The sequence below is a fragment of the Caballeronia concitans genome (genome assembly GCF_001544615.1).
GTDB classification, from domain to species: Bacteria; Pseudomonadota; Gammaproteobacteria; order Burkholderiales; family Burkholderiaceae; genus Caballeronia; species Caballeronia concitans.
In genome coordinates this window covers 112,496-168,606 of sequence record NZ_FCNV02000008.1, presented here as the reverse complement: position 1 = coordinate 168,606, position 56,111 = coordinate 112,496, and the positions used below count along the sequence as shown (strand labels likewise).

Annotated in this window: 54 protein-coding genes (2 of these 54 running past the window's edge); 25 read left to right on the top strand and 29 right to left on the bottom strand. The window is 63.7% G+C overall.

Annotation, left to right across the window (positions count from 1 at the left end; genetic code table 11):
* The 5 genes in view from pqqB to AWB72_RS18820 are tightly spaced (at most 43 nt apart) and all read left to right on the top strand, a layout consistent with a single transcriptional unit that may run on beyond the window.
* Positions 1 to 764 carry the 3' portion of a pyrroloquinoline quinone biosynthesis protein PqqB gene (gene pqqB, locus AWB72_RS18840; protein ID WP_040049631.1) on the top strand. The gene continues 157 nt to the left of window position 1, outside the view, so only the last 764 of its 921 coding nucleotides appear in the window; its start codon lies off the left edge, out of view; its stop codon occupies positions 762 to 764.
* Between the two features lie 43 nt (positions 765 to 807).
* A complete protein-coding gene (gene pqqC, locus AWB72_RS18835; RefSeq protein ID WP_052449781.1) occupies positions 808 to 1,542 on the top strand; it encodes a pyrroloquinoline-quinone synthase PqqC in 735 nt (244 codons plus the stop codon).
* Positions 1,539 to 1,847 (top strand): pyrroloquinoline quinone biosynthesis peptide chaperone PqqD, encoded by a 309-nt coding sequence (gene pqqD / locus AWB72_RS18830; protein WP_084592770.1) that lies wholly within the window; start codon positions 1,539 to 1,541, stop codon positions 1,845 to 1,847. Before pqqC ends, pqqD begins: the two co-directional genes overlap by 4 nt.
* Before the next feature lie 12 nt (positions 1,848 to 1,859).
* Entirely contained in the window at positions 1,860 to 3,050 is a 1,191-nt protein-coding gene (gene pqqE / locus AWB72_RS18825; RefSeq protein ID WP_040049629.1) for a pyrroloquinoline quinone biosynthesis protein PqqE, read from the top strand.
* 2 nt (positions 3,051 to 3,052) lie between these two features.
* Positions 3,053 to 3,754, top strand: a complete 702-nt coding sequence (locus AWB72_RS18820) for a response regulator (RefSeq protein ID WP_040049628.1) — start codon at positions 3,053 to 3,055, stop codon at positions 3,752 to 3,754.
* Here the strand turns inward: AWB72_RS18820 and AWB72_RS18815 are convergent.
* On the bottom strand, positions 3,682 to 4,722 hold the full coding sequence (locus tag AWB72_RS18815) for an ATP-binding protein (protein ID WP_040049699.1): 1,041 nt from the start codon (positions 4,720 to 4,722) through the stop codon (positions 3,682 to 3,684). The genes AWB72_RS18820 and AWB72_RS18815 overlap by 73 nt on opposite strands.
* Positions 4,723 to 4,898: 176 nt before the next feature.
* Between AWB72_RS18815 and AWB72_RS18810 the strand changes: the two genes are divergently transcribed.
* Positions 4,899 to 7,244, top strand: a complete 2,346-nt coding sequence (locus AWB72_RS18810) for a TonB-dependent receptor (protein WP_052449777.1) — start codon at positions 4,899 to 4,901, stop codon at positions 7,242 to 7,244.
* 8 nt (positions 7,245 to 7,252) lie between these two features.
* Here the strand turns inward: AWB72_RS18810 and AWB72_RS18805 are convergent, their stop codons facing one another.
* The 3 genes from AWB72_RS18805 to AWB72_RS18795 form a co-directional block, all read right to left on the bottom strand.
* Complete coding sequence (locus tag AWB72_RS18805; protein WP_040049627.1) at positions 7,253 to 7,660, bottom strand: hypothetical protein; 408 nt, start codon at positions 7,658 to 7,660, stop codon at positions 7,253 to 7,255.
* 112 nt (positions 7,661 to 7,772) lie between these two features.
* Complete coding sequence (locus AWB72_RS18800; RefSeq protein WP_040049626.1) at positions 7,773 to 8,834, bottom strand: YVTN family beta-propeller repeat protein; 1,062 nt, start codon at positions 8,832 to 8,834, stop codon at positions 7,773 to 7,775.
* A gap of 162 nt (positions 8,835 to 8,996) precedes the next feature.
* Positions 8,997 to 9,530, bottom strand: a complete 534-nt coding sequence (locus AWB72_RS18795; protein WP_040049625.1) for a DUF3280 domain-containing protein — start codon at positions 9,528 to 9,530, stop codon at positions 8,997 to 8,999.
* Between the two features lie 213 nt (positions 9,531 to 9,743).
* Between AWB72_RS18795 and AWB72_RS18790 the strand changes: the two genes are divergently transcribed.
* The 4 genes from AWB72_RS18790 to AWB72_RS18775 all read left to right on the top strand — a co-directional run bounded on the left by AWB72_RS18790 (position 9,744) and on the right by AWB72_RS18775 (position 11,367).
* Complete coding sequence (locus AWB72_RS18790; RefSeq protein ID WP_040049624.1) at positions 9,744 to 9,950, top strand: hypothetical protein; 207 nt, start codon at positions 9,744 to 9,746, stop codon at positions 9,948 to 9,950.
* Positions 9,951 to 10,085: 135 nt separating this feature from the next.
* On the top strand, positions 10,086 to 10,409 hold the full coding sequence (locus AWB72_RS18785; RefSeq protein WP_040049623.1) for a hypothetical protein: 324 nt from the start codon (positions 10,086 to 10,088) through the stop codon (positions 10,407 to 10,409).
* Between the two features lie 11 nt (positions 10,410 to 10,420).
* The gene (locus tag AWB72_RS18780) at positions 10,421 to 10,795 is read left to right on the top strand and encodes a VOC family protein (protein WP_244285681.1); all 375 of its coding nucleotides are present in this window, start codon (positions 10,421 to 10,423) and stop codon (positions 10,793 to 10,795) included.
* Positions 10,796 to 11,118: 323 nt separating this feature from the next.
* The gene (locus AWB72_RS18775; RefSeq protein ID WP_040049697.1) at positions 11,119 to 11,367 is read left to right on the top strand and encodes a hypothetical protein; all 249 of its coding nucleotides are present in this window, start codon (positions 11,119 to 11,121) and stop codon (positions 11,365 to 11,367) included.
* A gap of 15 nt (positions 11,368 to 11,382) precedes the next feature.
* Here the strand turns inward: AWB72_RS18775 and AWB72_RS18770 are convergent, their stop codons facing one another.
* Together AWB72_RS18770 and AWB72_RS18765 are read right to left on the bottom strand one after the other, a co-directional pair.
* Complete coding sequence (locus tag AWB72_RS18770; protein ID WP_040049621.1) at positions 11,383 to 11,937, bottom strand: J domain-containing protein; 555 nt, start codon at positions 11,935 to 11,937, stop codon at positions 11,383 to 11,385.
* 72 nt (positions 11,938 to 12,009) lie between these two features.
* Positions 12,010 to 12,330, bottom strand: a complete 321-nt coding sequence (locus AWB72_RS18765; protein WP_244285680.1) for a hypothetical protein — start codon at positions 12,328 to 12,330, stop codon at positions 12,010 to 12,012.
* A gap of 157 nt (positions 12,331 to 12,487) precedes the next feature.
* Here AWB72_RS18765 and AWB72_RS18760 point away from each other — a divergent pair, with 157 nt between their 5' ends.
* Together AWB72_RS18760 and AWB72_RS18755 are read left to right on the top strand one after the other, a co-directional pair.
* Complete coding sequence (locus AWB72_RS18760) at positions 12,488 to 13,855, top strand: DHA2 family efflux MFS transporter permease subunit (RefSeq protein WP_087128437.1); 1,368 nt, start codon at positions 12,488 to 12,490, stop codon at positions 13,853 to 13,855.
* Between the two features lie 170 nt (positions 13,856 to 14,025).
* Positions 14,026 to 14,574, top strand: a complete 549-nt coding sequence (locus tag AWB72_RS18755) for a transglycosylase SLT domain-containing protein (RefSeq protein ID WP_052449780.1) — start codon at positions 14,026 to 14,028, stop codon at positions 14,572 to 14,574.
* Between the two features lie 117 nt (positions 14,575 to 14,691).
* On the opposite strand, the gene AWB72_RS28940 is transcribed toward AWB72_RS18755, so the two are convergent.
* Positions 14,692 to 15,111 (bottom strand): hypothetical protein, encoded by a 420-nt coding sequence (locus AWB72_RS28940; RefSeq protein ID WP_040049618.1) that lies wholly within the window; start codon positions 15,109 to 15,111, stop codon positions 14,692 to 14,694.
* Between the two features lie 104 nt (positions 15,112 to 15,215).
* The gene (locus tag AWB72_RS18745; protein WP_040049617.1) at positions 15,216 to 15,542 is read right to left on the bottom strand and encodes a hypothetical protein; all 327 of its coding nucleotides are present in this window, start codon (positions 15,540 to 15,542) and stop codon (positions 15,216 to 15,218) included.
* Between the two features lie 358 nt (positions 15,543 to 15,900).
* Between AWB72_RS18745 and AWB72_RS18740 the strand changes: the two genes are divergently transcribed.
* Complete coding sequence (locus tag AWB72_RS18740) at positions 15,901 to 16,374, top strand: hypothetical protein (RefSeq protein WP_040049616.1); 474 nt, start codon at positions 15,901 to 15,903, stop codon at positions 16,372 to 16,374.
* Between the two features lie 110 nt (positions 16,375 to 16,484).
* Here the strand turns inward: AWB72_RS18740 and rarD are convergent, their stop codons facing one another.
* Entirely contained in the window at positions 16,485 to 17,465 is a 981-nt protein-coding gene (gene rarD / locus AWB72_RS18735) for an EamA family transporter RarD (RefSeq protein WP_040049615.1), read from the bottom strand.
* Between the two features lie 228 nt (positions 17,466 to 17,693).
* On the opposite strand from rarD, the gene egtD reads away from it, so the two are divergent.
* Complete coding sequence (gene egtD, locus AWB72_RS18730) at positions 17,694 to 18,662, top strand: L-histidine N(alpha)-methyltransferase (protein ID WP_040049614.1); 969 nt, start codon at positions 17,694 to 17,696, stop codon at positions 18,660 to 18,662.
* Positions 18,663 to 18,666: 4 nt separating this feature from the next.
* Here egtD and AWB72_RS18725 read toward each other — a convergent pair whose 3' ends face one another.
* The 5 genes from AWB72_RS18725 to AWB72_RS18705 form a co-directional block, all read right to left on the bottom strand.
* Positions 18,667 to 18,963 (bottom strand): acylphosphatase, encoded by a 297-nt coding sequence (locus tag AWB72_RS18725; protein WP_040049695.1) that lies wholly within the window; start codon positions 18,961 to 18,963, stop codon positions 18,667 to 18,669.
* Between the two features lie 79 nt (positions 18,964 to 19,042).
* Positions 19,043 to 20,182, bottom strand: coding sequence for a hybrid sensor histidine kinase/response regulator (locus tag AWB72_RS18720; RefSeq protein WP_040049613.1), 1,140 nt, complete (start codon positions 20,180 to 20,182; stop codon positions 19,043 to 19,045).
* A 56-nt stretch (positions 20,183 to 20,238) separates the two neighbouring features.
* Positions 20,239 to 20,826: a chemotaxis protein CheB gene (locus AWB72_RS18715; protein ID WP_040049612.1), complete on the bottom strand. Its 588-nt coding sequence runs from the start codon at positions 20,824 to 20,826 to the stop codon at positions 20,239 to 20,241.
* A gap of 2 nt (positions 20,827 to 20,828) precedes the next feature.
* Positions 20,829 to 21,665 carry a CheR family methyltransferase gene (locus tag AWB72_RS18710; RefSeq protein WP_040049611.1) on the bottom strand — a complete coding sequence of 279 codons (837 nt, stop codon included), beginning with the start codon at positions 21,663 to 21,665 and terminating at the stop codon, positions 20,829 to 20,831.
* Positions 21,666 to 21,681: 16 nt separating this feature from the next.
* Positions 21,682 to 24,837 carry a response regulator gene (locus AWB72_RS18705; RefSeq protein ID WP_040049610.1) on the bottom strand — a complete coding sequence of 1,052 codons (3,156 nt, stop codon included), beginning with the start codon at positions 24,835 to 24,837 and terminating at the stop codon, positions 21,682 to 21,684.
* 168 nt (positions 24,838 to 25,005) lie between these two features.
* On the opposite strand from AWB72_RS18705, the gene hpnA reads away from it, so the two are divergent.
* The 3 genes from hpnA to AWB72_RS18690 all read left to right on the top strand — a co-directional run bounded on the left by hpnA (position 25,006) and on the right by AWB72_RS18690 (position 29,255).
* A complete protein-coding gene (hpnA, locus tag AWB72_RS18700) occupies positions 25,006 to 26,016 on the top strand; it encodes a hopanoid-associated sugar epimerase (protein WP_040049609.1) in 1,011 nt (336 codons plus the stop codon).
* A 195-nt stretch (positions 26,017 to 26,211) separates the two neighbouring features.
* Complete coding sequence (locus AWB72_RS18695) at positions 26,212 to 28,458, top strand: NADP-dependent isocitrate dehydrogenase (protein ID WP_040049608.1); 2,247 nt, start codon at positions 26,212 to 26,214, stop codon at positions 28,456 to 28,458.
* Between the two features lie 224 nt (positions 28,459 to 28,682).
* Complete coding sequence (locus AWB72_RS18690) at positions 28,683 to 29,255, top strand: hypothetical protein (RefSeq protein WP_040049607.1); 573 nt, start codon at positions 28,683 to 28,685, stop codon at positions 29,253 to 29,255.
* A 15-nt stretch (positions 29,256 to 29,270) separates the two neighbouring features.
* Here AWB72_RS18690 and AWB72_RS18685 read toward each other — a convergent pair whose 3' ends face one another.
* Positions 29,271 to 30,473 carry a glycosyltransferase gene (locus AWB72_RS18685; RefSeq protein ID WP_040049606.1) on the bottom strand — a complete coding sequence of 401 codons (1,203 nt, stop codon included), beginning with the start codon at positions 30,471 to 30,473 and terminating at the stop codon, positions 29,271 to 29,273.
* 416 nt (positions 30,474 to 30,889) lie between these two features.
* Between AWB72_RS18685 and ispH the strand changes: the two genes are divergently transcribed.
* On the top strand, positions 30,890 to 31,861 hold the full coding sequence (gene ispH / locus AWB72_RS18680; RefSeq protein ID WP_040049605.1) for a 4-hydroxy-3-methylbut-2-enyl diphosphate reductase: 972 nt from the start codon (positions 30,890 to 30,892) through the stop codon (positions 31,859 to 31,861).
* Positions 31,862 to 31,874: 13 nt separating this feature from the next.
* A complete protein-coding gene (hpnH, locus tag AWB72_RS18675; RefSeq protein ID WP_040049604.1) occupies positions 31,875 to 33,029 on the top strand; it encodes an adenosyl-hopene transferase HpnH in 1,155 nt (384 codons plus the stop codon).
* Positions 33,030 to 33,097: 68 nt separating this feature from the next.
* Here the strand turns inward: hpnH and AWB72_RS18670 are convergent, their stop codons facing one another.
* From AWB72_RS18670 to AWB72_RS18655, 4 genes are all read right to left on the bottom strand, one after another.
* Positions 33,098 to 33,493 carry a type II toxin-antitoxin system VapC family toxin gene (locus AWB72_RS18670; protein ID WP_040049603.1) on the bottom strand — a complete coding sequence of 132 codons (396 nt, stop codon included), beginning with the start codon at positions 33,491 to 33,493 and terminating at the stop codon, positions 33,098 to 33,100.
* Positions 33,490 to 33,729, bottom strand: coding sequence for a type II toxin-antitoxin system Phd/YefM family antitoxin (locus AWB72_RS18665; protein WP_374728904.1), 240 nt, complete (start codon positions 33,727 to 33,729; stop codon positions 33,490 to 33,492). The genes AWB72_RS18670 and AWB72_RS18665 overlap by 4 nt, the downstream gene beginning before the upstream one ends.
* A 133-nt stretch (positions 33,730 to 33,862) precedes the next feature.
* Positions 33,863 to 34,057, bottom strand: coding sequence for a YbdD/YjiX family protein (locus AWB72_RS18660; RefSeq protein ID WP_035962904.1), 195 nt, complete (start codon positions 34,055 to 34,057; stop codon positions 33,863 to 33,865).
* 25 nt (positions 34,058 to 34,082) lie between these two features.
* Positions 34,083 to 36,164, bottom strand: coding sequence for a carbon starvation CstA family protein (locus AWB72_RS18655; RefSeq protein ID WP_040049601.1), 2,082 nt, complete (start codon positions 36,162 to 36,164; stop codon positions 34,083 to 34,085).
* Between the two features lie 164 nt (positions 36,165 to 36,328).
* Between AWB72_RS18655 and AWB72_RS18650 the strand changes: the two genes are divergently transcribed.
* Entirely contained in the window at positions 36,329 to 37,756 is a 1,428-nt protein-coding gene (locus AWB72_RS18650) for a cache domain-containing protein (protein WP_040049600.1), read from the top strand.
* Positions 37,746 to 38,384, top strand: coding sequence for a response regulator (locus tag AWB72_RS18645; protein WP_040049599.1), 639 nt, complete (start codon positions 37,746 to 37,748; stop codon positions 38,382 to 38,384). The genes AWB72_RS18650 and AWB72_RS18645 overlap by 11 nt, the downstream gene beginning before the upstream one ends.
* Positions 38,385 to 38,388: 4 nt before the next feature.
* On the opposite strand, the gene AWB72_RS18640 is transcribed toward AWB72_RS18645, so the two are convergent.
* Positions 38,389 to 39,006, bottom strand: a complete 618-nt coding sequence (locus tag AWB72_RS18640) for an MlaC/ttg2D family ABC transporter substrate-binding protein (protein ID WP_040049598.1) — start codon at positions 39,004 to 39,006, stop codon at positions 38,389 to 38,391.
* Positions 39,007 to 39,258: 252 nt separating this feature from the next.
* Between AWB72_RS18640 and hpnN the strand changes: the two genes are divergently transcribed.
* On the top strand, positions 39,259 to 41,919 hold the full coding sequence (hpnN, locus tag AWB72_RS18635; RefSeq protein ID WP_040049597.1) for a hopanoid transporter HpnN: 2,661 nt from the start codon (positions 39,259 to 39,261) through the stop codon (positions 41,917 to 41,919).
* Positions 41,920 to 41,921: 2 nt separating this feature from the next.
* Positions 41,922 to 42,920 (top strand): MlaA family lipoprotein, encoded by a 999-nt coding sequence (locus AWB72_RS18630; RefSeq protein WP_374728903.1) that lies wholly within the window; start codon positions 41,922 to 41,924, stop codon positions 42,918 to 42,920.
* A 53-nt stretch (positions 42,921 to 42,973) separates the two neighbouring features.
* On the opposite strand, the gene AWB72_RS18625 is transcribed toward AWB72_RS18630, so the two are convergent.
* The 8 genes from AWB72_RS18625 to AWB72_RS18590 all read right to left on the bottom strand — a co-directional run bounded on the left by AWB72_RS18625 (position 42,974) and on the right by AWB72_RS18590 (position 50,862).
* A complete protein-coding gene (locus tag AWB72_RS18625; protein ID WP_040049693.1) occupies positions 42,974 to 43,450 on the bottom strand; it encodes an acyl-CoA thioesterase in 477 nt (158 codons plus the stop codon).
* 139 nt (positions 43,451 to 43,589) lie between these two features.
* Positions 43,590 to 44,246 carry a phosphorylase gene (locus AWB72_RS18620; RefSeq protein WP_052449779.1) on the bottom strand — a complete coding sequence of 219 codons (657 nt, stop codon included), beginning with the start codon at positions 44,244 to 44,246 and terminating at the stop codon, positions 43,590 to 43,592.
* Between the two features lie 71 nt (positions 44,247 to 44,317).
* The gene (gene shc, locus AWB72_RS18615; protein WP_040049595.1) at positions 44,318 to 46,297 is read right to left on the bottom strand and encodes a squalene--hopene cyclase; all 1,980 of its coding nucleotides are present in this window, start codon (positions 46,295 to 46,297) and stop codon (positions 44,318 to 44,320) included.
* Entirely contained in the window at positions 46,297 to 47,583 is a 1,287-nt protein-coding gene (hpnE, locus tag AWB72_RS18610) for a hydroxysqualene dehydroxylase HpnE (protein WP_087128434.1), read from the bottom strand. Before hpnE ends, shc begins: the two co-directional genes overlap by 1 nt.
* Positions 47,583 to 48,431, bottom strand: coding sequence for a presqualene diphosphate synthase HpnD (hpnD, locus tag AWB72_RS18605; protein ID WP_040049593.1), 849 nt, complete (start codon positions 48,429 to 48,431; stop codon positions 47,583 to 47,585). The genes hpnE and hpnD overlap by 1 nt, the downstream gene beginning before the upstream one ends.
* Positions 48,432 to 48,924: 493 nt before the next feature.
* Positions 48,925 to 49,866 carry a GGDEF domain-containing protein gene (locus tag AWB72_RS18600; RefSeq protein ID WP_040049592.1) on the bottom strand — a complete coding sequence of 314 codons (942 nt, stop codon included), beginning with the start codon at positions 49,864 to 49,866 and terminating at the stop codon, positions 48,925 to 48,927.
* A gap of 11 nt (positions 49,867 to 49,877) precedes the next feature.
* The gene (locus AWB72_RS18595; protein WP_040049591.1) at positions 49,878 to 50,501 is read right to left on the bottom strand and encodes a chemotaxis protein CheC; all 624 of its coding nucleotides are present in this window, start codon (positions 50,499 to 50,501) and stop codon (positions 49,878 to 49,880) included.
* The gene (locus AWB72_RS18590) at positions 50,494 to 50,862 is read right to left on the bottom strand and encodes a response regulator (protein ID WP_040049590.1); all 369 of its coding nucleotides are present in this window, start codon (positions 50,860 to 50,862) and stop codon (positions 50,494 to 50,496) included. Before AWB72_RS18590 ends, AWB72_RS18595 begins: the two co-directional genes overlap by 8 nt.
* Before the next feature lie 627 nt (positions 50,863 to 51,489).
* Here AWB72_RS18590 and AWB72_RS18585 point away from each other — a divergent pair.
* Positions 51,490 to 53,724 (top strand): hybrid sensor histidine kinase/response regulator family protein, encoded by a 2,235-nt coding sequence (locus tag AWB72_RS18585; protein WP_040049589.1) that lies wholly within the window; start codon positions 51,490 to 51,492, stop codon positions 53,722 to 53,724.
* Positions 53,725 to 53,891: 167 nt separating this feature from the next.
* The gene (locus AWB72_RS18580) at positions 53,892 to 55,505 is read left to right on the top strand and encodes a hypothetical protein (RefSeq protein ID WP_040049588.1); all 1,614 of its coding nucleotides are present in this window, start codon (positions 53,892 to 53,894) and stop codon (positions 55,503 to 55,505) included.
* Positions 55,506 to 55,561: 56 nt separating this feature from the next.
* On the opposite strand, the gene AWB72_RS18575 is transcribed toward AWB72_RS18580, so the two are convergent.
* Positions 55,562 to 56,111, bottom strand: partial view of an NADPH-dependent FMN reductase gene (locus AWB72_RS18575; RefSeq protein ID WP_040049587.1) — the 3' portion only. It continues 5 nt past the right edge of the window; only the last 550 of its 555 coding nucleotides appear in the window; the start codon falls outside the window, past its right edge — the gene reads right to left on this strand; it ends in the stop codon at positions 55,562 to 55,564.

Sequence of the window (56,111 nt, the reverse complement as noted above, 5' to 3'; positions counted from 1 at the left end):
TCGTCAACGCATCGCCGGACATACTCGCGCAGATCGCGGCGAATCCGGAATTGCAGCCCGCGCGCCGCGTGCGCGATACGGGCATCGCCGCTGTCATCACGATGGATGCGCAGATCGATCACGTGACCGGTCTCTTGATGCTGCGCGAGCGCGGCGCGCCTTTGCCTCTCTATACGACCGATGCGGTATGGCAAGACCTGTCGACCGGCTTTCCGATCACTTCGATTCTTTCGCATTACTGCGGCGTCGAGCATCGCCGCATCGCACTGGATGGCAACGCGCTTAGCGTGCCCGAATTGCCGCGCGTGAGCATCGATGCGCTGCCGCTTTCGAGCAAGGCGCCGCCTTATTCGCCGCATCGCGAAGCCCCCGAAGTGGGCGACAACATCGGCCTCATGTTCACGAATAACGCTTCGGGCAAGCGCGCGTTCTATGCGCCGGGTTTGGGCGCACTGGAGCCGCATGTGCTGGATGCAATGCGCACCGCTGATCTCCTGCTCGTCGACGGCACCGTGTGGACCGACGACGAAATGATCCGCCTCGGCCTGACGAAGAAGACCGGCGGGGACATGGGGCATCTCGCGCAAAGCGGCCCCGGCGGCATGATCGAAGTGCTCGATTCCATCGGTCGCGCGGACGTGCGCAAGGTGCTCATTCATATCAACAACACGAATCCGATCCTGATCGAGGACGGTCCCGAACGGCGCGTGCTGTCGGAGCATGGCATCGAAGTCGCGCACGACGGCATGACCTTCGAGCTATGACATTGCGGAGAATCATCGAATGCCTGACAACGCTTTCTCGCCGATGCTGAACCCCACGACCGGCCCGCACTTCACTGCATTGAAGGAGCCTGGCCCGGCGTGGACGCGCGAGCAGTTCGAAGAAGAACTGCGCGCGAAAGGCACGGCGTATCACATTCATCATCCGTTCAACGTGAAGATGAATAGCGGAGGATGCTCGCGCGAGCAGATTCGCGGCTGGGTGGCGAACCGCTTCTACTATCAGATCAACATCCCGCTCAAGGACGCAGCGGTGATGTCGAATTGCCCTGACCGCGAAACGCGCCGCCGCTGGGTGCTGCGCATTCTCGATCACGACGGCCATGACGATCAGCCGGGCGGTATCGAAGCATGGGCGCGTCTGGGCGATGCAGTCGGTCTCTCGCGCGACGATCTCTGGTTGCTCAAGCTCGTGACGCCGGGCGTGCGCTTCGCCGTCGATGCGTACGTGAATTTCGCGCGCCGCGCGCCGTGGCAGGAGTCAGTATGTTCGTCGCTCACGGAAATGTTCGCGCCGCAAATCCACAAGGACCGGCTCGCGACATGGCCCGAGCATTACACGTGGATCGAACCGGAAGGACTTGCGTATTTCCGCTCGCGTGTCTCGCTTGCGCAGCGCGATGTCGAACATGGGCTAGAAGTCACGCTTGCGCACTTCAAGACGCGCGAGCAACAGCAACGCGCACTCGACATCCTGCAATTCAAGCTGGATATTCTTTGGACCATGCTCGATTCCATTGAAAAGGCATTCCCGGCATGAGCGATACGAATCCGACTGAGCGCAGAAACGAAGCCGTCGAAGCACCGGACGATACATTGCGCCCGCAACTCAAACGCCTCTTTCGTCTGCAATGGGAACCGGCGCAGGACGCGCATGTGCTGCTCTATCCGGAAGGCATGGTGAAGCTCAATCAAAGCGCCGCGCAAATTCTTCTTCGTTGCGACGGCACGCGCGATATTCCCGCGCTCGTCGCCGATCTGGAGCAGGCGTTCAGCGCTAAAGGCATCGGCGACGATGTGCGCGCGTTCATCGCCGGTGCGCGTGCGCGTGGCTGGCTGGAGTGAAGAGGTGCAAGCATGACCGATCTGTCCGAACCCATCGCCAAGCCGGAACATGAAGGCGTGGCCATTCCGCCGCCCTTGTGGCTGCTCGCGGAACTCACTTACCGTTGTCCGTTGCATTGCGTCTTCTGCTACAACCCGGTGAATTACACGGACCATTCGCGCGAACTCGACACCGCGCAGTGGCTCGATGTCTTGCGTCAGGCGCGTGCGCTCGGCGCGGCGCAACTCGGCTTTTCCGGCGGCGAGCCGCTGTTGCGCGATGATCTGGAAACACTCGTCGGCGAAGCGCGCAAGCTGGGCTTTTATACGAACCTTATTACGTCGGGCATCGGACTCACTGAAAAGCGCATCACCGCGCTCAAGGACGCCGGCCTCGATCACATTCAGCTCTCGTTTCAGGATTCCACTCAAGAGCTGAACGATTTTTTATCGAGCACGAAGACTTTCGATCTCAAGAAGCGCGTCGCGAATCTAATCAAGTCGCACGGCTTTCCGATGGTGCTCAATTGCGTGCTGCATCGCTATAACCTGCCGCATATCGGACGCATCATCGACATGGCGCTCGACATGGGCGCGGAGTATCTCGAACTGGCGAACACGCAGTACTACGGCTGGGCGCATACGAACCGCGCGCAACTCATGCCGACCGCCGAACAATTGCAGGAAGCGGAAGCGGTGGTGGAAAGCTATCGCAAAGAGATTGGCGACAAGTGCAAGATCTTCTTCGTGGTGCCTGACTATTACGAGCGCCGGCCCAAGCGCTGCATGAATGGATGGGGCTCGGTGTTTCTCGGCATTGCGCCCGATGGTGCGGCCTTGCCGTGTCATACCGCGCGCTCGCTTCCGGGTCTCACGTTCCCCAATGTCACCGATACATCGCTCAAGGACATATGGTACGAAAGCGATGCGTTCAACCGCTTTCGCGGCTTTGGCTGGATGAAAGAGCCATGCCGCAGTTGCGACGAGAAGACGATCGACCTCGGCGGCTGTCGTTGCCAGGCTTATCTGCTCACGCAAGACCCCGCGAATGCCGACCCCGTTTGCGACAAGTCCGCGCATCATGAACGCGTGATCGAAGTGGTGCGCGCAGCATCGATGAGACAGGAGCCGCAGGAGCAGCCTATCGTGTTTCGTAACGATGCCAATTCGCGGCGCATCGCTTCCATGCATCGAACGGATGGACCCGACGTCGGAGAAGAATAGCCATGAACGCCGATATCTCGGTGCTGCTGGTGGACGATCACGCCGTGGTGCGTGAAGGCTACAAGCGTCTGCTCGAATTGAGTCCCGATGTCAGCGTCGCGGGCGAAGCGGCGGATGCGGCGCAGGCTTACCAGAAGTTTTGCGCATTGCAGCCGGATGTCGTCGTGATGGATCTTGCACTGCCCGGTGCAAGCGGTATTGAAGCGATGCGGCGCATGCTGGCACGCGAGCCTCATGCACACGTGCTGATTTTCAGCGTGCACGAGGAAGCGATATTCGTGCGCCGTGCGCTCGATGCCGGCGCGCGCGGCTATGTCACCAAGGCAAGCGCACCCGATGTGCTCGTCGAAGCGGTGCGTTCCGTCGCGCGTCGCATTTGCTATTTAAGCCCCGATATTTCGCAGGCGCTTGCGTTGCGCGCGACCATTCAGGAAGGACCGCCCGGACGGCAGTTATCCGCGCGTGAGTTCGAGGTGCTGCGTCTTCTCGTGCAGGGTTACACGTTGCCGAGCATCGCGGAAAAGTTGGGCCTGAGTCAGAAGACCGTGGCCAATCATCAATCGGTGATACGTCAGAAATTCGGCGCGGATAACGGCGTGCAGCTTGCGCAGATTGCCAATCGACTCGGGCTTCATTTCGCGGATTTCACGGGCGCACCCGACGCGCCTTCATTCGGCTCGCTAGGCCACGGCAGCCCCGCTTGAGCGGGCACGCGCGCGCAGAAGAGGAAGCCTTCGCCGGGGCTGCTTGCGATATGGAATTCCCCGCCGAGCGCCTCGACACGTTCGCGCATGCCGACGAGTCCCAGGCCCTTGCGCGGTATCGACAAGTCCGTGCCCGGTCCATCGTCGGCCATCGTGACGACGATCTCTCCCGGACCGCGCTCGCTTTCCGGCGTGCGTACCAGATAGATTTCGACACGCGATTGACGCGCGAACTTCGATACGTTCGTCAAACCTTCCTGCACCAGCCGATAAAGCGCGATGTTGAGTGCATCGCTTAGATGATCGAAATCGCCTTCTACCGCCAGCGTGAATTCTGCTTGCGGCAAGCGCTCGCGCCAGCCTTCGATGCAATGTTCCAGCGCAGTGGGCAAGCCGAATTCATCGAGACCAATGGGTCGTAGCTTGCGAATCATGCCGCCTATCTCGCGATACACATGCGTCGCGCTTTGCATGACCGCCAAAGAAAGCCGGTGAATTTCCGTCTCGCGCGCGATGGATAAATCGCGGATGCGTCCGGCATCGAGTGATATCGCGTTGAGATACTGGCCCAATTCATCGTGCAGTTCGCGCGCAAGATGACGCCGCTCACTTTCCTGCGCGCCGATTGCCTGACTCGCCAACCGCCGGTTTTCAGCAAGCAGGTGTTCCGCTTCTTTCTCGAGCGCGCGGCTTCGGCGAACTTCACGTTGTGCTTCCTGATAGCGCCGCCATGCGAACCACGCGCAGCCGAGCGCAAGCACGACCAATGTGGCCGGAAGCTCGTCGAGTTGAAAGCGCTCGGCGCTGCGTGTCCAGTGATAAGTCAACTCACTGAAATCGAACATGGCGAAACATGCGCCCGCGATGAGCGTGACGACGAGCACGCAGGCGAGATCACGCGACACCGTCGAGCGCGGCGTGCGGGCGGAATGATCGTCAGCGAGAGCGGGCAAGGATTCGGATCGCATCACGGAATCCATTCTATCCACGACATTCTCGCGCGGTAGGGCATGCGAATCACGTTTGGGAACGCTTCCCTGCGCGATCGGGAAAAGCTCCCGGTGCGCGCGCGGATTCTTATGCGACCCTTTCAATTAAAGACTCATCGTTTAAAAGAAGGTTAAAAGAATAACCGGAGACGACAATGAAGAGGATGCCGCGCAAGTCCGTGATCGCGCATCGGTTCAAACCCCGAGCGGGACTCAGGCTCGTGTTCGGCGGCGCGTTCGCAAGCATGACTGTCGGCGCCTGGGCGCAAACGGCGAGCGCCCCCGATGCACCTGCATCCGCCGTTGCGCCTGTCGCCGCGAGCGCGCCGCCGAACACCGAACTGCCTACCATTGTCGTCGTGGGAACGACGCCGCTTCTCGGCGTGGGCACGCCGCTCGAGAAAGTGCCTGCGAACGTGCAGACCATCAAGGGCAACGAAATCCAGGCGCAGCATTCCGCAACCGTTACCGATTATCTGCAGAAGAACGTCGTGAGCGTGGATATCAACGACGCGCAAGGCAATCCTTCGCAAACTGACATCAACTATCGCGGCTTCACTGCGTCGCCCTTGCTCGGCACGCCGCAAGGGCTTTCGGTTTTTCTCGATGGCGTGCGCATCAACGAGCCGTTCGGCGATGTCGTGAACTGGGACCTCATTCCGCAGGCCGCCATCAATAGCATGCAGATCATCCCCGGCTCCAATCCGACCTTTGGTCTGAACACGCTGGGCGGTGCAGTCGCGGTCACCACGAAGAACGGCCGCACGAATCCCGGCGGCAATATCGATGTAAGCGGCGGATCGTGGGGCAGAAAGTCGGCGCAGATCGAACAAGGCGGTGTGATCGGCAGCAATCTCGACTATTACTTCACCGCGAACGTCACCAACGACAACGGCTGGGCCGCGCAAAATTCGAGCCGTTTGCGTCAGGCGTTCGGCAAGCTCCGCTATACCGACGCCGACACCACCATTTCCCTCTCGATGGGCGGCGCGGACAACACGCTCAACGGATCGCAGACCATTCCGCGCTCTTTCCTCGACAACTACAAGCAGGCGTACACGTTCCCCGACACCAATGAGAATCAGGTCGGCTATATCACGCTGTCAGGCGAGCACTATTTCTCGCCGAATGTCGAACTGAGCGGCACCCTCTATTACCGGCACTATCGCAACAAGAACGTGAGCAGCAACGTCAACGACAACTACGGCGAAACCAAAGACGACGGCGATATCGATCTTACTCAAGCCACCAACGATCAATCGGTGATCGTCACCGACAGCTATGGCGCAAGCCTGCAACTCACGCTGCTCAACAAGCTCTTCGGCAAGGACAATCAACTGGTCCTCGGCGCGGCAGGCGACTTCGCCAATTCGCATTTCACGCAGTCATCGCAGGCGGCGCAATTCACGGATAGCCGCGCGACCGTCGGCACTGGTCCGTTCGTGTTCACGACCGACGCGAAGACGCACAATGAGAACTGGGGCATTTACTTCGAAAACACACTGTCATTCACCGAGCAATGGTCGATGACGCTTGCGGGCCGCTATAACTGGGCTAGAGCCACTATCGGCGATGAAAGCGGCGCGCAACCCTTGCTCGATGGACGCCACACGTTCTCGCGCTTCAATCCGGCAGTAGGTTTCAACTGGAATCCGACGCCGTGGTTCACCGCTTATGCCACGTACAACGAAGGCATGCGCTCGCCAACAGCTATTGAACTTGCATGCGCCGATCCGAACGCGCCTTGCTCGCTGCCCAATGACTTCATCGCCGATCCCGAACTCAAGCCCGTCATCTCGCGGACCTTCGAAGTAGGCGCGCGCGGACACATCGGCAAAGCGACGACATGGAGCGCCGCGCTGTACAGCACCACGCTTTCGGACGACATCCAGTTCGTCAGCAGCCAGGGCGCGGCGAGCACGCTCGGCTATTTCCAAAATGTAGGCAAGACGCGCCGTCAGGGCTTCGAGCTTGCGGGGCGCACGCAATGGGGACCGCTCGGCGTAGCCGCGAGCTATAGCTATGTGAATGCGACGTATCGATCGACATGGACCGAAAGCAGCGCGAGCAATTCGAGCGCGGACGATAACGGCAACATCACCGTGCATTCGGGCGACCGCATTCCCGGCATTCCATCGAATACAGTGAAAATGCGCGTGGATTACAACCCGATCTCGCGATGGAACATCGGCACCGATCTCATTTACCGCAGTAATATCTTCGCGCGTGGCGACGAGAACAACCAGGACGTCAATGGCAGCATCGCCGGTTATTTCCTGATCGATCTCGATACGACCTATAACGTCACGAAGCAATTGCAGGTCTATGCAACGGTCAAGAATCTGCTCAACAAGCGCTATGCGAATGTCGCCATTCTTGGAGAGAATTTCTTTAACGGACCGAACCATACGTTCAACGGCGCAGACACCGTCAACGAGCAGTTTCTCGGCATTGGTGCGCCGCGCGGCGTATGGGTTGGCTTGCGCTATGCGTGGAACTAGCGCTGATCTCACCGCGGCTTGAAGGGATAAATGCGAGCGGGCCGCCGCTGACGCAGTTCGGCCAGGTAATGTTCGACGAAGCGGCCAAGCGCATTCGCCTTCAGTTGCTCGAGCATGCGCATGGCATCGCTAGGCGATTCCGGCCCCATCACGAGCGCGCCGACGCCAAGGGCGCCCAGATGCACGACGAGCGCACACGAAGAAAGCGAACCGGCGTCGAAAAGGCGAATGGCGTCGGTGGCATCGTCGTCCAGTTCGATGTCTTCTTCGCGCCGTTCATAGCGAAGCGCGCCGTCTTTTCCAATGAACGCGGGCAGCCAGCGGCAATTGCCCGTACCGCCTTGAGCAGCGATCAGAACCCGCTTGCGCGCGGGACTGTCGCAGAGTGCATCGAACGCCTCGGCCAATGTCAGCATGATCGTCCTCGCCGGGAGCCTACCTGATACTAGCAGCCGCCCACGGCGAGGCGCGAGATGCATTGCGCAATGATGCGCGGCACGAAACGAAACGTCCGTGCAGCAAGCGCGATCAACGCCCGGCTATCGATCCCGCGCCGGGCGGATAAGTCACGATGCCCCATGCAAGCGGCAAATCGCCGATCTGCTTGATGGTCTGGAAGTTCGATGCATCGAGCACATACACCGCATTCGAGCGGCCGCATGCGAGCAGCAGTTTCGATCCATCGGGCGTAAAGCTGAAATGCCAGCAGCGCTGGCCAACGGGTACGTCGCTGATGTGCTCATAGGTGCCGGCGTCGAATACCTGAAGCGTCTTGTCGCGCGATGCAGCCACGAGCAGGCGCTTGCCCGCCGGATCGAACGATACGCCGTACGGGCCCATTTTCGTATCGACGGTCTTGATGACCTTCAGGTCTTTCCCGTCAAGCACGATGAACTTGTTCGCATTCTCCAGCGTCACCACGTATTGCTTCCCATCGGGCGACATCTTGATGCCGCGTGGGCGCGCGCCTTGTTGCAGCTTGACGGTGCGTACCGGCTTGCCGGTGCCCGCACGATAAACGGACACCGTGTCGTCGCCCTCGTTCGTCACGAGCATCAGCTGGCCGTCCTTCGAGAACTCGACGCCTTCCGTTTCATGACCGCTCTTGACCGAATGCGTGACCTTCATCGTCTTCAGATCGATGATGGCGATCTCCGCGGGCGGCGAGTTGGCATCGTCGTCCTTCTCCGGTTCGCCCGGCTTGGGCGGCCCGCCCGATTCGCCCGGCTCATAAGTCACATATGCATAGCCGCCTTCCACACGCACGAATTCGGGATTCTTGCCGATCTTCACGCGCTGCACGATCTTGCCGGATGCCGTATCGATCTCCGACAAGTCTCCCGTCGATTTATTCGCCACATAAAGCCGCGTGCCGTCTTTATTGAGGCTCAGGCCGCGCGGACCGTCCTTGCCGAGATCGATGGTTCTCGCAAGCGAGAGATTCGCCAGATCGATCACGCCGACGCCGGCCGTTTCGCTCGTCACATAGGCGGTCTGAGCGGCGGCATGCGCGCTGAACGCGGCAATGAACAGGGATGGGGCGAGAAACGACGCGCACGCCAAGCGCGCCGTCTTGAAGCTGACTTGCATGGTCGTCTCCGGCTAAACGTTCTTTGTTCGTTTTGGAGCGGGGCGATTGCGGCAAGCCTGCCCCGAAAAATAACTTAGCTCAGAAGACGTGGCGCGCGCAACGTCATCGGGCGGGAGAAATTCCCGAATTGCGTTGCGAGTCATGCTTCGAGTGCCAGTCGGTCAGCGCAAGGCGGACGCATCGGCTGCTAATAAATCCACTAGCGCCTTCGCGCCGCGCCGCCAGGACTGATCCGTATTGCCGCGAATATCGACTGAACGCTGAAAGAGCGTCGCGCCGCTCGTCGCATCTTCCACGCGCAGATTCATGTTGAGTATCAGATTGCTGATCTTCTGCACCCAGCACACGCCGACACGCGTGACGCCCAGCTCGCGCGCGACACGCAGTTCGCATCCGTTGCATGCGCTCATGTCCTGGGTGCTTTGCAGCGACGCGATCAGATCGCTTGCGCGCGCGTTATCCGCGACACGGAACAGCGAGCGCTGGTTCAGGTCGTCGCGCAAGGCGCTGCTGATCATGAGCAGGCGCGTGCTTTGAATGCGATTGATGTCGGCGTCGTTATACGCGGCGTTGTCGTCGATCAGCGTGCAATCGAGCAATGCAATGGATTGCTGCTGACTCTGCGCATGGGCGCAGGCGCTAAAGAGCATGGCACTGGCAATCAGGAAACTCACGGCGCGCACGATGAAAGTCATGTTCCGGTCTCGTTGAATGCGCCAACACCAGGGAGTCAATGTGTTCGCGCTGCTCCAACATACCGCCGCGTGGCGCGTCGATCAAGCGCGGACTGTTTCATCGAGCGCCTTGTCGGAAGCCGCTCAGCGCAAATTGGCATAGCGCTTGCAAAAACTCGCTCGAGCATCAGTGAATGCTCGAGTCACATCAAGCTACCCGCCAGGAGAACCATCATGCAACGCACTCTCGTTATTGCAGATTTGCCGCTGGACACAGCATCCCTCAAGGAATCCACGCTCTCACGCGAACAGATGCAGCGCGTCGTCGGCGGACGATCCGTGCCTGCCCTGGTCGATGGCCGCACGCCCGGCACAGTCGATGACTGGCAGATCAACATCGCGATCTTCGAAGGGCGCATCAGCGGGCCGTATATCGTTTGATGCGGACGCCGGCGGCTTGCGTGCATTGCATGCGAGCCGCCATCGCGCAACGAAGCCTCACGTGGTTCCCAATGGATTCGCCACGCGAACAGGAGTAACGTTGAAGGGCAAGCCAAGCGAGAAAGAGAGGCCATCATGTCCGGCGAACCCGCATCACAATGGCATGTCTTCGAATACGAAGGCTTCGAAATACACGTGCTGCCGCAATTGAAGCCGACGCCCGAACATGCGCCGCCGCGCGCCGCCGAACGCTATGTGTTCGTCGGCCATGTATGCCGTCACGGTGCGAATGCGGATTCGCCCGCTGAAGCCGTGCACTTTCATGCCGACGGCGACGACGAATACAAAAGCGCGCAAGACGCAGTGGACGACGCGCGGCATATCGGCAAGAGCATCATCGACGGCACGCATCCCGACTTGTCCGTGTTGTCCATCGTTTCACATCATCATCCCGGATGACATCGCCACTCATGCCACCTTCCGATCACGACGATGCGCGCGTCGAAAGCCTGAGCGCCATCACGCTCGCCACGCACGACATGCCGCGCGCGGTGCGCTTTTATGAGGCGCTGGGATTTCGCATCGTTCATGGCGGCGCGAACGAAGCATTCACCTCGTTCGCGCTCGGCACTTCGTTTCTAAACATCACCAGCGAGACGCATGGCCCGATTCAATGGTGGGGCCGCGTCATCATCTACGTGTCCGACGTGGACGCGTTCTATCGCAAGGCCAGGGCAAACGGCATCGAGCCGCAATTCGCGCCACGCGATGCGCCCTGGAACGAGCGCTATTTTCATCTCACCGATCCGGACGGCCACGAACTGAGTTTCGCGCGTCCGCTCTGACGCTTCAGCGCAAAGCCCAGGCATGGGTTTCGCTAAATATCGGGTGACGGGTAACGTACTCACCGGCGCATTCATATGACCGTTCGCGTACATACCCGCACATCACGCGCGTCGAAGATAAAAGCACATATCCGCCTGCGTAAGCCTTCATTTGCGTTGTTGCTATTTCGCAAAATGGCACACGGCTGGTGGATTCACGGCGTAGAGTTAAAGTGCTTTGTCACGAGTGTGGTGCGTTGCGGCAGGCGTCATTCATGCGGCTTAAAGCCTCGTACGCTTCCGGCCGATATTCAAGCATGAACGCCGCGTGCAGGAGACTACAGATGAAAAGCGTCAACGAACGATCCCTTCGTTACCAGGTGGAGAAATGGCTCGCCCCGGCCAGCGTGCCGGTTCATGTCAAGCACTTCAGTCGCACGCGCGCCGATCACACGCGCTATGTCTGCGTCGAGACCGTGCAGGGCGCGGCATCGAGAGCACTGTTCTTCTTCCGTCACGATGACGGCCAGTGGTGCGTTTATCCCCCCGCACCAAGGCAAAGAATCATGCGCAGTGAACGGCTTGCAGCGTGAAGCGCCCGTGAGAGACTAGAGACGCATGTTGTTGAAGAACTGCATCCATATTGCGCCAAACGGATTCGCGGCGCTTGCGGTGGATTCCTTAGCCGGCGAAGGTTCTTCGCTTTCCTCGGACTGCGGCTCGGGCTCGGGTTCGCTCTTCGCCTGGCGGGACTCGTGCAGCGCCACGACGCTTTCGGCAATATGCTGCGCGGTCTGCTCATCGCACTCGTGGCCAAGCAGCACGCCGAACACGACATCGCGGTTATGCCCTTCTGATGCAAAGCGCATGGCGAGCGACACGCGCCTTGCATAAAGCGCCTCACGTTCCGCTTCTTCCTCGCGCAACTGCGCTTTGCGACGCTCCATTTCCTCCGCAAAAATACGGTCGTACACCTCGCGCTGCGCGGGGTCCGAGAGAATGGCGTAGGCCTCTTTTATTTCCTGGAACTTCGCCCGCGCGGCGTCTTCATTGCCGACATTGCGGTCAGGATGGCAGCGCATCGCAGCCTTGCGATACGCCCGCTTGATCTCGTCTTCGTTGGCGTGTTCATTCACGCCCAGCGCTTCGTATAGCGTTGCCATCAGCGTTCTTTAGCGTTCGTTGAATGGAAAAGCCTTGGCATCCTAACACGCTAAAACATGGCCTTCGTGAAGCTAGCATCGAACGATGACGCGCGTAGCCGTGGCGCCGAGCAAATCGTAAATTGCGCGTGCGGGCCGCAAATAGTGCGCAATGTGCAGCCGAATGACGGCGACCGCGACGATGAAGAACAGCACCGTCACGAACAGATATTCACTGCGTTCAGCGACGACGCCATAGCGCGTATGCAGCAGCACGAACACGAGCCACGCGAACGCCGGTGCATGGAGGCTCCAGTGCCGCTGCGCAAAGTGCCATGCAATCCGCCGCACGTCGCTTCTTGCACGACGGTCGAGGCCTGCGAGTTCCGGGCGTCCACGAAAGGCAAATGGCATGACGGTCATTGCTGCGCCATCGGCGCGTCATATTCACTGCACCTAGCATAACGCGAGGACGCTGATACAACGCATGGCGTAGACTCGCATGCATGCACGCTAATCAAAACAGAACCGTTTGGCCGCAGTCCTGCAACGTACATGCGAACCACGCGTCATGAAGGGCGGTAACTTTCGCATCACGGCCGCTGTCGTCGCAAGCGCGCTCTTCATGCAGAACATGGACGGGACCATCGTCGCGACCGCGATTCCCGCCGTGGCCCGCGATCTCCACGTCGATGCCGTTCATCTCAGCAGCGCGATCACCGCGTATCTCGTCGCGTTGACGGTCTTCATTCCCGCGAGCGGATGGGTCGCCGACCGCTTCGGTGCGCGGCGTGTGTTCATGTGGGCCATCGCGACATTCACGCTTGCATCCGTCGCGTGCGCGGCAGCGATGAATCTGCCGCAACTGTTGGCCGCGCGCATCGCGCAAGGCTTGGGCGGCGCGATGATGGTGCCCGTCGGCCGTCTCATTCTCTTTCGCGGCGTCAAGCGTGAAGAGCTTTTGCAAGCCACGACATGGCTCACGATGCCCGCGCTCGTCGGCCCGTTGCTCGGCCCGCCGCTCGGCGGCTTTCTTACCGACACGCTCTCATGGCGCAGCATCTTCTGGGTCAATGTGCCGGTGGGCGTCGTCGGGCTATGGCTCACATGGAAGCTCTTGCCGCCATCGCCGCCCGAAAGCCGCACGCCGCCGGATTTGCGCGGGATGTTGCTGTCGGGCGCATCGCTGAGTCTCTTCATGATCGGCATCGAAAGCGCGGGACGCAATGTGTTGCCCACTGGCGTGGCGTGGATTTGCGTCGCGGTCGGCTTGCTGCTTTTCAGAGCAACGGTGCTTCATTGCAGGCGCACGCCGAACCCCGCCATCGACTTTTCATTGCTGTCGATTCCGACGTTTCATGCCGCGACCATCGCGGGCAGTCTCTATCGCGCGGGCGCGGGCGCACTGCCGTTTCTCGTGCCGCTCACGCTGCAGACGGGCTTCGGCTATAGCGCATCCGCCAGCGGTCTCGTCACGTTCGCCAGCGCGCTCGGCTCGTTTTGCATGAGGCCGATGACCGCGCTCGCATTGCGCCGATTCTCCGTGCGCACGGTGCTCTGCGCGGGCAGCGTGTGCTTCGCGGCCGTGCTGGCCGTTTGCTCGACGATGTCGCAAGCGTGGCCCGCAGGCGCCATCTTTCTGTTGCTGCTCATCGGCGGTCTGGGCCGCTCGCTCAGTTTCGCGACGATGGGCGCACTCGCCTTCGCCGATGTCCCCAAGGCGCGCCTCGCCGCAGCGACCTCGTTCCAGGGCACGGCGCAGCAGTTGATGAAAGCGTTCGGCGTGACAGTCGCCGCCGGAACGATCCAGGCGACGATGCTCGTCTCGGGCAACACGCAGGCGGAACGCTGGCAGCTCGCGTGCGGTTTCATCGCGACGGCGCTGCTGGTCCTCGCATCATTGCCGATGTTCGCGCGTCTTTCGCGCGATGCAGGGTAAGGAATTTCCGCTTCGTCGGCCAAGCGCGCAGAGCGGACTTGAAGTTGAACGGCCAAGCAAGTAACTTCTTCCGCTTGCCCGATTAATTCTTCATATCTAGGACAAGTCCATGATCCGGAAGGAAAATTTATCGGGCTATAATGCGGCTCCGCTTTCCTGTGACGAGTCCGATGCGCCGAAAATTCCTTCTCATCGCCCTCTTGCTGAGTTGCACGCAGGCCGCCCTCGCGCAGCAAAGCGCGCCGGCCGCCTCTGACGCCATCACGCAAGAAGCCGTGCAGCAGGAATCGAAAGGTGACGACGCGCGTCACAAGGTCTCGGAAATCATCACGCGAAGATTCGGCGTGGCGCGCGAAAAGGCGCAGGCCATTGCTTCGGCGGTAATGTCGTCGGCGTCGAAATACTCGCTGCCTCCGGCGCTTTTGCTCGCCATCATTTCCATCGAATCGCGTTTCAAGGAAACGGCCAGGGGCGCGAATAACGCAACGGGTCTCATGCAGGTCGTGCCTTCGGCGCACAAGACGCTCGTGCGGGACGTCGATCTGACGGAGCCCGAGGCCAACATCGAAGTCGGCTCGGCCATCCTTCATGGCTATCTGAAATCCGCTAAAGGCGATGTCGATGCCGCGCTGAAGAATTACGGCGGATCGAGTGCTTACGCGCAAAAAGTCAGTTTGCGCGCGAAAACGTTTGAACCAGTGGCCACGCCTGCCGATTAAGTCGGGCGCTTCCTCTCTTCGATTATTTCTTTATACGCGCCGCCGCGTGGCGGATGCCGCATGGCCTTCGAGGCCCACGGCGATCGCAACCGCGCTGACAACGTGAGTTGACCGGCATTAGTAGCCTTGCTGCTGGCCGCTGCCGTTCGACATCCCGCCCGGGCTTGCGCTGCCCGTCGAGCCGGGGCCGCTTCGTTGCATGGTGCCCTGGCCCATGCCGTTGTTCACGCCGTTGTTGCCCATGCCGCTCTTTGCGCCGGTGCCCGTGTCGCTCGTGCCATCGGTCGAGCCGCCCATGCCGGCGCCGCCCATGCCGACGCCGCCGCCCTTGCCCGCCGCGCCCGAACCCGCACCCGCCGAACCGTTACCGCCCGCGCCCATGCCGCCGCCGACGCCTGCCGCACCTCCGCCGCCTGCGCCACCGCCCGCACCGCCGCCGCCACCCGCACCACCACCGCCGCCGGCTTGAGCATAGACACCGCCCGACAGGCCGAGAACAAGAGCCGAAGCTACCAGCTTCATCGTGATCGCTTTCATTGCAAGTCTCCCAAGTTAGCGTGCCGGCTGCGCGGATCCAGTGCCGCAGCAGCCGCTTTCTCTGGCGCAAGCAACGTGCCGCGGTCGTTCAACGTTCGTCTAACTCAATAGCCGTAACCGGCGGGCGCGCACGGCACATAGGCGCGTCGATAGCCGTCGTAGCAGTAGCCTGCCGGCGGGGCCGGCTGTGCGTACACCGGTTGCGCATAGGCCGGTTGCGCGTACACGGGCTGCGCATAAGCCGGCTGTGCATACACCGGCTGCGCATTCGCGACGGAACTCACCAGCGCGCCCAACACCGCGCCGCCTATCAGCGCGCCGACGATTGCGCCGCCATCGCCGCCGTGTCCGCCCCCGTGGCCGTGCGCCGACGCCTGACCGGCCACCGAAAGGCTACCGATCATCAACAAGACAAGTGCTGTGCGCTTCATGACTTTCTCTCCTATCCCGTTGTCCGGGTTTATGAATCGCATCTTAAGCACGGTCTAAAGAAATAACTGATGCAGTTGGTAACGGTGCATTTCAACGATTACAAATTGACTCGCTTCGGATGCCAAAGCATTTCGTCTGCCGTTACAGATGCCAAGACATTCGCTCGCTGGTAACACATGAATGCTTGACGGGGCCTCAAGCGCAGACTAAAAGCTGCAGTTTCAATTGCTAGCGACTGGTTACCGTTTGTCACCAGAAAGCAGTCAACGGCTTTGCGCGGCGCCGCGTTTTCATCGGCACATGCCCCACATTGGCATGCGTCTTTGAAAAATGCAGTCTTAAAGGAGTCGAACAATCATGAAGAAAATCGTCGCTGCTCTCGCATCCACGCTGCTCGTCACCACCGTTTTCGCGCAAACCGCCACGACGGACGCGGACAAGGCGCAAGTCAAAGCCAATCACGAAAAGGCCGAGGCGCAAGCCACGGCGAACAAGAAAAAGACCGAAGCTCAGCACGATGCCGCCAAGGCGCAGGCATCGGCAAATGAAGACAAGGCATCGGCGCAAGCCGACGCCAACAAGGAAGCCGCGAAGGTAGCGCGGGCGACCACGCCGGAGCAAGCCTCCGACGCTCGCGGTGACGCCGCGAAGGCACAGGCGAAAGCCAACAAGAAGAAACACGCTGCACAGTCCAAGGCCGACAGCAAGAAGCAGGACGCAGCGAAGGATGCCAACGTGGCGCAAGCCAAGGCCGACAAGGAAAAAGTCGAGGCGCAAAGCGACGCGAACAAGGCGGCCGCCGATGCAAAGGTAGACGCGGCGAAGAAGTAAGGGGAGCCCGCGTCCTCGCATCGCGCACGCGGGCCGTCGCGCCATCATTAACGCGGTTCCGTGCGTTGTCGTTCAAGCGAGCCTTCGGGCTCGCTTTTTTTTGCGGCCGTTTAATCGACGCGTTCTTTCTCCTGCGCGCCGATCTCATGCTCCACGCTCGCGTGATATTCGCTCATCGGTAACCTGCTACGCGCCCGCGCGCGTTCGCGCAAGACGAGCCGCACGCTATGCACGCCGGTCAGCGCGACCGCAAGCCAGATCGGTCCATACGTGGCGAAGTGAGTTGCCGAGAACGGTTCGCCGAGCAGCATCACCGCGACGCCGACCAGCAAAACCGGCTCGACATAGCCGAGTATGCCGAACAGCGCGAGCGGCAAATAACGGCTCGCGCGAAGATACGATGCAAGCGCAATCGTGCTGAGTGCGCCGAGGCCGGGCAGCAGCACCATCGACAATAGCGGCGCGCCCGCGACCGTCGCAAACGAATGACGCACGATCAGCATGATCAACGCGACGGGCGCCATGAACATGATTTCGATGGCGAACGACACGAGCGCGTCCACGTTGAGCCGCCGTCTCAGCATGAAGTATGGCGGATAGCCGAGCATGACGACGAGCGTCGGCCATGCAAATGCCTTCGTCACGATGAACTCGTGCGCCACGCCGACAGCCGCCGCCGCAACGCCCGCCCATTGCAGTGCGTCGAGCCGCTCGCCGTAATAAAAGCGCCCGAGCAGCACCATCACGAGCGGCAACAAAAAATAGCCGAGCGACACATCGAGGGCGCGGCCATGCAGCGGCGCCCAGAGAAAGATCCACAACTGCACACCGAGCAGCGCGGATGCGGTGGCGAACGCAGCAAGCAAGCGCACGTTTTTGGCGAGCTTCGCCCTGAGCGCGCATAATTGCGGCCATCGATTGCGTACGGCCACGAGCAGCAACGCGCCGGGCAATGTCCAAACGATGCGCCATGCAAAGATGTCGAGGCCATCGAGCGGCGCGAGCCACTTCGTGTAACCGGACATGAGCGCGAAGAGAGCGGAAGCGGCGACTGACAATGCAATGCCGCGTCCCAGGCCATGCTGATTCATCGAAATTCGCGCTTGAGCGCTGTTTATGCGTTGACGGGCATTCTAAACGCAGTGTCAACGGCGCCTTGTCTCAAGCGCGCTTCTTGCTACTTCACCACCTCGAACGTCTGAGCGCCAGACACGCATCACCGGCATTGTCGACATTTAGTCGAGCGTCATTGCATCCGCAGCATCCACGCGCGTGGTCATCCGGGCACGCGAAGAAAACGCCGCATCGATGGAGACGTCATGACTCAGCCAGCCCTGTCGCCCCGTTTTTCAAGCGCCTTCGCAGAAGCCGTTCACGCCGGTCTCTCGCGGCATCCGCAGAAAGAGTTGCCGTCGATGTATCTGTACGACGAAGTCGGCTCCGCGCTCTTCGAAGTCATCACTGCGTTGCCGGAATACGGCGTCACGCGCGCCGAGGAACGCGTGCTCAAGGCGCATGCGGGCGATATCGTCGATGCGCTGCCCGCCAACGTGAAAGTCGCGGAGCTTGGAAGCGGCAGCGGACGCAAGACGCGCCGCATTCTTGAAGCGCTTTGCAAAAAGCAGCCGACCGCGTATTACCCGATCGAAATCTCGCGCACGGCCTTGCAGTTGTGTCATCGCGAACTCGGGGATATCGAACGCGTGTCCATTGTCGGTTATGAAAGGGATTACCTCGCGGGCCTCGCCGAAGTGAGCGGGAAACGCAACAAAGGCGAGCCTTTGCTCGTGCTCTTTCTCGGCAGCACCATCGGCAATTTCGCGCGTCTCGCCGCGACGAAATTCCTGCGCTCGATTCGCGGCATGCTCGAACCCGGCGACGCGCTCCTGCTCGGCACCGATCTCATCAAGCCCCTGCCCATGTTGATCGCCGCTTACGACGATCCCATCGGCGTGACCGCGGCTTTCAATCTGAATCTGCTCGCGCGTATCAATCGCGAATTGGGCGCGGACTTTCCGCTCGATGCCTTCGAGCACGTCGCGCGGTTCAATCCCGATGCACGCAGCATCGAAATGCATTTGCGTGCAACACGCGCGCTATCCGTGCGCGTGCGCGGCGCGGACTTGCGCGTGGACTTCAGGCAAGGCGAAACGATCTGGACCGAAAGCAGCCACAAGTATGTGGCCGAGGAAGTCGCGCCCATTGCCGTCGACGCGGGCTTCGAATGCACGCATCAATGGCGCGATGAAGAGTGGCAGTTTGCGGAGAGCCTGCTGGTCGCGCGTTGAAGCGTCAATGCTGTTCGAAGCGTTCATAGCGCTTCTCGACGTAACGCTCTTCGCTAAAGAACTCGGTGACGCGCGCATGCGGCGGTCCGCGCCGCAGCCATTCGAGCATCAGATCGACCTGATTGGCCGCGCCCTGAATCACGGCTTCGACGGAGCCGTCATCGAGATTCGCCACCCAGCCGCGCACGCCGAGCGCATGCGCGCGCCTCACCGTGTGATGGCGAAAGCCGACGCCCTGCACCACGCCTTTCACACGCACGTAATAAGTTTCGATTCTCGTATCAAGATCCGGGCCGGGCATCGTGCATTCCTCCAAGTCGTTCACAGGCCGCATTGTAGACACGCCTGCGATTGCGCGTATGACCTGGCACCAGCGCGAATCAGCTCAACCTGAACGGCTGTGCGATATCCGCGCGATCGCCCGCATGCGGACGCACAACGCGCGGCAGCGTCACTTCGAACGCCGTGCCCGCTTCCGCGGACGAGCGCACCTTCACTTCGCCGCCATGCATCTCCGTGATTTCACGCGTGATGTAAAGCCCGAGTCCCAATCCACTCGATTCATTCTGACGCCGCCCCGACCGATACGGCGCGAATATCGTCGGCAATATTTCGGCCGGGATTTCGCCCGCGTTCTGCACGACGATTTTCACATCGTTCGTGCCGCCTTCGAGCCGCACCTGAACGGCCGATCCTTCGAGTCCGTGTTGCAGCGCATTGCCGATGAGATTCGAAAACACCTGCGAAAGCAGATCGCCGTCGCCTTGCAAGAGCGTATCGCCGTGACGCAGCACGAAGATGCGTCCCTTGCCGACGCGCGCCTCGTATTCCTCGACGATATTCTTCGCGAGCGTCGCGAGTTCCACGGCGCGCGGCTGCAACGTCACGCGCCCGCCGCGCAGACGCGCGAGATTGAGCAACTGATCGACCATGCGGACCATGCGCATGCCGCTCGACTTGATGCGCGTGCCGATATTGGCAACGTTTTCGTCCTTCACGAAGCGCGCCAGATATTCCGCCGATGCGATCACCGCCGAAAGCGGCGTGCGCAGATCGTGACCGAGCACGGCCATCAGCATCTCGTTCGCATCGAGCAGTTGCTGCACGGTGGCGAGTTGCGTCGCGAGCTGCTGCTTTTGCCGCTCCATCTGGATGAACACATCCACCTTCGAATTGAGGATGCGCGAATCGAACGGCTTGTAGAGAAAGTCCACCGCGCCCGCTTCGTAACCACGAAACGTGCGGCTCACGTCCTGCGCCGTCGCGGTGAGAAAGATGATCGGCACGTGCGCGGTGCGCGGGCTGCCGCGCATCAGTTCGGCAAGCTCGAAGCCGTCCATGCCCGGCATGTTGACATCGAGAATCGCGAGCGCGACTTCATGCTTGAGCAGCAGTTCGAGCGCGGCCGGCCCCGATTCGGCCTTGAGCACCGACAGATCCGGCCGCGCGAGCGACGCTTCGAGCGCGGTGATGTTGTTGCGGATGTCGTCGACGATCAGCACATGAATGGGTTGTGTCATCGGGTGACTCCTTGCTTGGGCCATGCCTTCGTTCATTGCATTCATCGTCGCGTCCGTTATTGCGTTCGGCGTATGCGCGTCGCGAGTCGCATCGCCATGTCGTCCAGCGTGAGGATCTCGCTTGCCGCGCCGTGCGCGATGGCCGCCTGCGGCATCGATGGCGCCGATGCCGTCTGCGGGTCCTGCGCCCAGCACGCGCCGCCCGCATCGCGAATGGCACGCGCGCCGCGCGCGCCGTCGTCGTTGGCGCCGGAGAGCACGATGCCCAGCAGCCGCTCGCCATACGCATGCGCCGCCGATTCGAACAGCACGTCCACCGAAGGACGCGAGAAGCGCACGGGCGGGTCCACCGACAACGCGATGGCGGGCGGCGCGCCGTCTTCCGACTCGACCATCATGTGATAGCCGGGCGGCGCGAAATAGATGGTGCCGGGCGCGATCACGTCCTTGTCGAACGGCTCCTGCACCGGAATGCTGCAGCGCTCGGCGAAGAGACCCGGCAACAGGCTCGGCTGCCCCTGCCGTACATGCACGACGATCAGCACCGGCGGCGCGAAGTCGCGCGGCAACGCGGGCAGCAGGAGATTCAGCGCCTCGACGCCGCCCGCCGATGCGCCGATCACGATGGCGTCGATGGTGCTCATCGCTATACCTTCTGGTAAAGCCGCTCGCGCGGATTGAAGTCCGCGAAGCAGTCCGCATGCTTCGAAAAACGCAGGCTCTCCTTGCTGCCGAGCCCGAGGAAGCCGCGCCGCACGAGCGAATCGCTGAAAAGGCCCAGCGCGCGATCCTGCAATGCGCGGTCGAAATAGATCAGCACGTTGCGGCACGACACGAGATGCGCTTCGAGGAACACGCTGTCGGTGGCGAGGCTGTGGTCCGCGAACACCACGCGCGACTTGAGCGTTTGCGAGAACTTCGCCGCGCCGTAGGCCGCGTGATAGTAATCGGACAGCGTGCGCTTGCCGCCGGCCGCCAGATAATTCTGGCTGAAGCCCGCCATGCGTTCCAGCGGATAGATGCCGCTTTCGGCCTGACGCAGCGCTTCGGCGTTGATGTCGGTCGCATAGAACACGGTGCGGTCCGCGATCTTCTCTTCCGCGAAAAGCACCGCGAGCGACCACAATTCCTCGCCGCTGCTGCAGCCCGCGACCCACACCTTGATCGACGGATACGTCTGCAGGATCGGCACCACCTGCTCGCGGATCGCGCGGAAATACGAGGGATCGCGGAACATCTCGCTGACCTGCACCGTGAGGTACTGGAAGAGCCGCGCGAACAGCGGCGGTTCGCGAAGAATGCGCTCCTGCAATTGCGAAAGCGTCGCGCACTCGAGATCGTGCACGGCCTGCGCGAGCCTGCGCCGCAGCGAACTCACCGAGTAGTGCCGGAAGTCGTGCTGATACTTCAGGTAAATGGCTTCCAGAATCAGCTTCAGTTCGATGTCGAACGTGGCTTCTTCATCGTGCTTGCTGTCGTTCATTGAGTCCGTTGTCGGTTCATCGCTGCCGCAACCACACGCGGCACAGAGAGACGAGCTTATCCACGTCGATAGGCTTCGATATGTAGTCGTCCGCACCCGCCTCGAGACATTTTTCGCGATCGCTCTGCATCGCCTTCGCGGTCAGCGCGATGATCGGCAGCCGCGCGTGCTCGGGCCGCTTGCGGATTTCGGTCATCGCGGTGAGGCCGTCCATCTCGGGCATCATCACGTCCATCAGCACGAGATCGATCGAATCGTGACGCGCCAGCGCTTCCAGCGCCTCGCGTCCGTTGCGGGCAATTTCGAGCGTCGCGCCGAGCGGTTCGATCACGCGCGAAAGCGCGAAAATGTTGCGCACGTCGTCTTCGGCGAGCAGGATGGTGCGGCCTTCGAACACGTCGTCGCGCTGACGCGCTGCGCGCAGCATGCGCTGCTGTTCCGGCGGCAGCGCGCTCTCGACGCTATGCAGGAAGAGCGTCACTTCGTCGAGCAGGCGCTCCGGCGACTTCGCTCCCTTGATGATGATGGATTTCGAGTAACGGCGCAGGCGCTGCTCTTCCTCCTGCGAAATCTGCCGCCCCGTATAGACGATCACCGGCGGCGACGCGAATTCGCCGCTCGTCGATACCTTCTCCAGCAATTCATAGCCGGAGCCGTCGGGCAGCGCGAGATCCATCACGATGCAATCGAAGCTCGCGCGCCGCAATTGTTCGAGCGCCTGCGCGATCGACCCCGCTTCCACGATGTTCACCGTCTCGCTCGCGAGCAGCGCGTGAATGCTCTGGCGCAACGCGGGATCGTCCTCGACGACGAGCACGCGCCGCATGCCCTGCGACGAACGCGCTTCGAGCTTGCGGATGGCCTGCGCGAGTTCATCGCGCGCGCTCGGCTTGAGCGTGTAGCCGATCGCGCCGAGATGCAGCGCGACATCGGCGTGATCGGTCGCGGAGACGATGTGAATCGGAATATGGCGCGTGAGCGGATCGTGCTTGAGCCATTCGAGCACGGTGAGCCCGGACTGATCCGGCAAGCCGATGTCGAGCAGAATGCCGTTCGGCTGCATCGAGCGCGCCAGTTCGACGCCTTGCGTCGCGCTCGCCGCATGCACGCAGTCGAAGTCGAGCTCGTGCGCGAGATCGTAGAGGATGTGCGCGAAACGGCGATCGTCCTCGATCACGAGAATCACGCGATCCGGCCGCTGCCGGTTCGCGCGATCGTCGTCGATGCCTTGTGCCTCGGGCTTCGGCGCGGGCGGTTCGGGCTGCGTCTGCACGCTTTGCATGTGCACCGTCGCGGGCGCGGGCGGAGGCGGCGGCTTGACCGCAGCCGGCTCCGGCTCGCTCATGTGGCCGATCGTATCCAGCTTCGCGGTCACCGTGCCTTCGCGCGCGGCGAGCGGCAGCGTCACCGAGAACACGCTCCCACGGCCGACTTCGCTCGATACGCCGACCGAACCGCCCAGCAAGCGCGTGAACTCGCGCGAGATCGAAAGCCCGAGGCCGCTGCCGCCGTATTTGCGGCTCGTCGTGCCATCGGCTTGCTGGAACGCCTGGAAGATCAGGTCCTGCTTGTCGCGCGGAATGCCGATGCCCGTATCGCGCACTTCGAAGCGCACGGCATCGTCGCTTGCGCGCTGCACCGCCACCGTCACGCTGCCGCGCTCGGTGAACTTGAACGCGTTGGCGAGCAGGTTGCGCAGCACTTGCAAGAGCCGCTGGCTGTCGGTGACGAAGTATTGCGGGACGTCGTCGCCCACTTCGGTGATGAACGAAAGCCCCTTCGTCTCCGCGACCGGCGCGAACGATTGCCGCAGCGCCTGCAATAGCGACTCGACGGCGGCGGGCGCGAACTGCACGTCCATCTGGCCCGCTTCGACCTTCGACAGATCGAGGATGTCGTTTATCAGCGAAAGGAGGTCGCTGTTCGACGAATGGATCGTCGCGGCATAGCGCACCTGCTCTTCGGTGAGGTTGCCCTGCCGGTTGTCCTGCAGCAGCTTGGCGAGAATCAGCGAACTGTTGAGCGGCGTGCGCAACTCATGCGACATGTTCGCCAGGAACTCCGACTTGTACTGGCTCGCGCGCTCCATTTCGAGCGCGTTCGCGGTCAGTTCCTGCTGCGCATGCAGAAGCTCAGTCTTCTGGCGTTCGAGATGCTGCGCATGTTCTTCGAGCTGCACGTTCGTCTGTTCAAGCTCGGCCTGCTGCTGTTCGAGACGCGCCTGTGAATCCTGCAGCGCGCGGCCGCGTTCCTCCAGTTCTTCGTTGGAGACGCGCAGTTCTTCCTGCTGCACTTGAAGTTCTTCGCTCTGGCGCTGCGTTTCTTCGAGCAACTCGACAAGCCGCGTGCGATAACGCGCCGAGCGCATGGCCATGCCCATCGCTTCGGATGCCATTTCGAGCAGCGCGCGGGCATCGTCGAAACGACCTTCATTGCCGACGAAACCGATTTCGAGCGCGCCTGCCACGTCGCCGTCCGCATAGAGCGGCGCGATCACCACGCGCGTCGCCGCCGCCGCGCCGAGCGCCGAGCCGGCCTTCAGGTAATGCGCGGAGGCATCGGACAGGCTGAGCGTGCGCTTGTCTTCCACCGCCTGGCCGACGAGCCCTTCGCCACGCGCGATCCGGCGCGGCGCGCCGTTCTCGTCGGGCAGCGCCCAGGCCGCGACGCGTTCGAGCGAATCGCCATTGAGCGAATACACTACGCCGACTTTCGCGTTCACATACGGAATGAGCGAACGCAGAATGCTCACGCCGATCGAAGCCGGAGACTGCTCGCCGCGCAATTGCAGGCTCATCTGCATGATGCCCTGCTGCAGCCAGCCGGTGCGTTGTACGGCAAGCCGCGATTTGATATATAGATGCGCCACCACGGACAGCACGAGCAGCACGAAAATGCCCATCGCGCGATTGACCTGGAGCACGTCGTGCGTGGTGGCCGCGTCGCCGGTGGCGAACGCGTAGCCGAGAATCATCAGCACCGATGCGCCGCCCGCCGTGACCATCGGCAGCGCGGGCCTGTCCGCCCACATGCAGAGCACGACGGGCAGCACGTAGAACACCCAGATCGCGACGCGCATCGGCGTGAGCAGGTCGATGGCGAACACGACCGCAAGCGAAAGCGCGATAGCGAAGTAGATCCACAGAGTGTGGTTGCGATTGTCTTGAGGCATCGTTGACCGTAGTTTCATTTTTCGGGGCCGCGCGCCCCGCAGCAGGCACGGACCTTAGCACGAGCCGCAACGCCTTGTCACATGGGCTCGGGCGGGTAATCGAAGCGGCCGTTTTCGCGCGGAACTTGTTCCGAAAGCCCGCAGCAAGGCCATTTCCAAGAGGTAACAATGACTGATTTTTCCGGCTCCCGCGTGCTCGTCACCGGCGCTTCGGGTTTCGTCGGGTCCGCGGTTGCGCGGCTTGCCATCGAACGCGGTTTCGACGTGCGCGTGCTCGTTCGCGCGACGAGTCCGCGCAAGAACGTCGAATCGCTCGATGCGGAGATCGTGGTCGGCGACATGCGCGACGAAGTGTCGATGCGCGCCGCGCTCAAGGGCGTGCGCTATTTGTTCCACGTCGCGGCCGACTATCGCATCTGGGCGCCCGATCCCAGCGAGATCGAGCGCGCGAACCTGCAGGGCACCGAAGCGACGATGCGCGCGGCGCTCGCGGAAGGCGTCGAGCGCATCGTGTACACGAGCAGCGTCGCGACGCTGAAGGTGACGAGCTCGGGCGCGATCGTCGACGAGACGAAGCCCTCGGACGCGGCGAGCACCATCGGCGCGTACAAGCGCAGCAAGGTGCTGGCCGAGCGCGCGGTCGAGCGCATGATCGCGAACGATCGGCTGCCCGCGGTGATCGTCAATCCGTCGACGCCCATCGGCCCGCGCGACGTGCGCCCGACACCGACCGGGCGCATCATCGTGGAAGCGGCGACGGGCAAGATACCCGCGTTCGTGGATACGGGCCTGAACCTCGTGCATGTCGACGACGTCGCGAACGGCCACTTCCTCGCGCTGGAGCGCGGCGTCATCGGCGAGCGATACATCCTCGGCGGCGAAAATCTGCCGCTCCAGCAGATGCTCGCGGACATCGCGGGCTTCGTCGGCCGCAAGCCGCCCACCGTCAAACTGCCGCGCGGGCCGCTTTACCCGCTGGCGATCGGCGCGGAGCTGTACGCGAAAATCAGCGGCAAGGAGCCGTTCGTGACCGTGGACGGCCTGCGCATGTCGAAGAACAAGATGTACTTCACGTCGGCGAAGGCGGAGCGGGAGCTGGGGTATCGGGCGCGGCCGTACGCGCAAGGTCTGAAGGACGCGCTGGACTGGTTTCGCGCGAACGGCTATTTGAGCGCTTAAAAAACACAACTCTTGTATAAGACTTAAAAAATATTAAGTGCCTGATATTCAAAGAAAAACTGTCGTTTCAGGGCCGACGGCGCCCCTTCTTTTGCACGCCTTGCCTCCAAAATCAGGCAAAATAGCGGACTGATGCCGGCGTGCTGCCGACCGGCGGCTTCCTTCCCAACCCGTTTCTGGATGTCGAGACTAGCGATGAGTAACCAGCAACCCACCATCATCTACACCCTGACCGACGAAGCTCCGCTGCTCGCAACCAGCGCCTTTCTGCCGATCATCCGCACCTTCACCACGCCCGCCGGCGTCAACGTCGCAACGAGCGACATCTCGCTCGCAGGCCGCATCCTCGGCGAATTCCCCGAATTCCTGACCGAAGACCAGCGCGTGCCCGACAACCTCGCCGAACTCGGCCGCCTCACGCAGTTGCCCGACACCAACATCATCAAGCTGCCGAACATCAGCGCGTCGGTGCCGCAGTTGGTCGCCGCGATCAAGGAACTGCAGGGCAAGGGCTACAAGGTGCCCAACTATCCCGAAGAGCCGAAGAACGACGAAGAAAAGGCCATCGCGCAACGCTATTCGAAGTGCCTCGGCAGCGCGGTGAACCCGGTTCTGCGCGAAGGCAACTCGGACCGCCGCGCGCCGCTCGCCGTCAAGAACTACGCGAAGAAGCATCCGCACAGCATGGGCGAATGGAGCATGGCTTCGCGCACGCACGTGGCGCACATGAAGCACGGCGACTTCTATCACGGCGAAAAGTCCATCACGAACAACGGCGCGCGCGAAGTGCGCATGGAACTCGTGACGAAGAGCGGCAAGACCATCGTGCTGAAGCCGAAAGTCAAGCTGCAGGACGGCGAGATCGTCGACAGCATGTTCATGAGCAAGAAGGCGCTCGTCGCGTTCTACGAAGACCAGATGGAAGACGCGCGCAAGACCGGCGTCATGTTGTCGCTGCACGTGAAGGCGACCATGATGAAGGTCTCGCACCCGATCGTGTTCGGTCACGCCGTGAAGGTGTTCTACAAGGACGCGTTCGCCAAGCACGCGAAGCTCTTCGAAGAACTCGGCGTGAACGTGAACAACGGCCTCGTGGATCTGTACTCGAAGATCGAGTCGCTGCCGGATTCCCAGCGCGATGAAGTCATCCGCGACATGCACGCTTGCCACGAACATCGCCCGGCGCTCGCCATGGTCGATTCCGCGAAGGGCATCTCGAACCTGCACGCACCGAACGACGTCATCGTCGATGCCTCCATGCCCGCGATGATCCGCGCCGGCGGCAAGATGTGGGGCGCCGACGGCCGTCCGCAAGACACGAAGTGCCTGATTCCGGAAAGCACGTTCGCGCGCATCTATCAGGAAATCATCAACTTCTGCAAGACCAACGGCGCTTTCGATCCGCGTACGATGGGAACGGTCCCGAACGTCGGCCTGATGGCGCAGAAGGCCGAAGAATACGGCTCGCACGACAAGACTTTCGAGATTCCGGAAGACGGCACGGCGCGTATCGTCGATAACGCCACGAACGAAGTGCTCGAAGCGCTCACGCAGGAAGTCGAGCAAGGCGACATCTGGCGCATGTGCCTCGTGAAGGACGCGCCCATTCGCGACTGGGTCAAGCTCGCCGTCACGCGCGTGCGCAACTCGGGCACGCCGGCAGTGTTCTGGCTCGACCCGTATCGTCCGCACGAAGCCGAACTCATCAAGAAGGTCGAGACGTACCTGAAGGATCACGACACCGAAGGCCTCGACATCCAGATCATGTCGCAAGTGCGCGCCATGCGTTACACGCTCGAGCGCGTCATTCGCGGTCTGGACACGATCTCGGTCACCGGCAACATCCTGCGCGACTATCTGACCGACCTGTTCCCGATCATGGAACTCGGCACGAGCGCGAAGATGCTGTCCATCGTTCCGCTGATGGCGGGCGGCGGCCTGTACGAAACGGGCGCGGGCGGCTCGGCGCCGAAGCACGTGCAGCAGCTCGTGCAGGAAAACCACCTGCGCTGGGACTCGCTGGGCGAGTTCCTTGCGCTGGCCGTTTCGCTGGAAGAGCTGGGCATCAAGAGCAACAACGCGAAGGCCAAGCTCGTCGCGAAGGCGCTCGACGCTGCCACCGGCAAGCTGCTCGACAACAACAAGGGCCCGTCGCCGAAGGCCGGTCAGCTCGATAACCGCGGCAGCCAGTTCTATCTCGCGATGTACTGGGCGCAGGAACTCGCGGGTCAGTCGGAAGACCGCGAAATCGCCGCGTTCTTCGCGCCGCTCGCGAAGAGCCTGGCTGAGAACGAGCAGAAGATCGTCGAGGAACTGACCGTCGTGCAGGGCGCCGAAGCGGACATCGGCGGCTATTACAAGCCGGAAGATGCGAAGCTCGAAGCGGTGATGCGTCCGAGCAAGACGTTCAACGCCGTGTTGTCGCAAGTGCAGGGGAAGTAACGCTTGACGCTGCAAGGCGCGCGGGCCGTCCGGTCTCGCGTGTATCGCGCCGCGTCGTCCGGCTTTCTTTCGGACGATGCGGCGCGCCTCCTTCTCGAAAGACGCGCTCGCGTCGTCCTATCCGCCTTCCTCAAGCATTTGGTTACAACGTGTGGCGGCTCAGCCGCAGACGAGCGGTTAAAATCGTTGCCTCGCTGCCAGCCTCGCAAGACATACACATTCGCATGAACCTACATGACCAGCTCGGCGCGCTGGAGTCGAGCCTCGATGCGCTCCTCCAGTCCGCCGCCCGTCCCGCTGCCGTTTCGCCTGCTGTCGTATCAACCGATGAATCGACGCCTAACGACGCCCCCGCGCCGCTGCCTTATCGCGCGACCGATGGCGAGCAGGTCGGCGTGCCGGCGGAGCCGAAAGAACTGAAGCCGGCTGCGGAAGCCGAAGCGCAACCCGAAGCTCGGGCCGAACCCGAAGCCCCGCCCACGCTCACCGTTTCGCGGCCCGACCGCAATGCGATCGAGATGAGCATCGCGGGCAAGTCGGTGCTGCTGAGTCCCGAAGGCGTGTCCGAGTTGATTCAGGAGTTGTCGAATGTGCGGGCGTCGATGTCGGCGGAGCAGCCGATGGGCGTCGCGCCCGGCTGGCGCTTCGCGGCGACGAAGAATCCGGTCATGGCGGTGCAGAAGCACGCCAACGGCGACCGCCTGCTCATCATGCGGCACACCGGACACGGCTGGGTGCCGTTCACGTTCTCGCCGGATATGGTCGTCGAGCTATACGCAATGCTGACCAAGCGCTGACGCGCCCGGCACGCCTCAAGAATTTTCCTGCGTCGGCGCCTGCACGCGCGCCTTCCACTGCCCGCCCTTGCCGCTCCAGTAACGCACCGCCGATCCGATCGTCGCCGATACATAGAACAGCGCGACGAGCGGCAACAGCGGCGCCCACAGCAGCGAGCGGCGGTAATAACGCAGCATCGGTCCGTAGGCGACGCACATCATCGCCCACGCCGCGCACGCGGGCCACGCGCGTGCGCCCCACACGAGCGAGAACGCCGGCGGCACGAGATAGATCACCGCCATCCCCAGCACCGTGCCCGCCAGCAGCAGCGGCGAGTAGCGCAGCTGCGTGAACGCCGTGCGCGCGATCATGTTCCAGATCTCGCGCCAGTCGTCATAAGGACGCAGCGATTCGCTGCCTTCGGCGAGATCGAGACGGATCGGGCGCGCATCCGCCCGACCCTTGCGATGCTTGATGCGCAGCGCGAGACTGCAATCGTCGATCAATTCGCGGCGAATCGACTCGATGCCGCCCGCCTCCACCAGCGCCGCGCGCCGCACGAGCATGCAGCCGCCCGCCGCGCCCGCCGTCATCTTTTTGGTGTCGTTGACCCACGCGAACGGATACAGCTTCGCGAAGAAAAACACGAACGCGGGAATCAGCGCCTTTTCCCAAGGCGAATCGCTGCGCAGCCGCACCATCAGCGAGACGAGATCGCGATCTTCCAGAATCGTGCGCGCGACGAGTTGCGTCGCGGCATCGGCCGGATGGTAGATGTCCGCGTCGGTGAGCAGCAGGAATTCGGCGGGCAAGCCGAGCTCGTCGATCGCCTCGATGCCCTGCGACTGCGCCCACACCTTGCCCGACCATCCGGGCGGCAGCGGCTTGCCCGTCAGCACGGTCAGGCGGTCCTCCAGTCCCAGATCGCGGGCGGCGGCGAGCGCGGCGGCGGCGGTGTCGTCGGTGCTGTGATCGTCGACGACGACCACATGGAACGCGCCCGCATAGTCCTGTTTCAAGAGCGAGCCGACCGCGCGGCCGATGACATCCGCCTCGTTGCGCGCCGGCACGACCGCGACGAGCGCGGGCCACGCGCCGCGCCGCGCGATTTCGGCATTGCCGACGGCATGGACGGTCGCGGCGGACAGCGCGGGCGCGGGCTGTGCGCGCCAGAAACCGCCGCGCGCGAAGAGCAGCACGATCCAGATGAGCAGAGACAGCCAGGCGATCAGTAGCATGGATAGACAGGAAACGACGATGAACGAAGCCGCGTCCGTGTGAGCGCGGCCTCATGGAACCGGGGATGCGCGAGCGGGAGCGCAGCGCAAGTGCGTTCGGGATGGCGGCGGGCCGCAGCGAGCCATTGCGCGGCATCCCGGGCGACCGATAGTTTAAAGACTTCCGTCGATGCCCGTATTTCGTGCATCCGACGCATACGCGGCGGCGTGTTCGAGACAGGCCGTCTGGCAAGCGCTAAAAAAGGGAACGCGTTAGAATACACGGTCAACTTCGGCGAGCAGACAGAATTACCGGACCTTCTTCCGGTTGCTTTCCGGAGCCGTCGCATGCCAATTGCGTGCGCGGTTCCAACAGCGAAAGCGCGCGTTAGCCGCCCGATTATCCGAAACCCGCGCCAGTCGGAGTTCGTTCGAACATGCGTATCATCCTTGCTCAACCCCGCGGTTTTTGTGCGGGCGTGGTCCGTGCGATCGAGATCGTCGATCGTGCGCTCGAACGGCACGGCGCACCCGTGTACGTGCGCCACGAGATCGTGCATAACCGGCACGTCGTGGACAACTTGCGGGGCAAAGGCGCGCGTTTCGTCGAGGAACTCGATGAAGTGCCGCACGGCGCAGTCGCCATTTTCAGCGCGCATGGTGTTGCGCAGAGCGTCGAGCGCGATGCCGATGCGCGCGGCCTCGATGTGCTCGACGCCACCTGCCCGCTCGTCACGAAGGTGCATGTGCAAGGCCGGCAGTATGTATCGCAGGGCCGCACGCTGATTCTGATCGGCCACGCGGGACATCCGGAAGTAGAAGGCACGATCGGCCAGATTCCCGGCAAGGTCGTGCTCGTGCAGAGCGAAGCCGAAGTGCAGACTCTGGCGCTTCCCGCCGATACGCCCGTCGCCTACGTCACGCAGACGACGCTTTCCGTGGACGACACGCGCGGCATCATCGACGCCTTGCAGCGCCGCTTCACGGATATCGTCGGTCCCGACACGCGCGACATCTGCTACGCGACGCAGAATCGCCAAGCCGCCGTGCGCGAGCTGTCCACTGAGGTGGACGTGCTGCTCGTGGTCGGCGCCACCAATAGTTCCAATTCCAACCGCCTGCGGGAAATCGGCGCCGAAAGCGGCGTGCCGAGCTATCTCGTCGCGGACGGTTCCGAGATCAAGGCCGAATGGTTTGCGCATGCGCAGACGGTCGGCATCACGGCCGGCGCTTCGGCGCCCGAAGAAATGGTCGAACATGTGATCGATGCCCTGCGCGCCTTTGGCCACGTCGAAGTCACGACGATGAACGGCCGCGAGGAAAAGGTCGAATTCAAACTCCCCGCGAAGCTCCTGCAGCCGCTCGCCGCGTTGTCGGCAGCAGATGCAACGGCGATTCGCGAAGAATAAGGAGAGGACACAATTGTCTATTCCGATGCTCCAGAAGGCCCGCGTAGGCGCCTACATCTTCAAGCAGCACCTGACGCGCAACAAGCGCTATCCGCTCGCGCTGATGCTTGAACCGCTGTTCCGCTGCAATCTCGCGTGTAACGGCTGCGGCAAGATCGACTATCCGGATCCCATTCTGAACCAGCGCCTGTCGCTCGAAGAATGCCTCGGCGCAGTCGACGAGTGCGGCGCGCCGGTCGTGTCCATCGCGGGCGGCGAGCCGTTGCTGCACAAGGAGATGCCGCAGATCGTGAAGGGCATCATCGAGCGCAAGAAGTTCGTGTATCTCTGCACGAACGCGCTCCTGATGGAAAAGAAGATGGACGACTACGAGCCGAGCCCGTACTTCGTCTGGTCCGTTCACCTCGACGGCGACAAGGACATGCACGACCATTCCGTTTCGCAGGACGGCGTGTACGACAAGGCGACGAAGGCGATCCGCGAGGCGAAGCGCCGTGGTTTCCGCGTGAACATCAACTGCACGCTGTTCAACGACGCGAACCCGGAACGCGTGGCGAAGTTCTTCGACACGCTCGGGCCGATGGGCGTGGACGGCATCACCGTGTCGCCGGGTTACGCTTACGAGCGCGCGCCGGATCAGCAGCACTTCCTGAATCGCGACAAGACGAAGACGCTGTTCCGCGAAATCTTCAAGCGCGGCAACAACGGCAAGAACTGGTCGTTCAGCCAGTCGGCGATGTTCCTCGACTTCCTCGCGGGCAACCAGACGTATCAATGCACGCCGTGGGGCAATCCGGCGCGCACGGTGTTCGGCTGGCAGCGTCCGTGCTATCTGCTCGGCGAAGGGTATGCCAAGACCTTCAAGGAACTGATGGATACGACCGACTGGGACAAGTACGGCACGGGCAACTACGAGAAGTGCGCGGACTGCATGGTGCATAGCGGCTTCGAGGCGACCGCCGTGATGGACACGGTGGCGCATCCGCTGAAGGCGCTGGGCGTTTCGCTGCGCGGCCCGCGCACCGAAGGCGCGTACGCGAAGGAACTGCCGATCGACAAGCAGCGCCCGGCCGAGTACGTGTTCTCGAAGCATGTGGAGATCAAGCTGGAAGAGATCGGCCGCGCGCAGAAGAACAAGGGCGCGAAGACGGCGGCTGCAGCGCATTGAGCGTTGCCTGAGCGGCAGGTTGCACGAAGGGCGGATGGCTTGAGGGTCGTCCGCCCTTTTTGCTTGGCCTACCAGATCGTCTTGACGTGTTCGTATGCGCGGATATTCCGGTCTCTCGTCACCAGCGGCGCGGCCAGCGCGCGCGCCGTCGCAACGATTAGCCGGTCGGCGGGATCGTTGTGAAACTCGCCCGGTAGGTCGACCGACTTTATCGCGATGCTTCGGTCCACCGGCATGAACCGCACTCCTTCGATTCGAGCGACCTTATCCATCCAGTCGCCGGTGTCCATCGATAGTCCGACTTTGCCTCGCTTGACCAACAAAGCGATTTCCCATGCGGTGATCGTCGAGATGACTATCTCGCCGCCTGCACTCGATTCGCTCTCGATCGCTGCACGAGCCTGCTTGCTGAGCGCTCCCCCACTCACCCACCACAGCAGCGCGTGCGTATCCAACACGATCATTTGAGCGCCTCCCAGTCTTCCAGTCCCACCGGTTCGAACGGATCGTCATAGAACAGCACGCTTCCGCGCAGCTCTTCAAGCGGCGTGAGCGATGAATTGTCATACCGGCGAACTTCAAGCACCGGCTTCCCATGGTCGGTCACGATCATATGTTCTCCTGTCGATTCCACGAGCCGGAAATATTCAAGCGCCTTTGCCTTGAACTCGGATTTCGAAACTCGCTTGACCGCCATGATAAAACTCCTAGTCACCGTCGACTAGTCATTTTACCCTCATCCGAATGGCATAAGCGAACGCCCAATAAAAAAACGCGACGGCTCATCACCGTCGCGTTCCGCTTCCTTCACTAAGTCACAAAAGCAAGCTGGCTCAACAACACTTCCCCGCCCCCGACCCGTACCGCGCTTCCTGACGCTCGCGGAAAAACTCCGCGTACGTCATCACCGGCTGGTCGGGATGCGTGTTCTGCATGTGCGTGACGTAAGCGTCGTAGTCGGGCATGCCGACCATCAGGCGCATCGCCTGGCCGAGATACCGGCCCGCTTGCCGAAGATCGCTGAACATCGCTGCCTCCTTCGCTATACCCGTATCAATGGCCGGAGCGCACGGCCGCGCCCGCCGTCGGCATCGGCTCGAAGGGGGTCTCGCGCACCGTCGGACGCGCCTCGCGACGCGCACGCAGCACCGCGAACACGCCGTACACCGCGATGCTCGCCACCACGAGAATGAACAGCCCCGCGAGCGCCGCATCGATGTAATCGTTCACGATGATCCGCTGCATCTCCGCAAGCGACTTCGCCGGCGCCATCACCTTGCCCGCATCGGCGGCTTCGCGCAGCTTCGCGGCGTGAGCGAGGAAGCTGACCTTCGGGTTCGCATCGAAAATTTTCTGCCAGCCGGCCGTCAGCGTGCAAATGAGCAGCCACGCCGTCGGCAAGACCGTCACCCACGCGAAACGCTCGCGCTTCATCTTGAACAGCACGACCGTCCCGAGCATCAGCGCGATGCCCGCGAGCATCTGGTTCGAGATGCCGAAGAGCGGCCACAGCGTGTTGATGCCGCCGAACGGATCGACCACGCCCTGATACAGGAAGTATCCCCACGCGGCCACGCACAGACCCGTGGCGACGAGGTTCGCCGGCAGCGATTGCGTGCGGCGCAGCGCCGGATGGAAGGTGCCGAGCAGATCCTGCAGCATGAAGCGGCCGGCGCGCGTGCCGGCATCCACGGCGGTCAGGATAAAGAGCGCCTCGAAGAGAATGGCGAAGTGATACCAGAACGCCATCATCGCCGGGCCGCCGATCACCTGATGAAGAATCTGCGCCATGCCGACCGCCAGCGTCGGCGCGCCGCCCGCCCGCGCGACGATCGTCGTTTCGCCGACCGCCTTCGCCGTCGCCGTCAGCATGTCCGGCGTGAGCGCGAAGCCCCACGACGTGACCGTCTGCGCGACCGCGTCCGGCGTCGTGCCGAGCAGCGCGGCCGGGCTGTTCATCGCGAAGTAGACGCCCGGTTCGATCACGCACGCGGCGACGAGCGCCATGATCGCGACGAACGATTCCATCAGCATCGCGCCATAGCCGATCAGGCGCATGTTCACTTCGTTGTCGATCATCTTGGGCGTCGTGCCCGACGAGATCAGCGCGTGGAAGCCCGACACCGCGCCGCACGCGATCGTGATGAAGAGGAACGGGAACAGGTTGCCCGCCCACACGGGGCCGCTGCCGTCGACGAACTTCGTGAACGCCGGCATCTTCAGTTCAGGCGCGACGATCAGAATGCCGATGGCGAGGCCGAGAATGGTGCCGATCTTGAGGAACGTCGAAAGATAATCGCGCGGCGCGAGCAGCAGCCACACCGGCAGCACCGACGCCACGAAGCCGTAGCCGATCAGAATCCACGTGAGCTGCACGCCGGTGAACGTGAAGAACGGCGCGAGCGTCGGCGATTCGGCGACATGTCCGCCGTAGACGATCGCCAGCATCAGGCCGATGAAACCGATGATCGACACTTCGCCGATGCGCCCCGGACGAATGTAGCGCGTGTAGACGCCCATGAAGATTGCGATCGGAATGGTCGCCGCGACCGTGAACGTGCCCCACGGCGAGCCCGTGAGCGCCTTCACGACGATCAGCGCGAGCACCGCGAGAATGATCACCATGATGAGGAACGCGCCGAACAGCGCGATCACGCCGGGCACGTTGCCCAGTTCCATCTTGATGAGATCGCCGAGCGAGCGGCCGTCGCGGCGCGTCGAGATGAACAGGACGACGAAATCCTGCACCGCGCCCGCGAACACCACGCCCGCGAGAATCCACAGCATGCCGGGCGTGTAGCCCATCTGCGCCGCGAGCACCGGGCCGACGAGCGGACCCGCGCCCGCGATCGCCGCGAAATGATGGCCGAACAGCACGTACTTGTTGGTCGGCACATAATCGAGGCCGTCGTTGTGACGAACGGCAGGCGTCTTGCGCAGGCCGTCGAGTTGCAGCACGGTTCCCGCGATGAAGCGCGAATAGAAGCGATAGGCGATGAGATAAACGCAGACCGCCGCGATGACGATCCACAGTGCGCTGATTCGCTCGCCGTGCGCGAGCGCGATGGTGCCGAATGCGAACGCGCCCAAGAGCGCGAGCGCGATCCAGACCAGGAATCCGGAAGCCCGATTCATGGTGTCTCCTGTCTTTTAGTTGCCCTTCGATGTCCGCGCGCCCGGCGTCAGCCGTCGGGCGCTTCGGGCGTGTAGTATTCGCCTTCGTCCAGACGCTTACAACCGGACAACTACGTAAGCCGCGCTACGTGGAACTACGTAGGAGCATCGAGCGTACCCGTGTCATGAACCTCAAAGCGAAGATTGTTTTGCTCGCGATCGTGCCGTTTGCCGTGGCGATCGGCGGCATCGAATATGGCGTGCGCCATCAGGCGACGACGCTCGCGCACGCGCAGCACGCCACGCTGCAGACGGCGTACATGTCGAGCAAGGAAGTGGAGTTGCGGCATTACGTCGAACTAGCGCGAAGCGCTATCGCGCCGTATTACGACGCCCCCGCCGACGACCCACGCTCCGACGACGAGCGCCGCCAGCTCGCGCTCGACGCGCTGCATCGGCTGGACTTCGGCCCCGACGGCTACTTTTTCGTCTACACGATGCACGGCACGTCGCTGATGCATCCGCGGCAGCCGGATCTCGTCGGCCGCGACCTGTGGACCATGCGCGATCCCGCCGGCGCGCTCACGATCCAGCAGTTGATACGCGAGGCGTCGAAGGGCGGCGGCTACGTGCGTTATATGTGGCAGCGGCCATCGACCGGTCAGCTCGCGCCGAAGCTCGGCTACGTCGAGCCGCTCACGCGCTGGGGCTGGATGATCGGCACCGGCATCTATCTGGAGGATGTCGAAGCGACGCTCGGCCGCATCGATGCGCAGGCGGCCGCGAACATCGACCGGACGGTGATGTGGATCGGCGGCATCGCGCTGGCGGCGCTCGCGGCGATTGCGTTGTGCGGCGCGGTACTGAACATCAGCGAACATCGCAGCGCGGACGCGAAGTTGAAGCGCCTCGCGCGGCGCGTGGTGGAATCGCAGGAGCAGGAGCGCGCGCGGCTGTCGCGCGAACTGCACGACGGCATCAGCCAGATGCTCGTCTCCGTCAAGCTGCTGCTCGAATCGGCGCTCGCGCGCTTCGAACGCGGACAGGCGCGCGAACCCGCCGCCGAAGCCGCGCTCGCCACGGGCCTCGGGCGTCTGTCGGGCACCCTGCGCGAAGTGCGGCGCATCTCCCAGGCGCTGCGCCCCGCGATGCTCGACGACCTCGGTCTCGCCGCCGCGCTCGAGCAACTCGCGCGCGAGTTCGACGGGCAGGACGGCATCGAAGTGCGCTTCGAATCGACGGCGAACGGCCAGGTGAGTCCCGCGCAGCGCCCGGCGCTCCCCGATCCGGTGAACATCGTGCTGTTTCGCATCGCGCAGGAAGCGCTGACGAATATCGCGCGCCACGCGCACGCGAGCCGCGCGACCGTCGCGCTCGATGTCGCGCCGCACGCGGTGAGTCTCGTCGTCAGCGACAACGGCCGCGGCTTCGACTCGCAGACCGCGCTGTACGGCCCCGCAAGCGGCCTCGGCCTGCGTAACATGCGTGAGCGGCTCGACACGCTCGGCGGCATGCTCGCCATCCAGTCGCAACTCGGCCGTACCGTGATCGCCGCGACCGTTCCGATGCCGCTCGCGGCTCCGAACCTGCAAGGATTTTCCGATGACTTCTGAACCGGCCCGCATCGTTATCGTCGACGATCACCCGCTCGTGCGCGACGGCCTGCGCGCGCGGCTCGAAGCCGTGCCGCATCTGCGCGTGACCGGCGAAGCGGGCAACGGCGCCGAAGCGCTCGCGCTCGCCGACGACGAAGAGAGCCGGCCCGATCTCGTGCTGATGGATGTGGGAATGGCGGGAATGAGCGGGATCGAGCTGGCGGCGCATTTTCACGAGCGCTTTCCGGCGATCCGCGTGCTGATGCTGTCGATGCACGACAACGTGGAGTACGTGACGCAGGCCGTGCGGGCGGGCGCGAGCGGCTACGTGCTGAAGGATTCGCCCGCCGCCGAAATCATCCAGGCGATCGACGCCGTGCTCGCGGGCAAGACCTTCTTCAGCGCGGGACTCGCCGCGCGCATGATCCAGGCACAGGCCATGCAGACGCCCATCGAACGCCTGACGCCCCGCGAGCGCGACGTGCTCGATGCGCTCGCGCAGGGTTTGTCGAGCAAGCAGATTGCGCAGCAGCACGGGTTATCGGTGCGTACCGTGGAGACGCATCGGCTGAATCTGAAGCGCAAACTGTCGATCGACGGTCAGGCCGAACTCATCAAGTACGCCGTGGAGCACCGGCGCACCTGATGCCTTACCCGGCGGAACGGGCGTTGTGTTCGGACAGGTACTTGATGAGCCCGTCCACGCCGCCCTTTTGAAGCTGGCCGGCGAACTGCTGCTGGTAGACCTGGATGAGCCACGCGCCCATCATGTCGATGTCGTAGATTTTCCAGCCCTGCGCGGTCTTGCCGAGGCGATACCGCACCGGGTTGTCGCCGCCCGTCGAGATCACGTGCGATTCGACGACGGCGTCTTTCGCGCTGGCGTCGATGGTGGGTGCATCGAAGCGGAACTTGACGTCCTGATCGCGCAGTTGCGCAAGCGACGCCGCGTAGGTCCGGACGAGCAGCGTCTGGAACTGGTCGTAGAGCTGTTTTTGCTGCTCGGGCGTGGCGCTGCCCCAGGCCTTGCCCAGCGCGATGCGCGTGGTGCGCTGGAAGTCCGTGGCGGGCAGGAAGCGCGTTTCGACGAGTTGCGTGATTTTGGCCATGTCGCCGCCGCGCGCTTGCGGGTCGGCCTTCATCGCGTTGACGGTGCCTTCGACGGCGCTTTTGACGACGGCGTCCGGATTGGATTGTGCGAACGCCGCATCCGAAAACGACAGGACAGCGACGAGGAAAGCGAAGCAGACAGACAGATAGCGTTTCATGGCACCCATTCTCATTCTCTGATTGCGGTTCGGTGGCGCGGATTCGCGGGCCGTCGAGCCAGTATATGGACAGACTGCCGGGCCGACAGTTCACCACCGCCCCGACCGGTATACTTGCGCGGCATCAACCGTCGTCGTTGGACTCGCGGTTCGGTCGCCGAAGCAGGAACGGCGACGGAAACCCGGCAGCGCATCACGCGGCCCGCTTCATGCGGCGCCCGAAAAAATAACAGGACCCCAGGTAGCGTCTTCATGCTGACGTCCAACATCACCCGCTTCGTCACCCTTGCGATCCGCCGGCCGGCGTGGATTATCGCCGTTTCATTGCTGCTCGGCATTCTGAGCACGATTTATGTCGTTCACCACTTCCGCATCAGCACGGATGTCAGTCAGCTGATCGAGACCGAGCCCGAATGGGCCGCGCGAAGCAAAGCCATCGACGCCGCGTTTCCGCAGCGGGGCGCCACGCTGCTGATTGTCGTCGAAGCGCCCGCCCCCGAATTCGCCGATGCCGCCGCGAGCGAACTCGCCGCCGCGCTCGCGAAAGAGCCGCAGCGGTTCAAGTCGGTATCGCAGCCGGAAGGCGGCGCGTTCTTCGAACACAACGGCTTGCTCTATCTGCCGGCCGACAAGGTCGATCAGGTCACGAAGCAGCTCGTGCAGGCGCGGCCGCTCATCAACACGCTCGCGCACGACCCGACGCTCACCGGCCTCGCGCAGACGCTGAACACGACGCTCAACGTGCCGCTGATGCTCGGCCAGGTCAATCTCGGCCAGATGGCGAATCTGCTCGGCCGCAGCGCGACCGTGCTCGACCGCGTGCTCGCGAACGAACCCGCCGCGTTCTCGTGGCGCGATGTCGCGGATTCGTCGAAGAAGAGCGGGCCGGGGCGCGCGTTCGTCACCGTGTTGCCCGAACTCGACTTCAACGCGCTGAAAGCCGCCGCCGGCACGTCCGATGAAATCCGCGCGGTGGCCGCGAGAATCGGCATCGACAAGAAGTACGGCGCGACGCTGCATCTGACCGGCGCGCAGCCGCTCGCCGACGAGGAATTCGCGTCCGTGCAGGACGGCGCCGTGCTCAACGGCGTGCTGACCTTCCTCGTCGTGCTCGTCATTCTTTGGGTCGCGCTGCGCTCCAAGCGCATGATTCTCGCGGTGTTCATCACGCTGTTCGTCGGCTTGTCGATTACCGCCGCGCTCGGCCTCATGATGGTGCACGCGCTCAACATGATTTCGGTCGCGTTCATGGTGCTGTTCGTCGGGCTGGGCGTGGACTTCGGCATTCAGTTCGGCGTGAAGTATCGCGAGGAGCGGCACACGCACAAGCGGCTCGACGTCTCGCTCGCGGAAACGGCGCGGCATGTCGCCGTGCCGCTCACGCTCGCCGCCGCCGCGACCGCCGCGAGCTTCTTCTCATTCCTGCCGACCGCGTATCGCGGAGTGTCTGAACTCGGGTTGATCGCGGGCGTCGGCATGTTCGTCGCGTATCTGACCAACATGACGCTGTTGCCCGCGCTCATCAAGGTGTTCGCGCCGCCGGGCGAACCGAAGGCGCCGGGCTTTCCCATGCTCGCTCCCGTCGATGAATTCCTCGACCGGCATCGCAAGCCGGTGCTGATCGGCACGCTCGTCGTGGTGATCGGCGCGCTGCCGCTCCTGACGTATCTGCGCTTCGACTTCAATCCGCTGCATCTGAAGGATCCGCACACGGAGTCGATGGCGACGCTCATCTCGCTCGCGGATTCGCCCGAAGCCGCCGTCAACGATGTCGCCGTGCTCGCGCCGTCGCTGGCGGAGGCGGATCGCATCGCGGCGAAGCTCGACAAGCTGCCGGAAGTGGAACGCGCGACGACGCTTTCGTCGCTGATTCCCGCCGATCAGCCGAAGAAGCTCGAGCTGATCAAGGCCGCCGCCGATCAACTGCTGCCCGCGCTCAATCAGCCCGTGGCGTCGCCGGTGACGGACGCGGTGCGCGTGGCGACGCTGAAGCGCGTGTCGAACCAGCTGGCGCTCGCCGCCGACGAGCATCCCGGCGCGGGCGCGGCGGAGGCGAAGCATCTGTCGCAGACGCTCGCCAAGCTCGCCCAAGCCGATGCCGCCGCGCGCGATCGCGCCGAGCACGCCATGGCCGAGCCGCTGCGCCTCGCGCTCGCGCAACTTCGCGCGCTGTTGCAGCCGACCGAAATCACGCGCGCGACGCTGCCGCCATCGATGGTCGAAACGTGGGTCACGGCGAACGGCCAGGCGCTCGTGAACGTGTCGCCGAAAGTGCCGCCGGGCGTCGATCCGAACGACGACACGCTGCTCGCCCATTTCGCCGATGCCGTCGTGCAGGCCGCCCCGAACGCGATCGGCGGGCCGATCTCGGTGCGCCATTCGGCGGAGGTCATCATCCAGGCGTTCGAGCATGCCGCGCTGTACTCGCTGATCGCCATCACGGTGCTGCTGTGGATCGCGCTCCGCCGTTTCGGCGATGTTCTGCGAACTTTGGTACCGTTGCTCGTTTCGGCCATCGTGACGCTGGAGCTGTGCGTCGTGTTCCGGATGCCGCTCAACTTCGCGAACATCATCGCGTTGCCGCTCATGCTGGGCGTCGGCGTCGCGTTCAAGATCTACTTCGTGATGGCGTGGCGGTCCGGACAAACGCGGCTCCTGCAATCCAGCCTCACGCACGCCGTGATGTTCAGCGCGGCCACCACTGCGACCGCGTTCGGCAGTCTGTGGTTTTCGCATCACCCCGGCACATCCAGCATGGGACGGCTGCTCGCGCTGTCGCTCTTCTGCACGCTGGTCGGCGCGGTGGTGTTTCAGCCGGTGTTGATGGGCAAGCCGCGCAAGGTGCGCGCCGCCGATCGCGCGAAGCTGCGCGCGAGCCAGCGTCATGACAATCTAAGAGGAATTGAAGAATGAGAATGGCTTCGGCGGCGCGTGCCGCTGCGGGGCTTCGCAAACTGGCGACGGGCGTCGTCATCGCGGGCGCGCTTTTGACGGCGGGATGTGCAACCGGGCCGGATCGCAATCCGCACGATCCGCTCGAACCGATGAACCGCACCATCTTCAAGTTCAACGACGGACTCGACACCTACGTCGCGCGGCCCGTCGCGCAGTTCTACGTCAACTGGACGCCGAGCCCGTTCCGCACGGCCGTCAGCAACTTCTTCTCGAATCTGGGCGACTTCAGCAACTTCGCCAATAACCTGCTGCAACTGAAGATCACCGATGCGACGCAGGACTTGATGCGTATCGCGATGAACTCGGTATTCGGCATCGGCGGTCTGATCGACATTGCATCGCCGGCGGGGTTGCCGAAGCATCATCAGGACTTCGGCCTCACGCTCGGGCATTACGGCATGCCGTCCGGACCGTATCTCGTGCTGCCGCTGCTCGGCCCGAGTTCGGTGCGCGATTCGACGACATGGCTTATCGACTGGCGCGTGAACCCGGTGAGCTACGCCGATTCGGAAATCCGCTGGCCGCTCTACGGCGTGAACTTCGTGAGCGCGCGGGCCGACCTGCTCGGCGCGACCGACCTGCTTTCGCAAGCCGCGCTCGACAAATACGCGTTCGTGCGCGACGCCTACACGCAGCGCCGGGAGTATTTGCTAACGGGCGGCGGATCGTCTGCGACGCTGCCCGATTACGGCGACGAAGGCGCAAGCGCGCCGGAAGGCGCGAGCGCACCGGCCGCGCCGGGCACGACAGGCGGCGGCAGCAGCGAGCAAGGCTTGCCGACTTACGTGGATCCGGGCGCGGCGGCGTCGCCCGCGGGCGGGATCGGGCCGAAGTCGCCGGCGCCCGGCGCGGGAGAAAGCTCGACGCAAAGCGCGCCGAAGAGCGGCAACGCGCCGTCGTCGAGTTCGAGCGAGGGCCAAGGCTTGCCGAAGTACGAAGATCCGGCAGAGAGCAAGTAAATACGCGGGAAACGCGGAAAACGAAACGGGCGCCGATGCGCCCGTTTTTGCTTTTAGTGCGCCGCCTCTTCGGCGGCCTCTTCGCGATTGAAGTCATCGCTAGATGCAGCCGGCGCTTCCACCACGCGCTGGTCGCGGCGATACGCCTCGAACAGTTCATCGGCATAACGAATCTGCGTGCGGCCGTGCGGCGCGGGTTCGCCCTGCTCGTTCAGATTGACGAACACCATCTTCTCGACGGTCAGAATGCTTTTACGCGTGATCTTGTTGCGCACTTCCGCGCGCAGCGTGATCGACGTGCGCCCGAAATGCGTCGCGGCGATGCCGAGTTCGATGATGTCGCCCTGACGCGCCGAACTGACGAAGTTGATCTCCGACATGAACTTCGTCACGACGCGCTGGTTTCCCAGTTGCGAGATGGCGTAAATAGCGGCTTCTTCGTCGATCCAGCGCAGCAGGCTGCCGCCGAACAAGGTGCCGTTCGGATTCAGGTCTTCCGGCTTGACCCATTTGCGAGTGTGAAAATTCATTTGCGCTTCCTTTGCGTTCCTGCGGCGACGCATGCACATGGTATCGCCGACTTAAGGGTTTTCCCCTAATTATACTGATTTAAGGGTTAACCCGCAGAAAGCAAGGGGACTTCAAGGCAATGAAGAACAAAAGACACATTCAGGCGAACGACAGCGTCCCGGCCTTTTCGAGCGCATGACGCGCCTGAACGAGCGTCGCGCGGGCCGCGCGCGCATCGGATGCGAGTCTCAGCATCGCGCCCAGCTGCGACGGCTGGCGCGCGAGTTCGCGCAGAATCGGGCCGATGGCGGTTGTTCCGTCGTCGCGCAAGCCGGCGGTCGCGGCGGGCGGCAAGGTGCGCCACGCCGGATCGACGACCGCGCGGCACACCGCGAAGGGCAAGCCGCGCGCCGTCGCGATCGCCCCGGCGATGTGCGATTCCATATCCACCGCGAGCGCGCCCGTCGACGAATACAGCGACCGCTTTTCCGCCTCGCTCTTGACCGGCTCGCCGACGCCCGCCATCGTGCCGCGCCGCGTGATGCGCGCGAGCGGCGTGCCCGCGAACGCTTCGACGATGCGCGCCGACCACGCTTCGTCGGTCGGCTGCGCGCCGAACGGTCCGCACACGCTTTGCGCGACGATCAGCGCGCCCGGCTCAAGGTCCGGCGCGAGCCCGCCCGCCGTCCCGAAGCTGATAATGCCCGAGCAGCCGCGCGCGACCGCATCGGATAATGCGCGCTCCAGCCAGTCCGCGCGCGCCGCGAACACGACCTCGACGCCGCGTCCGCGCACGATCTTCGCCTCGAACGCCATGCCCGTCACCGCGACGACCGGCACGCCGCCCGAAGCACGGGACCGCGCGACGAACGGAGCGCGCGGCCCGCTCACATGCCCACCGTCACGCGCGTTTCGCCTTCGCGCGTCAGGTTGCGATAGCGCGCGAGCGCCCACAGCGGGAAAAATTTGCGATAGCCGTGGTATCGCAGATAGAAGACGCGCGGGAAGCCCGTCGCGGTGAAGCGCGTTTCGTCCCACAGGCCGTCGCTCACCTGCGTGCGCACGAGATACGCGATACCCCGCGCGACCGCCGGATGCTCGACGAGACCCGCCGCCATCAGCCCGAGCAGCGCCCACGCCGTCTGCGACGCGGTGCTCGGCGCCTGTTCGTAACCGCGATAGTCGAGCTTGTAGCTCTCGCCGTCCTCGCCCCAGCCGCCGTCCGCATTCTGAATGCCGATCAGCCATTCCGCGCCGCGTTTCATGCGCGAATCCGAAGGCGCGACGCCGGCTGCGTTCAGCGCGCACAGCGCCGACCAGGTGCCGTAGACGTAGTTCATGCCCCAGCGCCCGTACCAGCTTCCGTCGCGCTGCTGATCCTTCACGATGTAGTCGAACGCGCGGCGCGCCGGCTCGCTGCTCGCGGGCGTTTCGCCGAGCTGCGCGAGCATCGAGAGACAGCGGGCGGAGACATCGACGGTCGGCGGGTCCAGCAACGCGCCGTGATCCGAGAACGGAATGTTGTTCAGGTAGTACTGCGTGTTTTCCGGCTCGAACGCGCCCCAGCCGCCGTCGCTGCTCTGCATGCCGACGACCCATTCGCGCGCCCGCGCAATTGCTTCGGTGTACATGGCCGTGCCGTTTTCGCGATCCGCGCGCTCCATCGCCATCGCGACGACGGCGGTGTCGTCCACATCGGGATAATGCGGGTTCGCGAACTGGAACGCCCAGCCGCCCGGCCGCACGTTCGGGCGGCGCAATACCCAGTCGCCGCGCACATCGAGAATCTGCAGCGGGCGCAGCCATTCGAGCCCGCGCGCCACCGCCGCGCGCGCCTTTGGCAAGCCGGTTTCGAGCAGCGCGTGCGCCGCGAGCGACGTGTCCCACACCGGCGACAGACACGGCTGGCAGTACGCTTCGCCGTCGTCGGCTTCGTCGATGACGAGCAGCTTGTCGATCGATTTGCGCGCAATCGCGCGGTTCGGATGCTCCGGCGGATAGCCGAGCACGTCGTACATCATGACCGAGTTGGCCATCGCCGGGAAAATGGCGCCGAGGCCGTCTTCGCCGTTCAGCCGTTCGTCGACGAAACGCACGGCTTCGTCGATCGCGCGTTCGCGGCCGGCCTTCGGGAACGCGCGGTCGGTCGCGCGCAGGATGGCGTCGGCCACGCGGAAAAACGCGAACCAGCCGCGGCTTTGATGCCCCGCGCGTTCCGGCATGCCGGTGTTGACGGGCGGATCGCGGAAGACTTCGTCGATGCGCACGCCGCGCGGATTGCGCGCCATCGGGCGCTTCGCGTTCAGCACGAGCAGCGGCACGATCACGGTGCGTGCCCAGTACGACACCTTCGACAAGTGGAACGGGAACCACACCGGCAGGCGCATGATTTCGACGGGCATCATCGGCACCGCGCGCCACGACACCACGCCGAAGAGCGCGAGCAGGATGCGCGTGAAGACGTTGACCTTCTCCGCGCCGCCGGCGGCGAGAATCGCGCGGCGGGCGCGCTGCATGTGCTCGGCGTCGGGGGAATCGCCGATCATTTTCAGCGCGAAGTACGCCTTCACCGTGGCGGAGACGTCCATCGCGCCGTCGGTGAAGAGCGGCCAGCCGCCGTCGTCGAGCTGGATGCGGCGCAGATAGCGGCCGATCTTCACTTCGAGCGTTTCGTCAGCGGTTTCGCCGAGATAGTGGACGAGCAGCACGTATTCCGCGGGAATCGTGGCGTCCGCTTCGAGTTCGTAGAGCCAGTAGCCTTCGGGGTTTTGCGCCGCCAGCAGCGCGTTGGTGGCCTCGGTAACGGCGTGGTCCAGCGCGGCGTTCGACACCGGCGCGCCCACGGCCGACGGAGATAAATCGTTCATCAGCGTTCCATCGATGGGTTCATCAGCGCATCCGCGGCCTTCTGGCCGGAGCGGATCGCGCCTTCGATCGTCGCGGGCAGTCCGGTCGCCGTCCAGTCGCCCGCGAGTGTGAAATTGGGCCAGCGCGTGCGCGTCGCGGCCCGCAAGCCTTCCTGCGACGGCACCGCGGCAAACGTCGCGCGTTCCTCGACGACGACCTGCCACGGCGGCGTCGGCGCGCCCGGCATGCGCACGGCCTTCGCGATTTCCTGCCAGACGCTCGCCGCGATTTCTTCGTGCGGCGTGCCGAGCAGGCGGTTCGCATCGGCGATGACCGCCGTGAGCCGGCCATCGGTCGCATAGAGCCAGTCCGCCGCGCCGTTCACGAAGAACGTCATGCGCTCCGAGCCGACGAAGGCGATCGGCACGTCGACCGCGAAATGCACGGTCACGATCGCGTGGAATTCGTCGGGCGCGGCCACGTCCGGCACAAGCCGGCGCGCGGCGTCAGGCGTCACCGCGAGCACGACGCCATCGCCCGGATCGATCGCGACGGGATCGCCCGCGTGCTCGAAAGCGAGGGAGCTTACCCGTTCCTTCGAATCCGTGCCGGAATAGCCGATGCCCGTGATGCGCGCGCCCAGCCGGATGTCCGCGCCGCCGTACTGCAACAGCCGCAGCGCCGGCTCGACGAACGCGTGTGCGAGACCGTTTTTCGCGACGAGCGGCCGGCACGCCTGTCCGCCTGCCGCGAGCGTTTCCCGCAGCAGGTTCGCGGCGAGCGTCGCGCTGGCGTCGGCGGGATCGGCGTTGAGCATCGTGCGCAGAAGCGGCCGCGCGAGCAGATTCCAGACGCGTCCGCGCGCGTGCAGCGTTTGTTCGACGGTGCGGCCGGGCTTCGCGAAAAAGAGCGGCAGCAGCGCGAGATAGTCGGCGGGCTGCGTGGCGGGCACGCGCGCGTCGGCGTCGAAAATCCAGCGCGGCACGCGTCCCGGCGACATGCGGACGGTCCATGCCGCGCCGCTTTGCGCATCGAAAAACGGATATTCGGAATGCGTCGGCCCGGTGAGGCTGTCGGCGGAACCGATCGCCCGCAGATAGGCGAGCGTCGAATGATTGCCGGACAGCAGCAGATGACTGCCGTTATCGACCGTGATGCCGAGGCGTGCGTCGAAATAGGAGCGGCTGCGGCCGCCGGCGTAGGGCGCGGCTTCGTACAGCACGACGCGTGCGCCGCGCCGTTGCGCCTGCACTGCGGCGGCGAGTCCGGCGAGGCCGGCGCCGACGACGAAAACCCGCCGGGACATCAGAACAGATTACGCGCCACGATCCACAGCAGACGCGCACGCGGCGTGCGCACGCGCGTGCGCGGCAGGTCGAAGCCGCGTTTGAGATTGGCGTCGAGCACCGTCCGATACGCCGCCGACATGATGCGCGGCGCGCGGACTTCGTGGCGCGGCGACGCGGCCATGATGGCGTCGGACTGCGCGTAGTGTCCTTTCGCGCGCTCGGCGAGCACGGCACACACGCGCGGCAGGCGCGCATCGCCGACGATGGCGGCCGGATCGCTCGTGGAGATGCCTTCGCGCGCGAGCAGTTCGCGCGGGAGATAGACGCGGCCGATGGCGGCGTCTTCGTCGATATCGCGCAGGATGTTGGTGAGTTGCAGCGCGCGGCCCAGATGATGCGCGAGCCGGCGGCCGGCGTCCTCGTGCATCCCGAAGATTCTCACCGACAGCCGGCCGACGGCGCTCGCGACGCGGTCGCAGTAGAGGTCGAGCGTGGCTTCGTCGGGCGCGACGATGTCGCAGGCGGCGTCCATGGCCATGCCGTCGATGACGGCGTGGAAGTCGTCGCGGGAGAGCCGGAAGGCGTGGATGTGGCGGGTGAGCGGTTCGAGCGAGCGCTTGGGCGCGCCGCGGTAGCAGGCGTCGATGTCTTCGCGCCAGCGTTCGAGCGCGAGTGCGCGTTCGCGGCGCGGCAGCGTGCCTTCGTCGGCGATGTCGTCGACTGCGCGGCAGAAGGCGTAAATCTGGTACATCGCGTCCCGCTGCGCAGCCGGGAGGATGCGCATGGCGAGATAGAACGAACTTCCCGACGATGCCTTGGCGGCGTCGGTGGTGGATTCGTCGGCGATGGTGTTGGAAACGGCCAAGACGGACTCCGCTGTGGCGCCCCCAAGGGCAAATTAAGAGATCCGGCGCCGGGTTTCGACGATCCGTGGAGCGCGCGGAACGGCGTGGCGCTGAAAGGAGATGGGCGTTTGCAATCGCGCTTATCCCTTGCCGGAGCGGCAGAGAGTATACCAATTGTCGGGGCTTGGCGCGGACGGGTTTTTTATTGCCCCTTCTCGGGGCGGGGTGCTTCTTAATTCTTTCTGGTGCTTATTTTCGCGTCGGTCCATTTGGCTGCCCCTTCCCGGGGGCGGGGTGCTTCTTAATTCTCTCTGGTGCTTATTTTCGCGTCGGTCCATTTGGCTGCCCCTTCCCGGGGCGGGGTGCTTCTTAATTCTTTCTGGTGCTTATTCTCGTGTCGGTCTATTTGGCTGCCCCGCCCCGGGGAGGGGCGTGCTAATAGACCGACGCGAAAAAACGAAGCAACGCCCGCCTGGCAAAGGCAAAGGCAAAGGCAAAGGCAAAGGCAAAAACCTAAGCGAACCCGACCGAGCGATCCCGCCCGCCCCGCTTGGCGGCATAGAGCGCGGCGTCAGCCTCATTGATGAGTGCCTCGTACGAAGTAGTAGCGCCACGCCGCGCACAGGCGGCGCCGACGCTGGCGGTGACCGGCACCCGTGCCCCCTGTACATCGATCGGCGTTTCGCCAATAGCGCACCGCACCTTTTCCGCGACGATCATCGCATCCTCGAGATTCGTGCACGGCAACAGCAAGGCAAACTCCTCGCCGCCAAACCGCCCGAACACGTCCTGCACACGCACGGCCGCGGCGACGCGCGCCGCCATCACGCGCAGCACCGTGTCACCGACGAGATGGCCAAGCTCGTCATTGATGCGCTTGAAGTGATCCAGATCGAAAAGCAGCATCGACAGATCGCCGTCATAACGCTGCCAGCGCGAAAACTCATCACGCAGACGCAGCTCGAAATAGCGCCGGTTCGCTATGCCCGTCAGCCCGTCGCGATCCGCGAATTCCTGCAGCTTCGCCACCGCCTCGTCGCGGGCGCGCTGCATCATGCTCGCGTGAGTCGCATCGGAAATCGTCACGCACACCGCGCGCACCTCGCGCTCGTGCGTGAGCGGCATGAACGTGCAGTCCTGCTGCATGAAATCGACGCCGCCCGTGATCGGCCGGTCATGATCGAACTTGAACAGATACGGCCGCTGCTCCCAGGAACTGAACGCGAAACTGCCGAGCTGGAACACGCTCTCGACCTTGCGCGTCAGCCACACACGCGGCAGCTCCGGAAAGCTCGCGAAAATCGATTTCCCCGCGACCTGCTCCGCCGTCTTGCCGCTGTGATCCGCCATGAAGCGGTTCCACATCAGCACGTTCAGATCGCGATCGAGCACGAAAATGCCGAAGCCCACGCGCTCGATCACCAGTTCGCTCAGCACATGCCGCAGTTCTTCCATGTCGATGCGGCTCAGAGACTCGACAGCAGCGCATCCAGCGCTTCGTGCAGATGCGGGATCGCGTCCTCGGCCATCAGCATCACCAGATGCGCGCGAAAGCTGTGGTCCTCCAGCGCGAAATTCACTTCGAGCAAAAGCGCGGTCTTCCACGCGAGCATCGCGGGCTGGAAGACTTCATCGAGCGCGAGTTCCAGACCGAGCATGCCCGGCGGCGAAAAGATCGGCGCGCGGCCAAGCTGCTCGAGGATGCACGACACGCACGCGCCCATGAGCACGGTCGCGACGTCGAAAATCAGCTCCGTGCGCGTGGTCGCCTCGTAGGCCGACTTCGGATACGGATCGTCGACGAGCGCGCAAAGCTGATCCACGCTGCCGCTCTTGCACAGCACGATCGCCTCGCCCTTGATGTCAGAGCGAAAGCCCTGGCGCACGGCGGTCACGGCATCGGTGATGCCGGTCATCTGGCTCAGCGCCGCCGACGCCTCCGACACGCCCACCACGCGCACACGCGGCACCGACAACTCGATGAACGTGCCGAGCAGCTTCGACAGGCGCGTCGCGGCCTGGCCCATCGCCATGTTGGCGACTTCCTGCAGCGCGTCGCGCTGTTCTTCGTTCAGGGCGGGGTCAACCATGGAGTCCGTACTCCTTCAGGACCGGACGCAGCGCTTCGGACGTCACGGGCTTCGGCAGAAAGGCAATCGCGCCGAGCGCGCGCACGCGCTCCTGCGCCATCGGCTGGACATCGGCGGAAACGACGATCACGAACGTGTTCAGGTCCTCGTGCTGCAGGGCGTCGAGCACCTGATAGCCGGTCATGTCCGGCATCGTGAGGTCGAGGAACATCACGGATGCGCGGCCCGCCCGGTACAGATCGAGCGCCTCGCGGCCGTTCGTCGCGTAGGAAATCTCGACGTTCCAGTCCTCGGGCAACGCGCGCGTCAACACCTTGCGGGCGAGCAGGGAATCATCGGCAATGACAATCGGCAAAGGCATGGTCGGTCGGATGGATGAACGTTCGGGCCGAGAGCCGTCATGACAGACACGACATGCTCTCGCATGTGTTTACGGCGCCGCCGCAGCAAACTTTATGGATGGGTGCGAATACGCGGCGCTTGCGTGGTCTTTCGCCGATGCGGCGCGGCGCCGGATGTCGTTTGGCGTCATGGCATTGCCCCGTGCGTGGTCCGCGCGACGGCTCACGCAGATCGTTGGCCTTAGTTCCTGCGTGCGCGTACGCCGCAAGCTGTTTTATCCCGATGGACGCTCTTAGGGCGTATAAATCAGAGGATTCCATTGTCGGCCTAAGAAGATGCGCAAGCAACTCGTCAGAACGCAAAACAAGGATAGAACCGCTCACATTCATGCTAAACAGCAATCGAATCACACTCAAACAATCATCGGCTGCGCGTTTCGTCCTTTTGTGTACGTTTGCGCTTCCGATAATCTCGCTAACTCTCCCGCCCGCACGCGCGTTCTTTCGCCGGCTGCGCGCCGCGCAATCGACACTCGGTATGTTTCGTGCTTGCGGCAGACCTTTACCCCGACGCATCGTCGCCCGGCCTTGTCGGCACGGGCAGCCCGAGCGCCGCATGAGTAAAGTTTTCCACTTCGCTGCCAAAGATGACGCTGCAACGTGAGGAACACGACGCCGGACTCACCTCCGAGCACAGGCCGGAAGAGCCGCCTTTTCCCGTCGTTCCCGAAAGAAACTTCGCCGCCCAACGCCTGACGCTGTACGCGTTGCTGATCGCGGCCGTCGTGCTTCCGTGCGTGTACGTCGCCGTGACCGCGATCTCCGACTTTCACGCCCGCGAAGCCGCCGCGTCCGATACCGTCGCCCGCGACGCGCGCGTGGCCGAAGAGCACGCGCTCAAGGTCTTCGATCTGAACGTGACGCTCAACGAGCGCATCGTCGATCTGCTCGGCGACCTCGATCCCAACGCGATTCACCGGCAGGACGTCATCCTCCACGAGCGCATCGCGGAGATGATCGGCGCGTATCCGCAAGTCGCGGCGGCATCCGTGTTCGGACCGGACGGCCAGCTGCTCGCGACGAGCCGCGCCTGGCCGACGCCGGACATTTCCGTCGGCGATCGCGACGATTTCATCGGCCTCAAAAACACCAAGGATCTCGAGCAGATTTCGCGCGTGATGATGGGCAGCGTCGCGAAAGAGCGCGTGTTCAACACGGCGGTCGCGCGCCGTGCCACGGACGGCCGCTTCACCGGCATGGTGTCGATCGCGCTGCGGCCGGCGTACTTCAACGCGTTCTATCGCGAATTGCTCGGCGACAACCCGACGATCTCGCTCGGCCTCGCCCGCGCGGACGGCGAAGTGCTCGCGTGGTATCCCGAGCGGCCCGTGACGCGCATGTCGCTCGCACCCGATTCGCCGTTGCGCGCCGCCTATCGGTCGGGCGCGCGCAGCGGCGTCGTGAAGATGCTGTCCGGCCTCGACAACCAGTTGAAGATCGTCGCGTTCCGGCGCGTGGGCGCGTATCCGGTCTATGTGTCGAGCGGCTACCCTATTTCGACGATCTGGGACGAGTGGTATAGGCACCTGAGCGTGCTGGCGCTGTCGATCCTCGCGCCGTGCATCGTGCTGTGGGGCGTGATCGGCCAGTCGCTGCGGCGGCTCGCCATCGAAGAGGAAGCGTGGGAGCGCTGGCAGGCGGAAGCGTCGATGCGGCGCTCCATCGAATCCGCGTACCGCCAGGCGCGCAAGATGGAAGCGCTCGGCAATCTCGTCGGCAGCGTGGCGCACGACTTCAATAATCTGCTGATGATCGTCTCGACCAACGTGCAGATCGCGAGGCGGCGCGGCCCGCTCGGCCTCGACCGCGAACTTTCCGCGATGGAACGCGCGCTCAAGAGCGGCCAGTCGCTGACGCGCCAGTTGCTCGGCGTCGCGCGCAAGCAGCCGTTGCGAAGCGAAGTCATTGCGTTCGGTCCGTGGGTGTCGGCCGCGCGCGAACTCCTGCGGGCGTCGCTGGGCGCGAAGGTCGCGCTGAACGTCGAAGTGGCGGCGGACGTCGGCACGATCCGCGTCGATCCGGCTGAATTCGAGCTTGCGCTCATCAACGTCGCGGTGAATGCGCGCGACGCGATGCCGAGCGGCGGCACGTTCACCGTCCGTGCGGACAACGTGCGCTTTCGTCATGAAGATGGTTTTCCGCTGACCGGCGACTTCGTGCAGATCACGCTCGAAGATACCGGCGTCGGCATGAATTCGGACGTGCTCGGGCGCGCGTTCGAGCCGCTTTTCACGACGAAGCCCAAAGGCATGGGCACGGGCCTCGGCCTGCCGCAGGTCTTCGCGTTTTGCGAGCGCGCGGGCGGGCTCGCGACCATCGACAGCGCGATCGGCGCGGGCACTTCCGTGCGGCTCTATCTGCCGCGCGCGAGTGCGACGGGCGCGCCGGACAGCGACGCCGACCAGGCCGCGGCGAGCCCGCCTGAAGCGGACGGCTTGCGCGTGCTGCTCGTGGAAGACAACGAGGAAGTCGCGGCCGGCACCGAAGCGCTGCTGACGATGATGGGCCACCACGTCACCTACGTCTTCAACGCCGATACCGCGATGTCGATGCTCGAAGCCGCGTCGCCGGTTCCTCCGTTCGATGTGATCCTGTCCGACATCCACATGCCGGGACATCTGAACGGCATCGATCTCGCCGAACGCATGGAGCGGTTCGAGCCGCGCGTCCCGGTGATTCTCGTCACCGGCTACGCGGAAGAACTCGATCGCGCGCGACAGGTCGATGCGCGCGTGCTGTCGAAACCGTTCGACATCGCGCTGCTCGATTCGCTCTTGCGCGGCATCCGCGAAGGACAGACGGCGCGCCCGGTCGACCGCTGATCGCAGTTTTGCATCGCGCTTTTGTAAAAGCGCCGCCGGCGCACGTTCCGCGCCGCTCCGTTCGTCAAGCGCCTGCCACCCGGCACGCCGGTTGCGTGTTGCATACGCACGTGCGGCAATCGAGCGGTGCCGACTTAGGAAATCCGCTCAAGCGAGAGGAGGCGACCATGCGACACACCGTCATTGGAGTATTCGATACCTACGCCGAAGCCGAGGATGCGCGCGCGGCGCTGATGAGCGCGGGCTTCGCGCGTACCGACATCGAGTTGCAGGCGAACCCGAAACGCGACGACGCCGCCGTGCCGTCCGCCGCGCCCGACGCGGAAACGCACGCGGAGCCGGGCGTGCTCGCGAACATCGAGCGCTTCTTCAGCATGCTATTCGGCGGACGCGATCAGCCGCCCGAAGTCGCGCATTATTCGGAAGCCGTGCGGCGCGGCGCGGTGCTCGTCGCCGTCGATACCGCGAGCGAGGAACAAGCCGAAATCGCCCGCGCGACGCTGTCGGATCGCGGGGCCATCGACATCGACGAACGCGCGGCGAGCTGGTCGACGCTATCGCACGGCGCGGCGACGCCTGCCGCGAGCGACGACCGCGATCATTCGATTCTCGATGAACTCGGCCTCGGACGCGGCAGCGGCGTGCCGGGCAAGGCGCCGGTGAACGAGCCGCGCGACACGTGGCCGCGCGCGCGGGCGTATCCGCGCTCGGATGTCGGCGATCCGGCCGTGGCGCCGCTTTCCGGATCGATGTCCGATCCGCTCGTCGATCCTGTCGGCGCGCCGCGTGTCGAAACGCCCGCGCGCACCGATCCCGCGACGGTGACATCGCGCGATTACGTGAGCGATCCCGCCGACGATCCGCTGATGCCGCACACGCGCCCGCAGCGCGATACGGCCGAGCCATCGAGCGTGCAGTACGAGCAGGTCGAAACGAAGCGCGCCACCGGCACGGCGACCGATCCGCTGGCGGGCCGCGACCCGGTCACGGGCCGTGATCCGCTCGCCACGACGGGCATGGACCCGCTCGGCGGCACGCCTGCCGACCCGCTCGCCGTCCGCGATTCCGTCGACGCCGGCAATACGCTCGGCCGCAACGATCCGCTCACCGGGACGCCCGCCGATCCGCTGGCTTCGGGCGCGGAGGTCGGCGGCATGTCGAACGAGCTGGAAGGCGCGAGCCGGCGCGACACGCTCGGGAGCGCGAGCAAGGATCCGCTCTCCCGCACCGATCCGCTGACCGGCACGCCCGATCCGCTGGCTCCCGGCGCGGAGACCGGCGTGGGTTCGGGCGTGCGCGTCGATCCGCACACGGACTGGCGGCCGATCGAGTCCATCGAGCCGCTCAGCACGCTCGACGAACCCGCGAAGCCGCAGCAGATGAACATGCAGAATCCGTCGCAATCGCAATCGCAGTCGATGCCGGCGATGGGCGCGTCGGGCGATCCGATCGGCACGTCGGCGGCATCGCAGGCGGCCGTTCCGCTCGGCCCGCGCACGACGCCGAACGAGTACATGGAGTACGAGGAGGACTTCCGCGCGGATTACGACGCTCGATATGCCGCGACCGGCGAGCCGTACGAGGACTATCAGGGCGCGTATCGGTACGGCGCGACGCTCGGCAACGACGACCGTTTCCGCAGCCGCGCATGGGACGATCAGATGGAGTATGAAATGCGCCGCGAGTGGGAGACGCGGCATCCCGAAGGCGATACGTGGGAGCGCTTCAAGGCGGCGATCCGTCATGGATGGGATCGCGTGACGGGGCATCATCACATTTGATCTGACTCCCCGTTCATCGACGACACGGCCCGCTCTCGCGGGCCGTTTTCATTGGGTCACGCGGCGGCGTAGTTGCGCACCCACGCGACGTACTTGTCCATGAAGTTTTGCAGGTACTTGCGCGTGTCTTCGCTGACGATATTCCCGCTCGCGTCGATACGGCTCTCGTCGTGCTTGATGTACATCTCCGGCTGGCCGAGCAGCGCGATGTCGAGATACGCGCACACGCCCCGCAGATGCGATTGCGCGATGGCCGTGCCGATCGCCCCCACCGACGTGCCGATCACCGCGCCGGGCTTGCCGCCCCACGCGCTTTGTCCCCACGGGCGCGAACCCCAGTCGAGCGCGTTCTTGAGCACGCCGGGAATCGAGCGGTTGTATTCGGGCGTGACGAAGAGCAGGCCGTCGGCTTCCGAGACTTTCTGCTTGAGGGTGCGCGCGGACTCCGGGAAATCGCTGTCGTAGTCCTGGCTGTAGAGCGGCAGGCCGCCGATATCGATGTGCTCGAACGTGAAGTCTTCCGGCGCGAGCGTTTCGAGCGCGTGCGCGAGCTGCTTGTTGAACGAACCCTGCCGCAGGCTTCCTACCACCACCGCGATCTTGTAG

Coding starts and splice junctions, on each gene's coding strand:
- pqqC (WP_052449781.1), top strand. CDS start 808: ATGCTGAACCCCACGACCGGCCCGCACTTCACTGCATTGAAGGAGCCT.
- pqqD (WP_084592770.1), top strand. CDS start 1,539: ATGAGCGATACGAATCCGACTGAGCGCAGAAACGAAGCCGTCGAAGCA.
- pqqE (WP_040049629.1), top strand. CDS start 1,860: ATGACCGATCTGTCCGAACCCATCGCCAAGCCGGAACATGAAGGCGTG.
- AWB72_RS18820 (WP_040049628.1), top strand. CDS start 3,053: ATGAACGCCGATATCTCGGTGCTGCTGGTGGACGATCACGCCGTGGTG.
- AWB72_RS18815 (WP_040049699.1), bottom strand. CDS start 4,722: ATGCGATCCGAATCCTTGCCCGCTCTCGCTGACGATCATTCCGCCCGC.
- AWB72_RS18810 (WP_052449777.1), top strand. CDS start 4,899: ATGAAGAGGATGCCGCGCAAGTCCGTGATCGCGCATCGGTTCAAACCC.
- AWB72_RS18805 (WP_040049627.1), bottom strand. CDS start 7,660: ATGCTGACATTGGCCGAGGCGTTCGATGCACTCTGCGACAGTCCCGCG.
- AWB72_RS18800 (WP_040049626.1), bottom strand. CDS start 8,834: ATGCAAGTCAGCTTCAAGACGGCGCGCTTGGCGTGCGCGTCGTTTCTC.
- AWB72_RS18795 (WP_040049625.1), bottom strand. CDS start 9,530: ATGACTTTCATCGTGCGCGCCGTGAGTTTCCTGATTGCCAGTGCCATG.
- AWB72_RS18790 (WP_040049624.1), top strand. CDS start 9,744: ATGCAACGCACTCTCGTTATTGCAGATTTGCCGCTGGACACAGCATCC.
- AWB72_RS18785 (WP_040049623.1), top strand. CDS start 10,086: ATGTCCGGCGAACCCGCATCACAATGGCATGTCTTCGAATACGAAGGC.
- AWB72_RS18780 (WP_244285681.1), top strand. CDS start 10,421: ATGCCACCTTCCGATCACGACGATGCGCGCGTCGAAAGCCTGAGCGCC.
- AWB72_RS18775 (WP_040049697.1), top strand. CDS start 11,119: ATGAAAAGCGTCAACGAACGATCCCTTCGTTACCAGGTGGAGAAATGG.
- AWB72_RS18770 (WP_040049621.1), bottom strand. CDS start 11,937: ATGGCAACGCTATACGAAGCGCTGGGCGTGAATGAACACGCCAACGAA.
- AWB72_RS18765 (WP_244285680.1), bottom strand. CDS start 12,330: ATGCCATTTGCCTTTCGTGGACGCCCGGAACTCGCAGGCCTCGACCGT.
- AWB72_RS18760 (WP_087128437.1), top strand. CDS start 12,488: ATGAAGGGCGGTAACTTTCGCATCACGGCCGCTGTCGTCGCAAGCGCG.
- AWB72_RS18755 (WP_052449780.1), top strand. CDS start 14,026: ATGCGCCGAAAATTCCTTCTCATCGCCCTCTTGCTGAGTTGCACGCAG.
- AWB72_RS28940 (WP_040049618.1), bottom strand. CDS start 15,111: ATGAAAGCGATCACGATGAAGCTGGTAGCTTCGGCTCTTGTTCTCGGC.
- AWB72_RS18745 (WP_040049617.1), bottom strand. CDS start 15,542: ATGAAGCGCACAGCACTTGTCTTGTTGATGATCGGTAGCCTTTCGGTG.
- AWB72_RS18740 (WP_040049616.1), top strand. CDS start 15,901: ATGAAGAAAATCGTCGCTGCTCTCGCATCCACGCTGCTCGTCACCACC.
- rarD (WP_040049615.1), bottom strand. CDS start 17,465: ATGAATCAGCATGGCCTGGGACGCGGCATTGCATTGTCAGTCGCCGCT.
- egtD (WP_040049614.1), top strand. CDS start 17,694: ATGACTCAGCCAGCCCTGTCGCCCCGTTTTTCAAGCGCCTTCGCAGAA.
- AWB72_RS18725 (WP_040049695.1), bottom strand. CDS start 18,963: ATGCCCGGCCCGGATCTTGATACGAGAATCGAAACTTATTACGTGCGT.
- AWB72_RS18720 (WP_040049613.1), bottom strand. CDS start 20,182: ATGACACAACCCATTCATGTGCTGATCGTCGACGACATCCGCAACAAC.
- AWB72_RS18715 (WP_040049612.1), bottom strand. CDS start 20,826: ATGAGCACCATCGACGCCATCGTGATCGGCGCATCGGCGGGCGGCGTC.
- AWB72_RS18710 (WP_040049611.1), bottom strand. CDS start 21,665: ATGAACGACAGCAAGCACGATGAAGAAGCCACGTTCGACATCGAACTG.
- AWB72_RS18705 (WP_040049610.1), bottom strand. CDS start 24,837: ATGCCTCAAGACAATCGCAACCACACTCTGTGGATCTACTTCGCTATC.
- hpnA (WP_040049609.1), top strand. CDS start 25,006: ATGACTGATTTTTCCGGCTCCCGCGTGCTCGTCACCGGCGCTTCGGGT.
- AWB72_RS18695 (WP_040049608.1), top strand. CDS start 26,212: ATGAGTAACCAGCAACCCACCATCATCTACACCCTGACCGACGAAGCT.
- AWB72_RS18690 (WP_040049607.1), top strand. CDS start 28,683: ATGAACCTACATGACCAGCTCGGCGCGCTGGAGTCGAGCCTCGATGCG.
- AWB72_RS18685 (WP_040049606.1), bottom strand. CDS start 30,473: ATGCTACTGATCGCCTGGCTGTCTCTGCTCATCTGGATCGTGCTGCTC.
- ispH (WP_040049605.1), top strand. CDS start 30,890: ATGCGTATCATCCTTGCTCAACCCCGCGGTTTTTGTGCGGGCGTGGTC.
- AWB72_RS18670 (WP_040049603.1), bottom strand. CDS start 33,493: ATGATCGTGTTGGATACGCACGCGCTGCTGTGGTGGGTGAGTGGGGGA.
- AWB72_RS18660 (WP_035962904.1), bottom strand. CDS start 34,057: ATGTTCAGCGATCTTCGGCAAGCGGGCCGGTATCTCGGCCAGGCGATG.
- AWB72_RS18655 (WP_040049601.1), bottom strand. CDS start 36,164: ATGAATCGGGCTTCCGGATTCCTGGTCTGGATCGCGCTCGCGCTCTTG.
- AWB72_RS18650 (WP_040049600.1), top strand. CDS start 36,329: ATGAACCTCAAAGCGAAGATTGTTTTGCTCGCGATCGTGCCGTTTGCC.
- AWB72_RS18645 (WP_040049599.1), top strand. CDS start 37,746: ATGACTTCTGAACCGGCCCGCATCGTTATCGTCGACGATCACCCGCTC.
- AWB72_RS18640 (WP_040049598.1), bottom strand. CDS start 39,006: ATGAAACGCTATCTGTCTGTCTGCTTCGCTTTCCTCGTCGCTGTCCTG.
- hpnN (WP_040049597.1), top strand. CDS start 39,259: ATGCTGACGTCCAACATCACCCGCTTCGTCACCCTTGCGATCCGCCGG.
- AWB72_RS18630 (WP_374728903.1), top strand. CDS start 41,922: ATGGCTTCGGCGGCGCGTGCCGCTGCGGGGCTTCGCAAACTGGCGACG.
- AWB72_RS18625 (WP_040049693.1), bottom strand. CDS start 43,450: ATGAATTTTCACACTCGCAAATGGGTCAAGCCGGAAGACCTGAATCCG.
- AWB72_RS18620 (WP_052449779.1), bottom strand. CDS start 44,246: ATGGCGTTCGAGGCGAAGATCGTGCGCGGACGCGGCGTCGAGGTCGTG.
- shc (WP_040049595.1), bottom strand. CDS start 46,297: ATGAACGATTTATCTCCGTCGGCCGTGGGCGCGCCGGTGTCGAACGCC.
- hpnE (WP_087128434.1), bottom strand. CDS start 47,583: ATGTCCCGGCGGGTTTTCGTCGTCGGCGCCGGCCTCGCCGGACTCGCC.
- AWB72_RS18600 (WP_040049592.1), bottom strand. CDS start 49,866: ATGGAAGAACTGCGGCATGTGCTGAGCGAACTGGTGATCGAGCGCGTG.
- AWB72_RS18595 (WP_040049591.1), bottom strand. CDS start 50,501: ATGGTTGACCCCGCCCTGAACGAAGAACAGCGCGACGCGCTGCAGGAA.
- AWB72_RS18590 (WP_040049590.1), bottom strand. CDS start 50,862: ATGCCTTTGCCGATTGTCATTGCCGATGATTCCCTGCTCGCCCGCAAG.
- AWB72_RS18585 (WP_040049589.1), top strand. CDS start 51,490: ATGACGCTGCAACGTGAGGAACACGACGCCGGACTCACCTCCGAGCAC.
- AWB72_RS18580 (WP_040049588.1), top strand. CDS start 53,892: ATGCGACACACCGTCATTGGAGTATTCGATACCTACGCCGAAGCCGAG.